The sequence below is a fragment of the Acinetobacter sp. YH12218 genome (assembly GCF_013417925.1).
Classification (GTDB): Bacteria; Pseudomonadota; Gammaproteobacteria; order Pseudomonadales; family Moraxellaceae; genus Acinetobacter; species Acinetobacter amyesii.
In genome coordinates, this window is record NZ_VPDB01000033.1 from 1 (window position 1) to 41,802 (window position 41,802).

Below are 41,802 nucleotides of genomic sequence, written 5' to 3' on the forward strand. Positions count from 1 at the left end.
GCCTTTTCCATAACGCTCACGACCGGGACTTTTGATCCAAGCCGCTTATGGTGGTTTGCTACCTGCTCCTGCAAGCCGATAGCGAGGGGCCATACCCTCATCTCTTACGCCGCTTGCTGCGGCACACGAAAGTCGGACACCCAATCCGATTGACTTAGCAACATATTGGGTATGCTGTGGGAGGCATGAGTAGCAATGAGTAATATTAAGCAACCAGCACCTTTCTATTCGCTAAAAGAAACAACTGAATACTTCAACAACAAATATAATCAATGTACTTTTTCTGATAGCTACCTTTTAAAGCAATTGTTGGCATTTAACATACCTGCACATATTTATAGTTTTGGTTTAAATCCTTATGGAAGTGAATTCTTTTTTAAAAAAGATTTATTGCGAAGAACAGATCCCGACTGGTCTGAATGGGTAGATAAAAGAGATAGCATCTTGCCCGATTTTGTTGAATTTTTACATAACGAAAGTTGTAAAACAGGACTATTTTTAGAATTAAGACATCAAGATTTAGTGCAGGTATGCATGCAGAATCAAGTGATAACTTATGCATTCAAAGATGTTATTCCATTTGACTATATAACCATTTCCTCAAGTTTAAGGGAGGTTATAGATGATATGTGGAAAGCTACATCTAACTATTATAAAAACAAAAAACCAGATGCCCTAATTCAAAAGGAAATCGATAATATGAAAGAACTATTTGATAATTTTGTATCGGTAGAGGAGTTTATTAGCACCACAGACATGCAAGAGATTTCATCCAAATCCAAGAGACAGTATTTAAATGTAAAGCCAGAGATAATTGTAGTTGATGAAATAATTGGTCATCTAAAAGATTTCTGTTTTTTAAAAATTATTCCTGAAGATGTATTTATATTAAGCAAAAACTTAGCACTTCTTGAAAAGTATTTAATTGGAGAAGAAGTATATGTACAAAGCCAAAAACCCTTAATTAAAATTACACAATCTCCGAAAGGTAAGAGTAAGGATAAAGAAATGGCTCAATTAGCAGCTAAAACCTTAGCCAATTATCTTTGGAATCAAGATACAGACAATAAAATTAAAATTAAAGAAATGGCTATCACAATTCACGCAGAGTTAAACCAGACCGAGCATCGTAACCAACTACCCGACCAGTCCGTATCATTAAAAAAATGGATAGAAGATATAGCACCAGAATATGCGAGGGAAGCTGGCAGGCCAAAAGAAATATAGAGCAAGTGAAACTTAATCTATATTAAGTACCACCAACCCACTATTAACATATAAAAAACAACAAGATAATCCCATCTAACACGTAGCAATACGGCACATAGTTAGAGGTTTTTTATGTCCACTGAAAAATTCAATCATCCCCCAAAAGGCTTTTACCGTATGTCACAGCTTGCGACTACGGCTGCACGTAAAGAACGCAAGTACATCACCAAAGATGGCACAACTCGAATCATCAAGGCACGTCCTGAACGTCAAGGCGTTCTGCCAATGGGTGAAACAACCATCTGGGACAAAGTACGTGCTGGCGAGTTCCCTGCCCCAATCAAGCTAACCGAGCGCATCACCGCATGGCGCATTGAAGATATTGAAGCATGGATGGCTTCAAAAGGTTTCGGGGCTTAAACATGCTGCATCAGCACAAAGAACCTGCGCTTTCTACCGATGGCTTTTTGATTAATGCCAACGTGAACCAGATCCAGTAATGGCAAGAACATGAATAACACCCAATTGCAGCAAGTTTTAGACCATTTAAAACAATCCAAAACCATTACACCAATCGAAGCATTAGAGAGATACGGATGCTTTCGTTTAAGCGCAGTCATCCTAAAGTTACGCGATGCAGGCTATGACATAGTGACCCATCGTGAGCGCAATAGTAAACGCACTGGCACATATGCTCGCTATGAATACAGAGGGAGGATAGAACAGTGAAGGATGTATTTTTAGACTTTATAAAAGGCATATTTCTAGGCACTTGCTTTGTTGTACTTTGCTTAATTCTTGCAAGTATAAGCAGTTCTGTTTATTCTAAGACCGTTCATCCACATGATGAATCAGTTTTGACAGACTGCAAATTCTCAAACGGCGTACATTCCGCTCCAAGCGGTTTTTTTGTGCGTAATATCTCTATGCGTTCGCATGTTATGGCGGAGCTGGAGAGGGACACATTTATGTGTGCAGGTATCCGTTTGAGCCTGTCTGTCAACCCTTTTCAGCCTCGCCACCATTATTTGACAGTAATCGGCAAGGCTCCTTTAAATTCAAACGGAGCGCATTCTAATGCCTAAAAACATCCATCAAATTACACGCCAACGCATCCAGTCCTCAGACTTTGCACAAAAACAGGGACTATTTAAGCGTATTTCCTCAGTACTAAAAAAAGTATGGGGAGAGTAATCATGCCTAATCAAATTAATACCGAATCATTTGTTAATCCTGAATATCAATCAAAAGAAAGAATCCAAGCATGGATTAATGGCCTGGCAAACAGCACAAGTTATTGCTCATATATCGCTATTGGAGTTGCGGATAGTGATGTTATCTATCCTCTTGGTAACTGGAATATTCCTTTTTATTCTATAGAGGAGGCCAATCAATTTAAGAAGGATGCTGAACTTGAGTATCCTAACCTTAGTTTTAATTTTATTTTAGGGACTTTGCTTATTGATAAAGCAATGGAACAGGTTCCTTGCGTATTTTGGAAAAAATGGCAAAAAAAACATAATGAGCGTATTTCTTCCTTAAATAATAATGAGGGTAGCCACAATGCTTGATTATGACTACCCCAAAGAACTAATAACACCCGAAGCCATTTTAGCCGAATGTGCCCAGCTTGTATCGTTTAATGATACTTATTCATCACATCCATTAATAAAGCGTTTTGGCAGTCCTGAGCAGCCGATCTATGTCGATGATGGCAATGTGGATATAAACGGCGTTACCTATGCACAGCCTTTGATTCTGCCTGTCTATGATGGGCAAATGGAGCTTGTTCAATGTGCTGTCATGCAAGATGGGCAGCGTGTAGCTGTCATTCCTGATGGATTGTCCAAAGGCTTTGCAAAGTATGGGGATTTTGACCATACCAAGCCAGTCATTATTACCTATGGCCTGGAGGCGTTCTTTAAAGTTGCTCAGACTGGCTACGCTGTGGCATTGGTGCTATTGCCTACCCTTTGCAATGCCAAGCAAGCAGAACTCAAGCCATTTGATTTTGAGCAAATACAATTTGTTATTCAACAGTTGGAAACGTCAGGTTTTGACAGGTTATATATGCCAGTACGCCCCGAAGATATCCAGCTTGAAGCATTTCAAAACCTTGAGAAAAGTACGGCGGTTCGATTGCTGAATCAATATCAACAGATCAAAGGAAACGAGTTTTTTATTGAATTGTCACAGCATGAGAGCAAAGAGGAAATTACAGCATTTATTGATGAGGCGATAGAGCAATTAAACAAGCCTACTGAATGGGGCGAATTATTGCCATTGGCACAGTCTGAAACGTCCGTAACTAGTACTTATCCAATCCATGCATTACCACCACTAGCCAGAGATGCAGTAATAGCGATTGCTGAGCATGTACAAGCCCCTATTGCTATGACAGCTCAATGCGTTATTGGCGCTATGTCACATATTGCTCAAGCTCATGTAAATGCACCGCACCCATTTAGTTCTCAAGGTGAGCCATGTAGTTTATATCTGCTTACTGAGGGCCAAAGCGGAAGCCGAAAAAGTACCAGTCGTAATATGGCAGATAAGGCCATTATTCAGCATGAGCGAAAACAATATGAACTATACCGCCGTGACCTTGAACACTGGAAAAGTGGTCAAGCTGGATTAAATAAAAAGGATAAGGAGGCATATGGTACTGAGAATCCCCCACCACATGACCCAAGCACCTTATACAGTGACATCACATTAGAATCCATTGCAGGGCTATACGTGGATGGCATACTAAATAATGCATCCATTGCCAGTGATGAGGCAGGTCAATTCTTTGGCGGCTATACCATGAAAGGTGATACACGTACCCAGGCCATTGGAGGCTATGCCAAATTATTCGATGATGGTTTTGTGGAGCGCACACGCTCTAAATCCAATTTAAACGGTAGTGGTCGTGCTTATGATGTTCGACTGACCTTTAACCTACAGGGACAACATGAAGTTTTATCAGATGCATTGAAAGACCCTGTGTTAAGAGGACAAGGCTTTTTACCACGCTTCATTTTAACCACTCCAGAAAACTTGGCAGGGACACGTCTACAGGACGCTATTTACCGATCTAAGAATGCCAATCATGACCATAGGCTTATCGCTTACTGGACACGTTGTGAATATTTACTAGATGACTGCCCTAGATCACAAGGAGGGCAAGAACTTCACAATGGGCGCTATGTCATTCCTATGAATGATGAGGCAAGGGAAATAGATGCATCGTTCTACAACATGTTTGAGGAACTACAAGGCAAAGGTAAACGCTATGAATATCTACAGGCTTTTGCCAGTCGTGCCAGTCAATTAGCAAGGCGTTTAGCTACTGTATTCGCTTATTTTGAAGGCTTACAGTGGATTGATGCCAAGACCTTAACTGGAGCTTGTGAGGTCGTTAAGCATTCACTGAATGAATGGGCTATGTATGCAGATATTGAGGTTAAAACTGAAAGTGATGCAGAACGTCTGATTAAGTGGTTCACTAAATACTGTGCTAACAAGAAAATAGACAAACTTGCCTATTCTAGTTTTATGAATAACTGCCCTCGCCCAATGAGAGGTAGTAAGCAAAGATTAGAACCAGTTTTACACGAGCTTATTGATAGTAACCACTTAAAAATAGAGGAATTATCAAAGGTTCGTTATATTTCAATCAACCCACTTTTAACAAAAAAAAGCGGCTTAATGGCTTAATCACTGTAAAAGCCTTTCTATTAAAGGGATTCAATTAAGCAAAGCTTTATTTACAGACTTGCATAGTGGCTTAATGAGTGAATAAATTATACTGATTAAGCCATTATGCCACTGGCTTTTCAGTATGTTGGTTAAGTAGTAACCCTTGCTGGGTAAGTGTTATAGAACTATTAAGCCATTAAGCCACCACGTATAGAAATTTATGCATAAATAGATATACCACACAGGAAAATAATCAAGGAATTAAAAAGCCCCGATGCTTATCAATAGGCATAGGGGCTTTTTAGCAAAGATAGAGAATTGAAAATACTCAACATTTTATCATTTATTTTTAATATGGCATCAAAAAAGTTCTAAACATTGGAGCTTTATTAGGAAGCCTTCACATTTATAATGAAAACTTGTGGCCTGGAAAATTATTCCAAGTTAAAAAAATCAAATAAAAAAGCCAGTAATTCCTTACTACCTAAGAGCTTCAATTGCCCCAGGCTTTACGCTCAGATACTGACCTTTATGTTTAATTTTAGACCATAGCCATTCGATAGACAATAATTGTAAATTGGCAAAAACAATCAGATAAAAATGTATTTTATATGAAACTACGATACTGTTACATCCAAAATCATTATTTTATTAAAATAAACAATAACTTGTAACTTAAAAATCTCATTCTTAGGGTTGTTTTTGCGTGTTCCGCAAAACAACCCCATGGAGCAAGTCGGTAAAAGATATTTTTTTTAATAAGGGATTGGCAGAATATCACTATTATAGGGTGTGAAATTAGCTATCAAACAATTAGAAATATTCTGCATCACGGAATTGAAAAAGCCCCCAAGTTCATTATTAAACTTAGGGGCTTTTCTGCAAAGATAGTGTTTTAAAACTTGAGTAACCTTACCATAGTTTTTATATGGTTAAATCAATAAAGAAAAGTGCTGAGTGCGTATTTTAAATCGCGCTATTTTCGTTTGTGCCGACTGGCACCTGAATTACTAATAGCAGTAGTCGATCTATCAAGCTGGAATGTCTGGACACCCCCTCTACTATTCGACTTACTCGACCAGTAAAAAACAGGTAGGAAGAAAACAGTAAAACCACTTATATTTTTTTAAGCTAAAAAAGCAGTTTTATATTCAAAAACACACGAATCGAGAAATAAGGAATCAAATTGACGATACGTGTACTGATATTCCAACTTTGAACACTTGTCGGTATATTTGTCGGTATATTTGAATTTATCATAATTTATATTTATATTTTTCAGCAAGTTATATCGTTATTGCGACTTCCTCTTTCACCGCCAGAATAAACTGCAATGCCAAGCAGAATGAAGGTCTAAATTGATAAAATTTAGGCCTTTTTTAATTTTATTGTTCTCAATATTAAATATCCCCCTAATTGATCTTCTATTTGTTTAGCTCAATAACTTCACAGTATTTAAGTCCTGATTGACGGATTTCAATCACACGTTTTTTTCCTAATGCACGACTTATGGATTTTTTATTGGCAGCAATAAGTACACGTATATTTACAAATACAAATTTTATATTCTAAAGACAATTACTTAAGCCTATGCTAAAAATAAATCATCCTCTCAATATAGGTACTATTCAAAAAATTATTCATTAATTTAAACATCATAGAACTGAAACGCGATTGCGGTACTTTTAACTTGATCAACGAAAAACTTAAAAAACACATTTCATATATCACTGCTATTCGGGAGAGAACATGAATAACAGCCAGAATTATGTTAAGCAGATCAAGAACGCCAAACGTGGTGGCTATACCCCAACCCTTGCCAAAGACATCAATAAACATAAAATTCAAAAAGCACAGCGTCTGATTGACGAATGGCGAAAGCTCGCCAATGAACTCCGCCCCCAAATGCAACTGGAGATGGCATATACACTTGAAGAATGCGCACAGGATCTAGACCAAATTTTAAGAATGAAATAGCACTCAACGCTCACCCATCCTATTTTTTCGCCCACATCTTGTGGGCGAAACATTACCTATTTTTATTTCTCTGGTTTTTAGAGCCAAACATCGGTCGAATGCTGAATAAATCAAACGTATAAATTACATTCGATTTGCTGTTTTTTTAACTTGCACCACTTCAAAAAATCTGTAGAATGCATTCCACAACGCCGGCATAGCTCAGTTGGTAGAGCAACTGACTTGTAATCAGTAGGTCCACAGTTCGAATCCGTGTGCCGGCACCATTTCTTAGCCTCGCTTTTTAGTGAGGCTTTGATGTTTTTAAAGCCTCTTTTTTATGGCTTCCTCGCGCTAATCTGCACATAACGAATCAGCCCGTCTCGATACAACTTCTCACACAATTTTGCCGTCATCTTGATTTTGAATTGATCCACATGACTCAGGCTCATCTGACTTTTTTGTTCTTGAATATAATCGGCAAAACCCTGAAATACGAATTCGCTGATATCTTCAATCTGGATATTTTCGAAACCTGCCTGTTGCACTTGGTGTTGTAAATTTTGCTTTGAATTTAAATTTTTCAAATTCACATCTGCTGCTTTCAACAGACTTTGATATTTCAATCGTTGCACTGAATTTAAATTCAAAAACGCATCGGACAACATCAAATAGTGAAAAGCAAAGCGTCCCTTTGAATTCAAAACATTAACAACTGATAAAAGCAATAAATTCAAATCACTATGATACGCAGCATCAATACACAGTACGGCATCCATACAGTTTTGTGAATAAATATTTTTTAAATTCAAAAATGAATCTTGTTGTATTTTGATTTTTGAATTTAAATTTTTTTGGATTTTTTCCACACATTCGGTTTGCAATTCGACTGCGGATAAGTTTTGAATTTGAAAATGTTCCATCCAAAAAACCAAGCTCGCGCCCTGCCCACAACCAAGGTCTAAAACACGATCTGTAGATTTTAATTGAATGGATTCGGCAAGATGGAAAGCGAGTTTTTGACAGGCTGCAGGATAGGATGATTTTGCATCATTCCAATAGCCCAAATTGCTCCAAGCAAGCTCCGCATCATCTCCGAGTAGTCGACTGTTAATCGCATATTTATGGCTAGGGATGTGCTGACGAATTGCTTGAAGCCATTTCATGTTAGTAACCGAGTTGAGGGGCAACCTCCACTTTAGGTTTTAAACCCACAAACGGCAATGGTGCACCAAAAATTTCTGCAATATGCATAGCAGACGTTACCGCAGACTCTAAAATCGGCAGACCGTCACAAGACCATGAACCACAGAAGAAGACTTTACGTTCAGGGGATAAATGTCGTTGCTGTAACTCTTTATTCAGCGCCACGGTATGTGAATCCACCACTGCACGTGTCAAACTGACCGAAGAGATCACTTTTTTAGGATCAATCGGTGTCACTGGCTGCCAGGTTTGGAACACAGGGGTTTTACCCACCAAGCTCGGCTCGATTGAGTTCAGCCACACGGTAAATTGCTGACGGGTAAATTTACGGTCCATCATATAACTTAGTACAGACCAATCTTTACGCTTCGGTGGCATCACGGTTTGATCAGTGTGAATCACCAACTGACCTTGCTCAAATTTAAATTTCTTTAAAAGCTCAATATCGTCAGCAAACTGGGTTGAATCTAAAAATTCTTCCGTTTTGGTGGTTGGTGTCGCGACTACCACACGATCGAATAGATGATGTGCTCCGGCCTCAGTTTCCACCAAGACTTTATCGTCTTGCTCGTGCACTTTGGTAATTGCCGTACCACTTTGAATATTTAAACCTTCAATCAGTTTATCAACCAACGCAGGTGTACCACCTTGGATACGCAGCAAGGCATCGCCATTGGTCAATTGACGCAAGAAAATCAACAACGGTTTCGCAGGCCATTCCCCAATCGTTTTCGGGTTACAGGTGCAAATGGTATACAACACAGGCATGACCGCACCATGCCAAAATACTTCTTCAATTTCATTTTTATTAATGAACTCGGCAAGCGTGATGTCCTGATTTTTTGATTTAAAAAATCGAGTGATCGCCGCTTTGAGTTGCAACATCCCTTTGACTAAACGCCAGCCATATTGTTGTAAGCCTTTACGGTTATTAATAATTGGGAAATTACCAATACGGCTACGACTGGTGGTCAACCACGTTTCTGTACGATCTTCAAATAGCCAACTGCATGCCATATAGGTACGGACTGGGAAAGTTTTAATCCCTAAATGGGTCGCCAAACTTAAGGTATTTTTCCAGAGGTGTGGATTCATCACACGCAAAGGGGCATCGATCAAGCCGCCTTCAAACTCAGTGCTGTGGCTATCCATACCACGACCAGGCAGAGCTTCGAAAATTGTAATGTTATGCCCTGCGTCTTTAAGAATTCTTGCGGTAGCCAGCCCAGCCATGCCACTACCGATGACTGCAATTTCCAATTTTCTTTTCCATCTATAAAACACAGTTTAAAAGTATGACTGATCAGAAGTTAAAAATAGCTATTAAAAAATACCAGATTCGCACTTTTTGTATGGATTTCAGTACAGCCGTTTTTAAGTTAAATTTACAAATATTTACAGTCAAAAAGCACACAATTTAAGCTTTGTTTTTTAAACATATTTTTCTTTAAAATTTTAATTACTCTATAAAACCAAACAATTAAATTAACCATTTTTATAACTTTCGGTTTACTTTAAAGCCAAGTCTCGCTAAGATGCGCCACATAAGAAAGTGATAAATTCATCACAATTTATAAAAAGTAAAATGATATTTAAATCATGACAACTATAAATACTACAGCGCTCAATAAAAAAGCCTCTGACTATTCAGAGGCTTTTTTTTCGGCTATTTCAACGACATGATTTTCGCTTAAGCTTCATGCGCCAGCGCAATTTCACCAAATTTTCCGTTATTGAAATCATCAAAGGCTTGAATGATTTCAGCTTTGCTATTCATCACAAATGGGCCATAACCTTGAATCGGCTCATTTAGTGGCTCACCGCTAAGTAACAGAAATTGTGTGTCCTGCAACGCTTGTAGCTGAATGGCGATATCATCTTTGGCAAACATGACCATCGAACTGTCTTGAACTTTATGGCTTTCATTCACCACAACCTCACCCTTCAAGACCACCAAAATGGTGTTATGCCCTTCAGGTACATGTAAGGTGGTTTCATATTGAGCTTTCAATTCACCATCCCAGACATTCACTGGACTAAAGGTTTGTGCAGGCCCAAGGTGACCACCCATTTCACCAGCAATCACCCGAATATGCCCTGCACCTTCATCCATGTCTATGCGAGGAATATCTTGGCGTGTGATCGCTTGATAACGAGGCTGGGTCATTTTGTCTTTTGCCGGTAAATTCACCCACAATTGAACCATTTCAAAAAGACCACCTGCTTGAGCAAATTCAGGCGAATGAAATTCTTCATGCACCAGACCCGACCCTGCGGTCATCCATTGCACATCGCCTGTTTGAATTGTGCCGCCACCACCACTTGAGTCCTTATGAGTCACTTCACCGCTGTAGGCGATAGTCACCGTTTCAAAACCACGATGTGGATGTGAACCTACACCATGCCGTGCAGTGGTGGGATCGAACTGATAAGGTGCCGCATAATCCAAAAGCAAAAATGGGCTAATCGCCTGACCTAGACGATCATAGGAAAATAAGCTTTTGACTGGAAAACCATCGCCCACCCAGTGCATTTGCTGATTACGATAAACACCAATTACTTTTTTCATTTCTTAGCTCCTATATTCATACGATAGGATGAACATAGCGCTTATTTTAAGCTTTGAAATACTTACTGACCATCTTCCAGATAGCATTCTATATCTCAAAATTAGAACAATACTCAGACATAAAATCTGCACCTCACTCAAAACCAAGCATTAATTTCGAAATTCTAAGGTTTAAGACATATACAACGATGAATTATCCCAATTTTATGATTGAGCTTCTCATTTAAACCCATTTCATTGTCTCATTTTTACAACTATTCTAAATCTAGTTAACACGCAGATTTCATCTGATCCTGCGTAGTTGCAAACAGGAAAGAGGACAATAAAATGGGGCAAACCTTACGTTCGTTTAGACAAAGATAATGCCGCGGTACTTTTAGTTGACCATCAAACAGGTCTACTTTCATTGGTTCGCGACATTGATCCAGATAAATTTAAAAATAATGTGCTCGCACTGGCTGCAGCCGCAAAATATTTTAATCTTCCAACGATTCTCACCACCAGTTTTGAACAAGGTCCAAACGGTCCATTGGTTCCAGAACTCAAAGAGATGTTCCCTGACGCACCTTATATTGCACGCCCAGGTCAAATTAATGCTTGGGACAATGAAGACTTTGTGAAAGCCGTCAAAGCAACAGGCAAAAAGCAATTAATTATTGCCGGTGTAGTGACTGAGGTTTGTGTTGCATTTCCAACCTTGTCTGCTTTAGAAGAAGACTTTGACGTCTTTGTGGTGACCGATGCTTCAGGTACATTCAACCATTTAACCCGTGACTCAGCTTGGCAACGTATGACGCAAGCGGGTGCGCAGCTTATGACGTGGTTTGGTACCGCGTGTGAATTACACCGCGACTGGCGTAATGATATTGAAGGTTTAGGTGCGCTTTTCGGCAACCATATACCGGACTACCGCAACCTAATCAACAGCTATACGCAAAATACTGAAAAGAAATAATCCTTCAGTAGTAAAAAGCGGCTTCGAGCCGCTTTTTTTATACCTGATGTATAAATTGACGTATGATGATTTGAATTGAAATAATTTTCACTGCATAAGGTGATCCATGCATTCATTTGATGATTATTACTACTTTTACTTGGTGGTGAAACATGGCGGTTTTAGCGCTGCAAGTGAAGCATCGAATATTACAAAATCAAAATTAAGCCGACGCATTTTAGATCTTGAAGCCAAATATAATGTCACCCTTATTCAGCGTTCTACCCGACACTTTAAGGTCACGACATTAGGCCAAGAATTGTATGAAGAATGCATAAAAGTAATCGAACAAGTTGAATGTGCGCATCAGGTGCTCCTGAAGCAAAAAAGTGAACTTGAAGGCTTGGTTAAAATTAGTTGTCCACCGGTCATGATGGAACATCAAATTCGCCCCTTGTTAAATCAATTTTTAAAAGATCATCCCAAAGTTCAGGTCGAACTTGAGCTGTCTAGCCGCCGTGTAGATGTCTTGCATGACGACATTGATTTAGCGATTCGTACCAATTTTAGTAAAAATGAAGACTCGAGCATTATTGTACGTGACGTGATTAAAACCGTGCATTGCTTAGTGATTAGTCCTGAACTTTTACAAGGACGCGAGTTAAAGCATATTTTCGAATTGACAGAATTTCCGAGTATCGTTTTGGGTACACAGAAAAACCGCTATCAATGGCATTTGCATCATACGGGACAGCAAGAGCAGATTGAAATTGCCTTACAACCTCGGATTAAAAGCAATGACTTAGCCGGTGCTTATTATGCGGTACTCGATGGTTTAGGCATCGCAGACTTACCGTATTTAACGGTACAAGCAGATATTGAGGCAGGTCGTTTAATTCACCTCTTCCCCGAATGGTGCTCAAATGTCGGTACGGTACAATTGGTATATGCTTCGCGAAAAGGTCAGCGCCTAGTCATGGAAAGATTAATTGACTATTTAGTCGCTGGAATTCGTGACTATGCTCCGGAGCATGATGGCTATTTAGTTTAATGTTCTAGACCACAAAAAAAAGCCAGAACTGAGTTCTGGCTTTTTTAAATCTACGGTTGGATCACTAAATTAGATTTTACCCACTAGGTCGATCGATGGTGCAAGCGTCGCTTCACCTTCTTTCCATTTTGCAGGACATACTTCACCTGGGTGTGCATGTACATATTGAGCAGCTTTTACTTTACGCATCAATTCAGAAGCATCACGACCAATACCACCTGCATTGATTTCAACGATTTGGATTTTACCTTCAGGGTCAATTACGAAAGTACCACGGTCAGCAAGACCATCCGCTTCAATTAAAACATCAAAGTTTTTCGCAAGTGTCCAAGTTGGATCGCCAACCATTGGGTATTCGATTTTCTTAATTTCTTCAGAAGAATCGTGCCAAGCTTTATGCGTGAAGTGTGTATCAGTAGATACTGAATAAATTTCTACGCCCATTTTTTTGAATTCAGCATAGTGATCTGCAAGATCGCCTAATTCTGTTGGACATACAAAAGTAAAGTCAGCAGGATAGAAAAACACCACAGACCATTTACCGTAGAAGTCTTTTTCTGAAACTTCAATAAATTGACCGTCTTGGTAAGCGGTAGCGTTAAATGGTTTTACTTCAGTATTAATTAAACTCATTTGATATTCCTCTAACTCATTTCAGGGATTGCTTATCTGTTGAAGCTAGAATACGAAATATCAAACCATAGGTAAAACCGAACTTTTTTATAAAAACTATCGGATTTTTAGATTTGTTATTTAAATCAATCTTTGCCTTTCCATCGTGCAAACCAATCAAGTTCAATGGGTGCAAGCCTTTATATCCATACAGAGGGCCTGCCAAGCAGCCTGTGTAAACTGTTGTTTATAGTGTGATGGTGGCGTTTTGACTTTATGCGATAACCATGCCCGACAATAATTTTCCGTTGCAGGGAACCATACTTTCTTAGATTCCATTGGTTCAACATTTGAGCCCATGATGCCCGGTATAAAAATAATAGGCACAACCAATTTAGGCCCAATAACGGCATTGCAAATAGTTTTATTAGTGCTTGGAGTCACAACAGACTTGAAGCAATCCCCCAGTACTATCAATAGGAGTTTTTTCAATCGTCATAATTATTCCTAGAATTTTTTTATTGTTTCAAGAATTGATTCATATATTTTTAGGGCTTCTTTTTCTGAAAGGTCTGAAGTCCGAACATTACTTCCATCGTATCCAGAATCAAACTCATACTTTACCGCTGGATCATTAATCTTCTGAGCTGTTCCTGCATGTTCCCAAGTTGCAATAATCCCATTTCTGCCTTTCATTGGAGCTTTGCTTACCCATTCCGATCCAGTGAGTTGATCACCACTAGTTTGGTTTTTTGTACCTTTTCTGATTGTTTTGAATGATGTGTACGTTAAATGAAGAATTCCATCACGTTTTAGATTGCTTTCTGTGCGAGTAATTAAATCTGGCAATTGATGAGCAACAGCATCGACTTGCATACTTGTTCTCACAGATGGCATATCGCTCATTTTGAATGCAATCGTATGTGTACTTCTTCGGAACTGTGAATCAGAATCTTTAATAAATCCATTTAAGATACAAACACCTTTCTCAGAAGGAACTGTATCGTTGTTGCGAGCACTGATATTCGCAATGATCTTGTTCATTTCATCAAAAACTAGACCTTTCTTCTCTGGCATGTATGGGATCTCAAACTTGAACAATGTATTCCGATCTAAGACCCAAAAATGAAGCTGTAAAGGAACACCTTCAATAGTTCCAGCTTTCCCTGAGAAAATACGTGCTGACTTAGACCCAAATATTTTTAATTCTGTGTCCAAAGTAATTTTAGATACTTTACTAGTAAAGTAATCTTTTAATGATGCATATTCAGCATTTAATTCAGCAACGGATGATCCAGTTTTACTCTTGATTTGGAATGAGTTGAATATATCACCACCAGCGATCTGCTCGACATTTTTAGGCAATTGGATCGTATATCTGCCAGCACAAAAACTTTTAGCGTTTTTTAAGTCAACCATTGGACTAAATACCTTAGAATTATTGTTTGCGTGGGAGTAACTAGCACTTATAAACATTGAAGTCATTAAAGCTAGTTTAACAATTGTTTTCATTGGTATTTCTCTCGAATATTAAATAATGTTAGTGTTATTAATTTCTAAACTATACGTTTAAATTATATTTATCAAAATTTGTAAAATTTAATTGATATATTGATAAAAAATTAAGTACTAAGAGAATGTAATGAATAAATATAATTTATATTAGACATCTTGCATAAATCAAAAAACGAGCACCTTTTTGATTGATATTTGTACTCTAACTTTCTTAGCATTCATGCATAATCTGCGGATGAAATACATTGATTCAAAGAAGAAGCTTTCTGAAACACAGTTTAAGCGATATACCGGCATCTCATGGTCAACCTTTTATTTAATGGTTGAGCAATTGCAGAAGCATGTTCCAGCTAAAGGCAGACCACCCAAGTTAAGTGTGGAGGATCAGGTTCTACTCTGTCTGAGCTATTGGCGGGAATACCGAACTTTATTTCACGTTGCTACGAGTTACGGGGTTTCAGAGTCAACAGCCTCAAGAATTGTACGTCATGTTGAAGATTGCCTGATTCAATCCAATCTGTTTAATTTACCGAAGAATTTGCCTGAAGGCGAAGGGATCGACTGGAATGTGGTGATCGTGGATGCCACAGAAATTCCAATTCAAAGGCCTAAAAAAACAGAAGAAAAGCTATAGTGGCAAGAAAAAGACGCATACCTTTAAAGTACAGGCCATCATTCATTATAAAACTCAGCAAATTCTGAGTTTATGCACTGATCGCGGTATGGTGCACGATTTCGAGCTATTCAAACGCAATTTAAAGCAGATTCCTTCAGGTGCTTTTATCCTTGCAGATAAAGGCTATCAGGGAATTTATGCTGTGTACCCTAATAGCCTATTGCCGTTAAAAGCCAAAAGACGCTGTAAACTGGAACCTGAACTCAAAATCTATAATCAGGCAATCAACAAAAGAAGAATCGGGATCGAGCATGTATTTGGTCGCCTGAAGACCTTTAAAATTCTTGCTGAACGTTACCGAAATAGAGGTAAAAGGCTGGGTTTGAGATTCCGTTTAATCGCAGGAATCTATAACTCGGAATTGAGTAAAAATGATTTATGAAAGAGGTCTATTTTTTAACAGTAATTTGTATTTTATTATCAGGCTGCACTACTTGGAACTAATGGGGCACTGGTAAAAGTCACAAATATTGTCATGTAGTTACTGATAATCAAATAAAACTTTTGAACTGTAAAATAATAAAAAAGTTTACAGAATTATTTCTAATATCTGTAAACTTTCTTTTAACTTACTATATATAAAGAATAATTTTATAAACTTTACAAAAATATATCTCTAGTGTGTCTCAAAACGGTTAACTATATAAAAAACAATAAAAAATAAAAATAAGAACTTAAAAATCATAATCTTATTAAAAAATAAATCAAATACTTTTTTAAAAAATTTGATTTTATAGGATTTCTTCTGAAATATAACGATAAATACAACTTTTACAATTAGTTTAAAAAATTAGAGAGAAGACTAAAATCGGTTATAATTATTTCACTATTTACATAGCTAAAAATCATGCTCGTTATGAATGATGCTGAAATCAGGTTAGCCCTGACCAATTGGCTGAACCAAAAAAAAATTTCTCCTCAAAAAATCTTAAATGAAATCACTATTTCAGATGGTTTAGCACGTCCAGATCTTATAGCGATTTATAGTTATTCTCATTGTTATGAAATCAAAGGTGATAATGATCAAATACAACGTATAGTCAGACAATTTACCCACTATCAGTCTTCATTTAAGAAAAATACACTGGTTACGACTCAAAAACATCTAAAAAAAGCGTTAGAGCTTCTGCCTGACTTTTGGGGAATTATTTTGGCAATAAATGAAAATGAAACAATAAAATTCAAGTATGTGAGAAAATCTTCTCACAACCCATTCTATCGCAAGGACATAGCTTCAAAGATTCTTTGGAAAGCTGAAATGCAGCAACTTTTAGAAAATAAATATATAAGCTATAAATCAAGTTCAACAAGAAATGATCTAATTGATCTCCTAAATATCTCCTACACTTCGTATGAATTAGACCAATCAATTTGCCTTAGCTTATTAAATAGAAAAGTCTCTTAGCATATATGTCACATGTAAATTAATGTTAGGCTTTAAAATAGTAGAAGAAGTTACTGATAGGCCTGTTGGCTGTTTTTCATGAATATATTTATCACCAAATGAATAATCCTTTTTTCTGTAAAAGTGTTTATGAACAATTTCATCAAGTAATGGCTTAAAAGGAACTCTTAAGCCTCTAGTTTTTCCACTTCTTGTAACATAAAAGTAATGATCATAAGGGTAAAAAATTTTACCTGTCATATATGACTGAATAGTCTCAATGTATATGTCTAAAAAGCTAGTTTCAGGACTAACACACGTGTAATCACCAAAATCAAATTGTATGTTTTGTTCTTTTAATTTTTTGAATACTGAAACTTCTTTTCTTTCGACAACTTTATTCTTTTTTGTTTCTATGAGTTGAGTTATGACTTTAGGAATAGTTGATCCCGATACTATTATTCTTTCGAATTTACCCAAATCTAGATTATCTAGAAAATCTATAACCTGCTTACTAGATCTCTCGATATCTTCTACAACCCTTAAGTCAAAAATAAGAATAATTTTTTCAAAGGTAGATTCTAATTTTGCTACACAATCCTCAAAATCATATTCAATGAATTCATAATCCTCAAAGGCAGATTCAGTTAATCGAATAGCAACTTTATCCTTTAGAAACATTCCTGCTTTTGCGCTAGCTAACACGCAATCTAAATGCTCCTGTACTCGATCATCAACACCACATACAGGTATCATACCAAGAGGTGCAAATTCATCTATTATCGATTGATAATTATATGTTTTTCCGTCAATTTTCACTAAAGGATCAATATCATAATTATCAATAAATATTTCATCTAAAAAATTAAGTTTAGTATTCAAATATTTTTTTTGAGCTTCAATTTTCTTTTTCAAAGTGTCAGTTTTAAATTCAAGTAATTCTTCTGGAGAAAAAGAGTCAATACCATCATTGTGAGACTTTGAAGGAAGTTCATTAGGTAAGTCAAAGAATACACTTAAATTTACCTTAAGCTCATCATCTAAGTAGTTTAAAGCATAAACTTCATTCATTTTAAATTTTAAAAATGGAATATATTTAGAGTTCATAGTTAATTTTATATTCCGCTCTTAATTTTGAATAACTAGCCCAATCATTATTTTCAAACGATAGTCTCCCCGCAATAATACTTGGATGAACTTTAAATAGCTTAGAATAGCTAGCCAAGTCTTCTAAGTTTCTTGTAGTTTTAATAGTTCTCCAAATTGAATTAGGGATCATTATTTCCCTCGCAAGTTTATTTGCTTGCTTCTCTAATTTATTTATATCTAAATCGAAACTTTCTTCAAAATAGTCCACAATAGGCTCATTCAATTCGTCAAAGTGTAATACGATATGGGATAATTCATGGAGTAAAGTAAACCAAAAACTATCTAAATTTTTTAGCCTTAGAGACATAGCAACAACTGGCTTTTCATTAACTTTTAAAGAGACACCATCTACTTTTGTCCCTTCCTTAGCAGTTTCAAAAATTAGGTATATACCTTGCTCTAGAAGATAATTTTGTATAACTATCAAATTAGTTTCTTTGATGAATTTATCAAATAGTGCCCGTAGAAAATCCCTATTTATGCCAACGTAGGGCTTATCCAAAAAACCATCTAAAAATCTAGCTTTACCACTTACAGTTGACACCCAAAAATCAATTAGATATTGATCTGCTGAATCCGTTTTCTTAAATAAACTTTTGGTAGGGCTATTACGGTAGATATTAAAAAACTTGTGATAGTTTTCATTATTTATACCAATTTTTTTCTTAATATTATCAGGCATTTGAGAATAATATGCATGAAAATTTTCAAACTCATTAAAGATTTCAATACTATTAGCGGAATGACATCCAATTGATTCTATTTCCAAACTCATGCTACTGCTCCAATAATATTTGAAACTTCATGATCTGGTAATTCAAAATACTTTAATGAAGGCTTATCATTACTTTGAACATGTTGCATCTTCAGTTTATTAATATAATATCCTTCGGCTTGTATAAGTGAATGCAATGAAAAACGTCCCGAATTTTTATATTTTTTTGCAAGATAATTAATTGCTTTTAATAATAGTGAGCTTCCCAATCCCTTATATCGGTGCGATTCAATAGGGGTATAACGATTCCATGGAGCAACTGCTAAATATTCAACATAGAAAATTTGCTCCAAGGGATTCAGACAACTATCTTTAGGAAAATAAATTAAGCATGCTGCCTGTACTTTCGAATCAATAGTAAGATAAAACCATTCATTACAATCGTCAGTTTTCAAATGATAGGTCTTATCTAACCATTTCCAATGCCAATCCTGTGAATCGATTCTTTTTGCTAAATCAAGCGCTTCTTCTTTCGGTAAACTTTTCAAATAAGCTAGAACTTGTGTATGGTATAGCTTCCATTCTTGATCACAATAAAGGGATTTTTCAAAACTGTATCCATTAGAAATTTCTAATAATTGTCCAGTCGGCAAATATTCTGAATGAATAGTTTGCTCATTAGGTGATTGAATTGGAATTCCATAACTCTTCAACTGATCTAAAATAGACTGCCCCATACCACCCCCTTTATTTTTTTGCATTATAACAAATAAAATCAAAAATTAAGGTAAGAGAAGGCTTAAATCAACTTCTAAAATTTTTGCGATCTCATATGCTTTCTCTAAAGTAAGATTTACTTCTCCACGTTCAATACGCCCCATATAACTACGATCGATATTACAAAGTAGAGCTAATTTTTCCTGAGATATGTTTTTCTCTTTTCTATGTTTCCGAACTAATTGTCCAAAAAAGATACTAAGTTCTGACATTTCAATTCAAGTGATCAAAAAACAGAACTATCACTATTTGAGGACTATATATCCACGGACTATAATCCTCTTTTATTTTTTATGCTGTGATTGTCATGTCTATAAGCAATATGCCGATGTTTGAACTTTTTCCACCACTGTTTAAAACCAAAAAGATTGAACAGTGGACAGCAAATGAGTTTTGGAAAAACTTAAAACTTAGTAAAAAAGAACGTAATCGCTTCAATAGACAACGTATGTATCGATTACTAAGAAAGTTAGTTGAAGATGGTTTTTTAATTAAAGAAACTAATTTAGTCAACTCTCGGCTTTCGACGTTTTCAGAAACCAACAAACTTGATCAATTACGTGAAATTACAGGTGTATCTTTAGATTTTATAGAAATGAGATGCACTAAAGATGAAACTCAAAAGAAAATCTCAATGTTAGAAAAACAACTAAATAGCTTCTCTTTATTAGAAAAGAAATTTCCAAATTCAGCTATTAGGATCAATAGTGAAAAAAATAAATGCATAGAAGAATTAACTGATCTCAATGCATATAGTACTGCTTTAGACAGTATCCTAACCTCATTTTGAGGTTAGGAACTCTGTGGTATTCCCAAAGCTTCGAGATACTCTTTCTTTAAAGTCATAGAAGGGCTTAATTCAGTAGGTTGAATATTTGTTTAATTATGATTTAAAAATTAGTTACATAGAGTTTTCAATAATACTTACTTTAAGTAAAATCTTTGCTTTTTTCACCTAAAAATAGAGTGGCTTTTGATAGTGAATCTTTTCTATTATTTACAAAAAAAATCTCGAAATGAGGTAATTCTATTTCGGCTTTATCAAAACAACAATCTTTAAATAATATCATTTCACCACAAGGACATACAGCATCTTTATTTATATGATCTAATTTAGATCTTTGCCATTTGTGCTTTGTTTTATGGACTCCCCATCCATCATATGCATGAATAAGTTGATTTGACACATACTCAACTACTCTATAATCATAGTCTATATCTTGAATAAAACAGTTTTTATCCATTGGATTAGTAACTAAAGAAACTTCACGTAATTCTGACATTTCTCCAATATGCATGCATAGCTCACCATTATAAAGCTTCCCTTTTTTATGCTCGCATTTATTTCTAGGGGTAATTTGCTTACCACAGATTGAACATGAATTTTTACTAACGAGAAATCCAATACTAAAAAATAGTTTGTATGGAAATAAAATTTGCCAATTTTTAACTGCATTTTTATAAAAGATTAAAGATCTTTTCTGAGTTTCTTCGATTAATTCTTCCTTATTTTGTTCAAGAAACTGTATATCTAACTCCAAAGCAGCAAGTAAACTCCACGCTTTAATGTATTCTTTATTCTTGATTAATAAAAAGCTCTCAATATATTTTTTTTTGATTAATATTATAGATTTAAGTGCCCATAAGTAGTTAGAAACATTACCATTTCCTAATTTTTTACTACTTTCAAGCCACTCATTAATTAGATCTGCTTGCTCCTGTAAGCAAGCAATATCAAGAAAATTCCTATCTAATAATGAATTATTTACCAAGTTTAGGAGGTTCAATATTTTCTTTTCCATCAGCTAACTCTTTGATTTTATCAAGTACCTTATGAACCTCGTTAACATCACCTTTATAATCAAGTTTGATATTTACCTGTTGAGGTCTCTCTATAATGACCGTCATTTCCAGTTCATCGCCAGGACTGCCATTTAGTTCATTAGAAATATAATCACTTAAGACACTTGTAAAAATAGGGGCAATAACTGCAGTTATGATAACTACACCAATACGTAAAGCTTTGGAATGTAGACCTACTTCTTGATAATCTTCATCGGATACTAAGATTTGGACAACATCTTCTCCGATATTGTCTTTCAAATATGAAAATAAATCTGCTGCCCCAACATGAAAAGCTTTTGAGTGATATACACTAGGTAGCATTACGACATCAAAAGCCTGATCTAAAAGTAGTGGTTGCTCATCTTTTAAAGTTGAAAAACTAATAGATTTTTCTTCAGTTATTTCATAAATTGTCTTCATACTCATGGAATTATATTCAAGTAGCTTTATTTAGTATCGAGAATACATTAAGTCCCGTTTTAGCCATAGCTAAATTTGATTCGTGCCTGTAAAGGCAAAAAATAATTCAGTACAACATAGAAATCAGAATAATCATTTTAAGCACCTGTACATACTGGCTGTTATACGAAATCTAAATTCAACTCCAAAATAAAAATCGCTATTCAATAGATTTTTACCCATCATTTATTTTTTTACTAATGGTCTATCTAAGGTAGCCAAATTCACATTAGGCATTTGAGATAAATTATATTGCCATCTTCTATATTGCTCAACCCACACGTTTTCTCGTTCTTTCAGCAATTCCTCTAAGTGTTTTATTTGGTTTCTTAGATCTTCGTTTTCTTTAATCAGCATATCAATAGTTACATCATTCGCCGATGTAATAGTCTTCGATTTTGCTTCTCTTAATGTTTTCTTTCGAAAATTAAAAGCCTGCTTTACAGGTTCATAGCTCATTAAAGTAAATTTTGAAATTGAAGGTCTATTCAATGCACTAGCGACCGATATTGCAAAATTATCCCAAGTTAACTTTCCAGACCATTTATTTAAAATGGACTCAATAATTTTCATTTCATTTACATCAATCAGCTTGGGTTTCATAATTCACCTGTTAATAAAGCCAAAAACGAAGTACTTGAGTCCTTAATTATTTGTGCAGAAATTGGATTTTTTTCATTAACTGCATTCACTAGTTTTTGCTCACCTAAAGCTATTTTGGTCAAACTGATATCTAACTCTTCAGGAATACGTAATATTAAACCATCAGGTAATTGATCATTTTCTAAATATTTTATTAAGGTCTTAATGATTGCTAATTTTTTTCCATGATAGATTAACCATGAATTTGCCCCAGCAAATCCGTCATTAGTTGCAGCGGCTGCTCTATTCAGTTCATCTTGATAAACAACTTCTAGTTCCTTGAGTTTTTCAAGATTTTTTGGAAGGCCTTTCACACATGCATGTTCTTTACAACTAATACATTCGCCTGCCTTTGTACAAGGAGTCATTGTCCAATCATGTTCACAATATCCATAACCAGACACCTGAACAGTACCTACACGATCTTTATGACCTAACATCTTAAACGTTACAGGTACGTTTAATTTCACCGCTGTTAAAGATTTCGAACCATCTAAACTTTCTAATCCTAACTTAGTTAGTAATTTTCTTGATTCTTCTGTTTTTTCCTCAAGTGTTCTCAAATCATATGCTAGGTTATCTTCAACACGGCTTCGACCAGCATACATTGCGAGATCTAATGAGTTCATTTCTCCACGTTCAGCTTCTGTAGAGAGCCATACACGTATTTGATGGGAAGTGATTACTAAATTTGTCCCATCTTCATTAACTAAACCTAATTGGCTAAAAAGCGAATCTTTACCTGATATTCTTTCATGGATAGCACCTAGGGCATCATTTAATAAATTTAGATTGGGGCACTCAAAACTGTATAATTTAGGTGCAAATACCGCATGAAATTCATTTTCACGTACTAGGCATAATAATTCAGATACAGGTTTACCAGTTTCAGGTATAAATGGCCAATTTGTAAATTTCTCTTTATATTTATCAATTGTATACTTAGCTAAATCTCTATACGTTATATATTTTTTTCCTTTTATTAGCTTATGAATCCATTTTTGTGAAAATACCTGAGCGAATACTTCAGTATCAGTCAATCGCCATGCTTTAGTATCCGAAGGAAGGCTTTGCAGACACATTGCTCCTGCAAACTGTTCAATAGTCAAAGGTTCATCTTCTCCATGATTAGGAGAAGTAATGCATTCTTCATGACGATAGAATTCATCAGGATGCTCTATGGCCCATTGAGTAGCTTTTCGAGCAGGCTCTCCTATTTCTTTGAGCCTTTCAATTGCTAATTGAATTGTTGGAACAATATAAGGGTGAATGGGCTTCTTAATTAAACCTCCTCCCTTTTCAGCCTTCCATGCTATATTCCATAATTGATCAAGACCTGTATTTTTCTTTTCTATTTCACTTAGTTCTTCACTTGATAAACAATCTACTGTAAGAAAACCAAGTTCGCCCCCTCGGCTAGGGGCTGCCAAAAGCAACGCAGATTGTGCTGAATAAAATTTTTGATAAGGATTTTTTGCTAATCTAAATGCATCTGCTAAAGCACCTATCTCAAAAGAGCTGAGCAAACGTTCTTCTTGCCATTCTCTATCTTCCTTAGAAGTCCCTTGTGCTTTGTTACCCGGTCTTTTCCACGAATTTTTCCACGTAGGGATAGTGATATTAATTTTAAATTTTTTTAAATCCTCTAGAAAAGCTTCTAGCATTTGACCATAACGGTATCTTGAAGCTTCAGAACTACGCTCATAAATTAATTCCGATATCTTTCTTACAACAATCCCATCAATTAACAGAACATCAGCTTTCAAGTAAATTTGAAGCAAAGCATCATGACTAGCTTTTAATACCATCATCATGTTGCTAGGATTAGTCGCTTTCCATGTCTGATTATCGCGTACATAAGCTTTTGCGAAATCAAGGAAAGGCTGTTGCATAGGTGTACCAGTTTTTTTTCCTTTAGAGGCCAAACCAGTGAACTCCATTGACTGTGACCTGCCATTAGCTAATCTATGTTTCCAATTTGAACTTGCAAATCCTCCTTGATCTTCATAGATACTTAACTCATTCTTAGCACGTAAAATGAAATCATTTAAATTTTTCTGACAATCTAATGCATGTTTTGGTACAAATTGAACAAAATTACTCATGCTATTTCTTCCATTGTAATTCGCTTATCACATGCATCTAAAATGGCTTTCACATGAGCCAACTGTAGGTCAAATGACTTTAAAATCAATTCACTGGCTCCAACTTTTTCTCGCTGTTCCATCTCTTCTAATAATTCTAAAAACAGCTCATCCCAAGGCGCATGTAAAAGTGGCTGGAATTTATTGCACAATAAACATGCTTTAATTCCAGCTTGACAAGAAGGAGAGCCACCACAGTTACCAATGTGCTCATTATTAGATTTATAAACCCTACTACTAGGGTCATTTCCTCTTATAGCCTCATTTTCATTTTCTATTAATCTTCCTTCAAATTGAGCTGCTAAAAAGGCCATAGCATCTTTCATTTTGTCAAAGATACGGGCAGCTAATTCAGCAGTATATGCAGTGTAAACTTTTAATTGTTGTGTATCTGAATGGTCCATTAGATAAGCCAATTGGACACCAGTGATGCCATGGCGTACTAAATTAGTCGCTCGCGTTCTTCTGCATCTTATTGGAGTAAAATGAATATATTCTCCAGTCCGTTCAGAAATAGCTTCACATTTTTTCGACACACTATTACTTAGAGAGTTATGTTTACTGGCACCCCCATGCAAATAATCAGGAATAGTTTTTAACTTATCTCTAAGATCCTCAACTGAATTAACACTGTTTAAATTCTTATTATTCAAGAAAATAGGGAGTTGATCTAAATCTTCTGGCTCAATATCGGGTAAATATCTTTTAACTTTTATTTTTACCTCATTAATTAAATTAATTAAAATTAAATACATATCTTCAGTAATACTTAGACTACGCATTTCTCCTCTGAATATACCTCCTCGTTGTTTTGCGCGTGGAATGTTTAACTCGTACTTCATTCCATCTAAATTATTTTGAATAGTTAAATCACATATTCTCAATGCTAAGATTTGTACAGGTCTACGAGCTGTAGCGTATATGGTATAAAACCACGCAAACTCTTCTAAAGTGAGTTTTCCTGTATTAAAAGCATTTCCAGCCCACACTAATAAGAATTGTTGTTCAGTTAAAGTATATGGACCTGTATAAGGACAATTTTGTAAAACTGCTTTTCCCTTGATATTGCCGCTTAGAATTAGACGATCTAAAGTATTTTCCAATCCCTTTTCTAATCCTTTGAAGTCCCACTCCATCCAACATCGTAATAATGCGCGAATTGTTCCAAGTTTGTACTCATTCTCTTGATTCAAAGTTGCTTTGAGACTCAAAATTAATTTTGATGTAATCAATCCTTCTTGATACATATCAGAAGATAACAAATATGTTTTTGTATAATTCCAACAATTGAATGTATGATGAGAAGATACTTCTTCTGCAAGCCTTGCGATTGTTAATTTAAAACCTGCATAAACTACTTTATCAATCTCTTGATTGGCTAGTCTCCAATTAATAGTTCTATTTTTATCTAAAACCCATACATCATCATTCAAACTAAATGCATATCCTGCCTTTGAGTATCTCGTCGAATATGTCTGTTCTGTTTGAGAAAAGCTATGTTCTGGCATCATTTTTCTTGGCCCTTCTTAATATGGGAATCCATTTTTTCAAGTTCACGCTTCAATAACTTTTCTGCTTGCTCTTTAGTATGACGAAGATTATAAATTTGGGCAGAATGTTCACTCTTATGACCATTGATATACATTCTTTGCTGAATTTCTTTTTTCTCAGAAATCACTTCATCAATACGGCCATCCTGAGATGCTTTGTGATTATGTTCATCAATATTATTTGAAAATCGATTATTAAAATCATGTCTAAAGCCATGCCTAGTTACTCTCTTTTTAACCACGAATCCATTCTTCTTAATGAAATCAGCTAATTCTTCATTTCCAGAAATTTTTTCAACAATTCTTGAAAACTGAGTTAAAGAGAGAGGATGTCCTTTACTAACCCCCTTATGAGATATAAATAAGAATTTGTGAGTATGAGCATTTGGGATAAAACGACGTTCTTCTAAAACATACTTACGAAGCTGATCGCTTAAATCCTGATTTATAGGCAAATCTCTTTCTAAAGTTTTAGCATTCGGTTCATCAGTTCTAAATTTATCTTCTGGATCATCATGCCGTGATTGGATCTGAACTATATTTCTTGCAAAATCAATATCTGAAATTTTTAATTGCAGAACCTCTCCTGCTCTCATACCAGTTTCATAAAGAATCCATAGAAGTAAATAATTTCTTTGCCTTACAGATTTTGTATAAGGATTATAAACATTCGAGGGTTCTGCTATTTCCATAACATGTTTGAAAATATCAGGGTGAGGGGCCTTCTTATTAGGGTCGGAACTTCTAGTCTTCGAACCACCATGTCTTTCTTTTTGTTTTAATATTTGAGCCTTTGTATTTTCAATGATATCTAGATAATTATAAAAAGAAGGTTTATTTCTCAAAATATTAATGGCCACAAATTCAAAGAAATTAGCAAATATTGTTATTCTATTTATCGCGTGTTCTTTCTCCACTGTAGCTGCTGGTATTTTTCTAATAGGAAATATAATTTTTAAATTTTGATCATTCCTTCGATGCTCTGTTTGATTTCTCAAATTTCTTCGTGCTGCTTTTGTAGTTAATTTACAGTGATCTCTTAATTTCTGAATTTCCAAGTCACTAAAGAAAAGCACTTGTGAAGACATATTTTTTTGACTAGCAGCTCTAATAATACGTTCAGAGATTCTCTCACCAATGCTCATTTCCCAGATATAGATATGAGCCAAATGATTGAGATACGCTTTTTGTGTTGTATGCTTTTCGGAACGAACATTCGTAGTTAAAAATAAAGTGGTCCAAAAATCAGGAAGACCAAGACTATTTATTAATAATCCAAATCTTTCTCCGCCTTCTGCAATATAGTTTTTACGATGTAAGCTCACGTACTTAACACCCCAGTAAATACAATATTTTTATTATATAAAGTTATTAAGCACAAATACAATTTTTTTTAAAAGAAATAAAAAAAGAACTTGATATAAATCAAGCTCTTTCTCTTTAATAAATACAATAATTAAGTATTGTACAATTTAAAACGGTAAGTCATCATCTAAATCTGCTGCTGCAGGAGCCGGTGTCGGTGCAGGCTGTTGTTTTGGCGCAAAACCACCTGGGTTGTTGTTGCCATAGCTATTGCCTTGAGCCGGTTGGTTATTGCCATAACCGCCTTGGTTTGAGTTATTACCGTAGCCACCTTGGTTTTGGTTATTGTTATAACCACCTTGTTGGTTATTAAAACGAGGCTGACCAAAATCACCGCCTTGACCTTGTTCGCCTTGTTGGCGATTATTGTCAAGCATTTGCATTTGTTCACCACGAATTTCAGTCGTGTAACGCTCTTGACCGCCTTGATCTGTCCACTGACGAGTACGTAATGAACCTTCAATATAAACTTTAGAACCTTTGCGCAAATATTGCTGTGCAATTTCACCTAAGCGGTTATGTAACACAATACGGTGCCATTCTGTTTGCTCTTTACGTTCACCTGTATTTTTATCTGTCCATGAATCACTCGTTGCAATTGAGAACTGAGTGAGAGAACCACCATTTGGGAAAGTTTTTGTTTCAGGGTCACGACCCAAAGTACCAACTAAAATGACCTTATTTACACCACGCATCAGACGTATTCTTCCTATTTGTTTCTATTATTTACTTTATAAGAGTTATGGTTAAATGGCTACCTCTTTCCCTAACAAGTGCGTTAAATGTTGTCGCGCAGATTCATCCATCTGCTGCTTATCCACTTTTACATAAGCCACTTGCTGGTCAGACATCACCACAACTTCTTCAATACCACGAATTGCTAAAAGCTGAGAAGTCCATTCATCCGTTTCTTTATCTTCAGGCAAACTGAAAACCATAGACGATAAATAACGCGGCTGAGCCAACCCAAAACTAATGATCAACCATAAAATGGCTAGCCCTGTCAGGATGCCCCATCCCATTGCCGTATCATTTAGCAACAAAAGTTGCCCGCCAATCATACCACCAAAAAATGCCCCCAGAAACTGACTGCTGGCGTTCACGCCCATGGCTGTCGCTTTAGACTGAATTGGAGCCGCTTTCGATAACCATGACGGTAATAATGCTTCCATCACATTAAATGCAATAAAGAATAATCCTAAGCCAGTAAGCAGAATATATTTAGATTCGAAACCAAAAATTAAGATGCCCAATCCTAGAATAATGCCACCAATGGCGGTCAAGAAAATGCCACGCATTTTGCGATATTTTTCCGCCAGAATAATGCTCGGAAAGGCAAAAAACAGGCTCACGACCAAAAGCGGCAAATATACCAGACCATGCGAATGCAAGGGAATATTGGCGAAGTCAATCAACTGAGATGGCACATAAATAAACATCGCTGTGAGTAGTAAATGCAATGCAAAGACTGAAACGTGCAACCGATTTAGATCAGGCATTTTCAGCACTTGCTTCAATTGCGTCAGATAACCTTGTTGGAAATTTCGGTGATGACGCGTCACTTTCGGCACCAACAGCAACATCGCAATCGCAGCAAGTCCCATGATGGTGGTCACCCAAAATAAACCCGAGATACCGACTAAACCTGTGAGCCAAGGTCCAAGGCTAAATGCCACCACAAAGGACAGACCGATACTCATCCCCATCATCGCCATGGCTTTAGTGCGCTGTTCTTCACGTGTGACATCGGCTAACAAAGCCATCACTACCGCAGACACAGCGCCACCACCGGCTATCGCACGCCCGATAATTACGCCATAGATACTATCGGACATTGCTGCAATTGCACCGCCTAAAGCAAACAACAGCAGCCCAATGACCACCAACGGTTTACGGCTATAACGGTCTGCAATCAGACTAAACGGGATCTGTAATATCGCTTGGGTCAACCCATAGACACCAACCGCCAAACCAATGAGTGCCGGTGTTGCCCCTGCATATTGCTGACCTGCCACAGAGAAAACAGGAATAATCATGAACAGCCCCAGCATACGTAAGGCGAAAATACTACTCAAAGCAAAAGTTGAGCGTCGTTCAAGAGCATTCATCATAGCTGGTTAAAAATTCATTAATCTTGGAATGGGATTATAGGACATTCAGCTTAAAGCGAAGCAGGATTTTTATTGATTTTAAATATCCTGATGATTGGACAAATAAAAAGCGCAGCTGATGCTGCGCTTTTTGGGAGATTTGAGGCAAGTTTAAATTAGCCTAGACTTTCTTGGCGCTTTTTATATTGAATTGAGGCAATCACCGCCCAAACAATAAATGCCACACCAATCAGACCCGTTACCACTTCAGGGACATGCAGACCTGTGCCACTCGCCAACATAATGAAGGCCAAAGCACCAATCGCATAATGCGCACCATGTTCAAGGAAGATATAAGCATCTAAGGTGCCTTTATCCACCAAGTATATGGTCATCGAACGCACGAACATAGCACCAATAGCAAGACCGAGCATAATGATTACCACATCAGAGGTAATCGCAAATGCACCAATCACACCATCAAAACTGAATGAGGCATCGAGTACTTCAAGGTAAAGGAAACCACCAAAACCTGCTTTGATCACGCCTGTCGGTACGCCATTTGCGTCATGTCCAACCGCATTACCGTTTTCATCAACTTCAGGTTCACCACCCAATAAATGACTCAGTACTTGGACACCGATATACACCACGATCCCCCAGATACCCGCCATCACTACCGCTAGACGAGAGACTTCGGCCACGTTTGCTGCCATTACCAATAACGCAATTAGGGCAATAAACACGGACATCGCAGGAACGTTTGCAAGATTGGCCAAACGGCGCTCTAACCAACGGAACCAATGGGTATCTTTCCCTTCATCTAAGAAGAAGTTCAGGAACACCAATAATAAGAAAGCACCACCAAAGGCCGCAATTTCTGCATGATGTGCCATCAATTTAGCTGAATACTGAATTGGATCATTCAACGCCATTTGAACCACTTCCATTGCACCCATGTCTGCAGTTACAGCCACGATCACAATTGGGAAAATCAAACGCATACCAAAGACAGCAATCACGATCCCGACGGTTAAGAAAATCATTTTCCAAAAATGATCCCAACCACGGAGTACAGATGCATTGACGACGGCATTGTCAAAAGACAAAGACACTTCCATCACAGCTAAAATGGCAGTAATGGTCAGTGCTGTCAGCATGGCTTGCACGCCCGCATTTGGGCCATGATTCAGACCCCAATATGCAGAAATAGCAAGACACACGATCGTAAAGACGATTGAGAAACCAAAATGTTTCATCATGATAGATCGACCTATTCATTCAATAAGATTTCAAAATGAGGGAATACCCAGTTTGAAGCTAAGTTTATGGCGCAATTATGCCGCTTTTCAGAATTGAAACCAAAAATTATTCGTTACATTTTGAATAAACACTCTAAGATGAAGGCTCTCAATTACATCGCATCATGGTGTAGACCCGTCTTTCATTTTTAACGACAGGAATGTTCAATGCGTTTTTCTGAAGAAGTTTGGCAACGTAATACCGCGTTATATCAGCAGATTCTCCATCTACCGTTTAATCAGGAATTGGCTCAGGGCAGTTTAAGCCGCGATGCCTTTTGCCACTATGTCATTCAGGATGCCCATTATTTATTGGCTTATGGTCGTGCGCTTGCGGTGTGTGCAGCCAAGGCATTTGATGCCGACGATGTGATTCAGTTTTCTGAAGCGGCAAAAATTGCCATCGTGGTGGAACGCAGTCTGCACAATGACTTTATGCAAGGTTTCAACATTAGCAAAGAACAGTTTGAAAATACTCCACTGACCCTTGCCTGTCATCATTACACTTCGTTTCTAACAGCGACAGCATGGTCAGAAAGTTACCCTGTGGTCCTTGCCTCACTCCTGCCTTGCTTTTGGATCTATGCTGAAGTCGGCAAAGCCATTGTCAGCCAATCTGTACCGAATAACCCTTACCAAGCATGGATCGACACCTACTCAGGTGACGACTTCAATACCGCTGTACAAAACGTGATTCAAACTATTGATCGAGTGGCGGCTCGCTGTGATGCAGATACACGTGAAAAAATGCATGCGGCTTACACGAACGGCGCAAAATTAGAATGGATGTTCTGGGACAGCGCGTATCAACAGCGGACATGGCCTGTAGAATAAACCTTTGATTTAAACTGTATAAAAAATTAAGGATCTAAAATTGCTTTTAGATCCTTTTTTAATATGGTTAGATTCGGTTTTTAGAATGACCATGCACGATCATTTCAGGCATTAGCGTTTAAAACGATACCATCCGAGAAAAATCCCCATCGCGATAATCACCAAAAAAATCGCAAAACGTGCTTCACGCAACTCACTGCGTGCTGCTTTGCGTTCCTGCATCTCTTCTGAATGAAATTGTGATTTGACCATCGGATCTAGTTGAGCAATAGCCAATAAATCTTTGGGCTTTTCACCTTTGCCTAAAATGAAATAAAGCCCTTTGACTTGCATTTCATTCAGTTTTCCCAGTTCAATATTCAGTTGAGTAGCTTGTGCATTATAGTCAGGCACCCAATCTTCTACGCGGGCATATACATGGGCACGACTGGTATCAAAGAGTGATGCATCCAGCACTTTCTTGCCAGTTTGATCTTCCAGTTGTTCACTCAAATCTGAGAATTGGGACAGTACATAGTCTTTTTTCTGTGCCAACTGTACACCATCAAAAGCATACTCTTGTATTTTTTGTGCAGGATTATTTTTCAACAATAAACCTTGCGGAACGACTTTAAAGTCCAGAACAGTATTGTCAGGGACTTGGTTGGTTTGCAGTACCATATAGACCACAGACCATAGCTGTTCATTTTGCCCGACCGCAGGCACGCTCACGCTATAACGCTGCTCGGCTACCGGGTCAATAAACTGTTCAAACGCGAGGATTTGACTGTCTTCAGCCCACAGGATTTGACTTGAAAACATGAGGCAGATGATCACCCAAAATTGTTTTAACATTATTTGCTCTTATCATGATTATTTTCTGTTCTGGCAGAATTATAATTAATTATTCAAATACTTACATTTTAAATCACACATTTAGTGATTGGAAATTCATCATAATTTAATACAAATCTATTGTTTTATAAATGATCTAGAACCGATAAAAAGTTAATCTGAAACAGCATCGATATAGGCTTTTGATGCTTACTGAAAACTCTGCCATGCATAAATCAAAACAGCCGCAGCAAGCACCCAACTCAAAGTTGCTACACTCAAACATGCCGTTAAGCTCAAACGTGTTGCGAGCAGGTACACCATCAATAAATAAATGAAATATGGGATGAGAGACCAGAGTCCAAACAGCGCAGTTTTTTGTAATGCGGCTGCACCCTGATCATTTGCCACAATGACATGAGCAATCAACGCAAAAGTCGGAAACAATGGAACCAAACCTGCAATATAAAACACCTTACTTTTAGACAGCAAAGCAATTAATACCACAACAAAGGCACCCATTAAGCTTTTGAGAAATAAGGACAACATGGCATTCTATGGTTTCGATAAAACTGCATTTTACGCCTTTTCTGCGATAGTCCTGAGATTTTCTAATGCATTTTTATGCGCATAGCACAGGAGATTTAAACGATGAACTTAAAACAGTCATAGTGCCGTGATCTTTATGCACCTTTACACCATAGGCTAGATGTAAAGCGCGCTTTTTGTTGCTCAGCCATTTGCTTAAACTGCGCTTGAACTTTTAAATCTTCAGCACTCATCAAATGTTGATTGTTTTCAACAATTGCCAAAACCAAATCAAACTGTTGAGGAATTTTTTCGCAAGCCAGATGCTTTTTTTCAGCTTCTGTTTTGGCTTGACCTAATTTTGCAATATACAGATCAATTTTTTCACTTTCGGTATTCAGCGCCAAAGTTGCTTGTTCTAAGCTGTCATAATTTTGCGCTTTCGGGGTTTGGTTCGGGGTACATGCACTCAAAAACACACTACACATCAATAAACCCATCACACCTAATGTTGGATTGAGATGAAGTTGCCATTTCATGTTAAAAGTCCTAGATTGCTGATTTGCGGATGTTTTAGGGCATCGGCACAGACAGCTATATTTTGATTCGGCCATTTTTCTCACAAAGTCACGCATAAATCTAGGTTTAAATTACACTTGAACATTTTTCATGCGCTATCATATATAGGTTTTTCGATGAATATTTTAGGACCCCTTGCATGAGCCAAAGCCATATCCGTATTCGAGGCGCACGTACCCATAACTTAAAAAATGTGTCACTCGATATTCCACGCGACAAGTTTGTGGTCATTACGGGTCTTTCTGGTTCAGGGAAGTCCTCTTTGGCTTTTGATACCTTGTATGCTGAAGGTCAACGTCGCTATGTTGAGTCCTTATCTGCCTATGCACGCCAATTCCTTTCGCAAATGGAAAAGCCCGAAGTTGACTCGATTGAAGGCTTGAGTCCTGCGATTGCCATCGAACAAAAATCAACGAGCCACAACCCACGCTCAACAGTGGGAACAATCACCGAAATTTACGACTATTTACGTCTACTCTATGCCCGTGTCGGCACGCCGTATTGTCCTGAACATGACCTCCCGATGGTGGCTCAGACTGTGTCTGAAATGGTCGATACCGTCAAAGGTCTAGAAGAAGGCACGGCGCTTATGTTGCTTGCCCCTGTGGTCCGTGACCGTAAGGGTGAATACACCAACTTATTTGAACAATTACAAGGTCAAGGTTTTGTCCGTGCGCGTGTCGACGGTGAAGTCATTGATATTGATACTCCGCCTGAACTCGACAAAAAGAAAAAGCACACCATCGAAGTCGTTGTTGACCGTTTTAAAGTTCGTGATGACCTCGGTAACCGTATTGCAGAAAGCTTTGAAACTGCACTACGTATGGGTGGCGATATTGCCATTTTGTCGTGGATGAAAGGCGAACAAGAAGATCGCGTATTTTCTGCGAAACACTCTTGCCCTGAATGTGAACGTGCCGTTGGTGAACTTGAACCACGGCTATTTTCCTTCAACAATCCATTCGGTGCATGCCCTGTTTGTGATGGTTTAGGCACACGCAGCCATTTTAGTGCTGACAAATTGATTCCCAATAATGAAGTTTCGATTAGCCAAGGGGCAATCCGTGGTTGGGACCGTCAACGTCCGTATTACTACAGCATGATCCAAAAAGTTGCCGATCATTTTGGTTATTCTCTAGACACACCGTGGAATGAACTCGATGCCGACACCAAAAAGAAATTTCTATATGGGACAGGTAAAGAAAAAGTTGACCTCAGTTATATCGATGAACGTGGTCGTTCGCACAAGCGCGTGCAAGCCTTTGAAGGGATTTTACCGCACCTAGAGCGTCGTTACCGTGAAACCGAATCAAACTACGTGCGTGAAGATTTGGCACAGTATTTATCCAATGCTGCATGTGATGCTTGCGGTGGCTCACGTCTCAATGAAATTTCACGTCATGTTCGAGTTAAAGATAAAACCATCGCGCAAATCACCAAGATGTCGATTGGCGATGCTGAAAGCTATTATCAAGACCTCAACTTAAGCGGTGCCAAAGGCGAAATTGCTGACAAGATTTTCAAAGAGATTCGTGAACGTTTGCACTTCCTAGTCTCTGTCGGTTTGAACTATTTAAGTTTATCGCGTTCGGCAGAAACACTGTCGGGTGGTGAAGCTCAGCGTATTCGTTTGGCTTCGCAAATTGGCGCGGGCCTGATGGGCGTAATGTACGTGCTGGATGAACCCTCTATTGGTTTGCATCAGCGTGATAATGACCGCCTATTGGAAACCCTAGTACGTTTGCGTGACTTAGGTAATACCGTATTAGTTGTAGAACATGATGAAGATGCGATCCGTGCCGCCGACCATATTATTGATATTGGCCCCGGTGCAGGTGTGCATGGCGGTCATGTGATCGCCGAAGGGACGTATGATGAAATTTTGGCAAATCCAGATTCATTAACTGGTCAATATCTATCAGGAAAGCTCAGTATTGATGTGCCGAAAACACGCACACAACCGCCAAAACCTGAAGAGCAAATTAAGTTAATGGGCGCTGCGGGTCATAACCTGAAAAATGTCGATTTGACTATTCCTTTAGGTGTGATGACCTGTGTGACAGGTGTATCAGGTTCAGGTAAATCGACGCTGATTAACCGGACATTATTGCCGCTTGCAGCGACTCAATTGAATGGTGCAACCACATTAACGGCTGAGAAATTTGATTCGATTGATGGCTTACAGTTCCTCGATAAAGTCGTTGATATTGACCAAAGCCCAATCGGTCGTACACCACGTTCAAACCCTGCAACATATACCGGTTTGTTTACCCCTATTCGTGAACTGTTTGCGCAAACCCCTGAAGCCAAAGCACGTGGCTATGCTGCAGGTCGATTCTCGTTTAACGTGAAAGGCGGTCGCTGTGAGGCCTGTGAAGGCGACGGTATGATTAAGGTTGCAATGCACTTCTTACCTGATATGTATGTGCCTTGTGATGCCTGCCACGGCAAGCGCTATAACCGCGAAACGTTAGAAGTTGGCTATAAAGGTCGTAACATTTCTGATGTCTTAGAAATGACGGTTGAAGATGCGATGCATTTCTTCGATGCCATTCCTGTGATCCACCGTCGTTTGGAAACCTTGAACCAAGTGGGCTTGGGCTATATCCGTTTGGGTCAGTCTGCAACCACACTTTCAGGTGGTGAAGCGCAGCGTGTGAAATTGGCTCGTGAGTTGGCAAAACGTGATACAGGTAAAACCTTGTACGTGCTTGATGAACCGACAACAGGTCTACACTTCCATGATATTGCTAAATTGCTCGACATCCTGCATGAGCTACGTAATAAGGGTAATACCATCGTGGTGATTGAGCATAACTTGGATGTGATTAAAACTGCCGATTGGATTGTGGATTTAGGTCCTGAAGGTGGTGCTGGCGGCGGTATGATTATTGCCGAAGGTACGCCAGAGCAAGTGGCTAAGAATAAAGTGTCGCATACAGCGAAGTTCTTAAAGCCGATGTTGAAATAAGATTCACTTTCCTTTAAGTGCATGATAAAACGGTGATTCATTCACCGTTTTATATTTATATGACTTTATTAGAGATAATTGATACAGCCGTAAAAATTGGTTTGGGAGCACTGATAACTGGCGTAATTACCTACTTAAATCAAAAGGCAAATATTTCAGCATCAGTAGCAAAAGATAACCTTCTATATAATCGTAATTTATTGACCAATATTTCCAAAGATCTCGAGGAAATAAATCATCTCGTTTTAAAAATTTGGGCAATTTTTGAATTTGAAACAAAACAATCTCAACTAGCTCTTAATGAGATTTCAGACAGACTTAAACCTCTAAGACACGCACTTTTTAATGACTTTAATTTGCTTAGCAAAAATGAAGGTTTAATTCTTTTACATGGATATATTGAACAATAAGAAAAGCTAAGAATTTATGGCGAATTACTCGGAAAATTTAACGCTTATACACTTTGTAAAAATGGAGCTATCAATGTTGAAACAACTGCTCAATATAGAGTTGAAATTTTAGAAGCTAGAAAATCACTTTATACGAGCTTAAACAAAGCCATTTCTAAATAAATTCTTGTACTTCACTACATTCAATCACATGACGGCGACATGGATGTCGCCTGTTTGACTGGGGCAGCACGGATGTACCCTCAGTCAAACAAAAGCATTTTGCTTACTTCTGTGCTTTCAAAAATAGGAATCTCCCACGTAATGGAAACTCAAACCCAATCTACAGTGAAGACATGCAAATTCAAAATTCAAAATTCAAAATTCAAAATTCAAAATTCAAAATTCAAAATTCAAAATTCAAAAAATTAACGTAAATAATGAAATACACCTAACTTATCTAACACATCCAACGTCAACTGCTTACGCTCCGCCACATCATCCCCTGCTGCCATCTGCATATTCAAACTAAACGCTGTAATCTTGCCATGACCATCATCTACCCAACCGGTATACCACCCAACTTGCGGCTCTACATCCATACCCCAACCACTCTTGGCATATAACTTCGCATCCCCACGGCTTTCAATATAAAGCATGTCTTTGACTTGCTTTTGTACCGCGACATCAAACGGTAATTTCTCTGTCGCAAGCTGATACGCAAATTTGACTTCTTGTTCAGGCGTAATCTTTAAGGGCCCTACCAACCAAAAATTATCCACCTGTTTGCCAATATTGGCATTGCCAAAACCGACCCGTTTGACTTCTTGTTGCATTAACGCCAAACCTATTCGCCTTGCCAGTTCCTGATATACAGGAACTGCAGATGCTTGCATGGCTTCCCCCAAAGTCAGGTCTTTTTCCCATGACGGAAAAGCACGTTTTTCACCTTTCCATTTAAAAACTTCAGTGGTTGTCGCCTTCTGATGCTGCAAACCAATTAAAGCATTTAACATTTTAAAGGTAGATGCAGGAATGTATGCTGTCTGGGCGCGCTGTAAGTCATTGCCATAATGGCTCAAACGCTGACCATCAAATGTGACAAATACCGCCTGTGTCTGTGCTTGATTAAATAGACACGGAATTTCACTCACCCGTGAATTTTCTAAATTGGCTTGAGTGGTTTGTTTTAAGTGTTGAGATGAATCCAACATGCCTTCGTTTGTTGTACATGCTGTCAAACTGAGGACAGTCATCAAAGATAGATATATTTTTTTCATTGCACTATTTTTATGGTGTTTAAAGTCCATAGTATAAGATGAAGTTCAAACCTGAATTGTGTACTTTTCAACAGTCTTGTATCTGTTGCAAACTCAACGTATCGACTATTTATTTTTAAATAAAACATCCTTATGATGACGCCTATCGTGGACTCAACAACGAATAATTTTTAACTTTTTAAAATATAAAAGCATACTAACAATGAATAAATTTATCTTAAGTTTCAGCCTCTTATTATGTCCAATATATAGCTTTGCCGATGGCTATCTAAACGAATACATGGTGCTGTTTGTCTCACAAGAAGACCCCGGTCTTAGCCCATGGAAAGATAAGCCGCAGTGTAAAGCCCTCAGTACCCCGACTTCACACAAAGGGATCTATGAAAATCAATATGTCTATGCCAATGGCAATGCCCTAACCACCATCTTTCTGAGCAACAGCAAAATTAAAAACGGTGAATGTGAACATTTAATTCACTTTCCAGATGGTATTCAAGGCTCAGGCGTATTTGAAAGTTTCTTCCCCAACGGCAAACCCCGTAGCCGCATTGCTTATAAAAATGGGGAGTACGAGGGCAAACTTGAGTTTTGGTTTGCCAATGGGATAAAAGAGCAAGAAAGTAGCATCATCAATGGCGAGTCGCAGGGGGATTACAAAATTTGGCATCCGAATGGCCAACTGGCTTTTTCTCAAAATTATAAAAATGGTCTCGAAAATGGCCTGCGCCAACGCTGGTATAGCGATGGTAAACCATGGACCTATGCCAATTTTCAAAACAATAAACTGATTGGTGAGCTGAAAATGTGGTTTGAAAACGGCAAACTAGAACGCCAAGGTTATTATCGTAATGGCGTTCGTCATAACAGTTATAAAATTTGGTATGACAATGGGCAACCTGAAGCGGTGCTTCAGTACAATTTAGGCAAAATTACCCAAGCCCAGTGTTGGAATGTAGATGGTAGTCAAATGAACCAACAAGCCTGCAATAAATTATATAAAGATGAAGATTAATTGATTTTTCTAGCTAACTTTATGAATCTGCCAAGATATTTATGAATATCAAGCTGCGTTTAGGCTGAAACACGGTCACGCCCCGCAGCTTTGGCTTTAAATAATGCTTGGTCTGCGCGCTGTAATAAATCGATCCAGCTTTTGGCACCCACTGCAACACCAATACTCACCGTCACAATGAGATCGGCTTCGTCCTCTGCCAAATTAAAATTCACATGCTGAATATCATGCCGTATGGTTTCGGCAATGTGCTGGGCTTTGAGCATATCAATCCCCTCGATCAGGACTAAAAACTCATCTCCTCCATATCGCACCACCAAGTCGGATGAACGAATATGTTGTCGTAATTGATTGGCAACATGTTGAATCACCAAATCGCCGACAATATGCCCATAGCGGTCATTCACCTGTTTAAAGTGATCAATATCAATCACGATCAGTGCTGTATGTAAAAAGCCTGAATTTTGGCTGTCGCGAAATTTAATATATTCATCTAAGGCAAAACGATTGGCGACATTGGTGAGTGAGTCAGTATTGGCAATATGTTTAAGCTGAAATTCAAAGGCATCACGTTGTTCCAACATGTTTTCAATATGCTGAATGGCATCAAATAAACTGAGATAACCTACTTTGGCAGGTTCAATCACGCCTTGATCCATTTGTCGGTGCCGAGCCAGTTTAAATAACTGATTACGAGCACGAATTAAAGGTTCAAACACCCATTTCTTGGCATAGAACATCGTTAATAATGCAGTCAGTAATGACACGAGCGAGACAAAAAGCGTGAAAATCAATTTATTTCGCGCTTCACGTTGTTCATCCGCAGCTACTTTGAGACTGTAATCTAAAATATAACTTTGCAATTCCACCACTGTGACAAATTTATTGACCATTGCATCAGTGAGCTGGGTGCCATCCATGTGATAACGCTGATGTTGAAGACTTTTTTGAGCCAAACCATCAATAATTGGCAAACCTTTATCTAAAAATTCCGTTCGTACCGCATGATGTAACTGTTTAAACTCGGGTGTTTTGTCATGTTCGGACTGCACGACATTGATCAATTCCCATAGATAGCGTGTTTGACGCTGGGTTTGTAAACTCCGCGCTAAATTTTGCTCTGGAATTTCCTGTTGAAATGATACCGCAGCCATAATATTTGATGCGACTCGTCCCGCCTGATCACGTAATTCTGCCAGTAATAAAATCAGCGTGTAATAATTCGATACACGGGTATCTTTACCATGTGAATGATTGACCAATTTCTGCATGGCAATATAGCTTTGATCCCAAGCTTGGAACATCGCCAAAATGGCATGATCCAATTTTTTAGCGTCACGCTGTTGTGTCGGCAGCGCAATATATTGATCGACCGTTTTGCGACCCTGCAACAAATATGGATATAAATTGGACTCTAACTGCTGGGCGATCGGTGCAAAGCCCGTTTCTTTTAAAACTTTCAGTGTATCTTGATATTGCCGATCAACGCCTTGACGATATTCAGCCAACTCAATAATTTTTTGCTCACGCTGAAGACCTTGACTCGACATTGCACTGTTAGCTGGTACACGTTCACGAGAAATTTGGTTGGTTAAATCTGCCACCATTTTTAGCATCTGAATTTCTTTAAGCGCTTGAGCATTTTTGAGGTAGTTTTGATAACTGCTCACAATCAGTGGAACACTAATAAATACGATAGACAAGACGATTACTAGCATCGCAAGTTGCAAGCGCTTACTAATATGCTCTGTTCGTAATGTTTCCATCTATTTTATGCCCCACACTTGTTGCATACCCCAACTCACTTATCAACTAAACGCGGGAATATTTAAATTAATGATCAATAATTTATTAATTTATTAATTTATAAAATGAACATTTATACAGCTAAATTCTATACAAATGTGTTGAATCTGTCACATTTTTATCATTTTAAAACGAGATAATTTGCTAAAAAACAGCAACATATTTGAAAGGAATAAATTTTTTTATGAACTTGCTTAAATAAATATTTACAATTGCAATAAATTGGTGCAGAATGCACCGTATTAGGGCACACTAAATTTCTTCCTCAGCAGAATATTTTAGTTTCCCGAAAATTTTGGCTAAAAAATCCTGATTTTCCATGAAAATCAGGATTTTTTTTGTCTGGACCTACTGAACTCGATGATAAATTCAATAATATATGCACCATAAAAGGGCATTTATTTTTATTCCATCTCCGTTTTATCTATAATCTTTGCGGTAAAGTTCCATTTTTAGACAAAAAAAAAGCCCAACCTTGGGGAAAGCTGGGCGAATAAAAAACAAATGATGGAGAATCAGGGTCAAAGTCACACTTTTAAACTGTGTGACGACTCGATTGGCAAATTATGAATCAAATAAAACCTGATGTAAAGCCAAGTATTTCACAAGGATATTAAATTTATCACTAAGATATTAGATCTCTTGCGAAAGTAAAAACCACATCAATCTAAGTTTCATGAGATATCAGAACTTAAACCGTTTTTCAGATTCTGAATTTAAACGCTTGGTTGGCGTACCTCGACCAGTTTTTACCGAA

At 37.5% G+C, this 41,802-nt stretch carries 40 protein-coding genes and 1 tRNA gene; 18 read left to right on the forward strand and 23 right to left on the reverse strand.

Translation table 11 applies throughout. The features are described 5' to 3' along the window. The first annotated feature begins 195 nt into the window (after positions 1-195). The 8 genes from FTV03_RS10430 (at position 196) to FTV03_RS10465 (ending at position 7,136) form a co-directional block, all read left to right on the forward strand. Positions 196-1,227 carry a hypothetical protein gene (locus FTV03_RS10430; RefSeq protein WP_180041360.1) on the forward strand — a complete coding sequence of 344 codons (1,032 nt, stop codon included), beginning with the start codon at positions 196-198 and terminating at the stop codon, positions 1,225-1,227. 114 nt (positions 1,228-1,341) lie between these two features. Next, complete coding sequence (locus tag FTV03_RS10435; RefSeq protein WP_180041361.1) at positions 1,342-1,629, forward strand: AlpA family transcriptional regulator; 288 nt, start codon at positions 1,342-1,344, stop codon at positions 1,627-1,629. Between the two features lie 90 nt (positions 1,630-1,719). Beyond that, on the forward strand, positions 1,720-1,938 hold the full coding sequence (locus FTV03_RS10440) for a helix-turn-helix domain-containing protein (protein WP_180002769.1): 219 nt from the start codon (positions 1,720-1,722) through the stop codon (positions 1,936-1,938). Beyond that, complete coding sequence (locus FTV03_RS18180) at positions 1,935-2,294, forward strand: hypothetical protein (RefSeq protein WP_180002767.1); 360 nt, start codon at positions 1,935-1,937, stop codon at positions 2,292-2,294. The genes FTV03_RS10440 and FTV03_RS18180 overlap by 4 nt, the downstream gene beginning before the upstream one ends. Positions 2,295-2,405: 111 nt before the next feature. Continuing rightward, a complete protein-coding gene (locus FTV03_RS10450) occupies positions 2,406-2,780 on the forward strand; it encodes a hypothetical protein (RefSeq protein WP_180041362.1) in 375 nt (124 codons plus the stop codon). Further along, positions 2,773-4,911 carry a DUF3987 domain-containing protein gene (locus FTV03_RS10455; RefSeq protein ID WP_180041363.1) on the forward strand — a complete coding sequence of 713 codons (2,139 nt, stop codon included), beginning with the start codon at positions 2,773-2,775 and terminating at the stop codon, positions 4,909-4,911. Before FTV03_RS10450 ends, FTV03_RS10455 begins: the two co-directional genes overlap by 8 nt. 1,731 nt (positions 4,912-6,642) lie before the next feature. Further along, positions 6,643-6,870 (forward strand): hypothetical protein, encoded by a 228-nt coding sequence (locus tag FTV03_RS10460; RefSeq protein WP_078190515.1) that lies wholly within the window; start codon positions 6,643-6,645, stop codon positions 6,868-6,870. 190 nt (positions 6,871-7,060) lie between these two features. After that, positions 7,061-7,136 (forward strand) — tRNA-Thr (locus tag FTV03_RS10465). 51 nt (positions 7,137-7,187) lie between these two features. Here FTV03_RS10465 and FTV03_RS10470 read toward each other — a convergent pair. The 3 genes from FTV03_RS10470 to FTV03_RS10480 all read right to left on the reverse strand — a co-directional run bounded on the left by FTV03_RS10470 (position 7,188) and on the right by FTV03_RS10480 (position 10,624). Then, entirely contained in the window at positions 7,188-8,015 is an 828-nt protein-coding gene (locus FTV03_RS10470) for a cyclopropane-fatty-acyl-phospholipid synthase family protein (protein ID WP_180041364.1), read from the reverse strand. A 1-nt stretch (position 8,016) separates the two neighbouring features. After that, positions 8,017-9,315 (reverse strand): FAD-dependent oxidoreductase, encoded by a 1,299-nt coding sequence (locus tag FTV03_RS10475; RefSeq protein WP_143221600.1) that lies wholly within the window; start codon positions 9,313-9,315, stop codon positions 8,017-8,019. A gap of 430 nt (positions 9,316-9,745) precedes the next feature. Continuing rightward, the gene (locus FTV03_RS10480; RefSeq protein WP_180025915.1) at positions 9,746-10,624 is read right to left on the reverse strand and encodes a pirin family protein; all 879 of its coding nucleotides are present in this window, start codon (positions 10,622-10,624) and stop codon (positions 9,746-9,748) included. 322 nt (positions 10,625-10,946) lie between these two features. On the opposite strand from FTV03_RS10480, the gene ycaC reads away from it, so the two are divergent. After that, positions 10,947-11,579: an isochorismate family cysteine hydrolase YcaC gene (ycaC, locus tag FTV03_RS10485; protein WP_180025950.1), complete on the forward strand. Its 633-nt coding sequence runs from the start codon at positions 10,947-10,949 to the stop codon at positions 11,577-11,579. 106 nt (positions 11,580-11,685) lie between these two features. After that, a complete protein-coding gene (locus FTV03_RS10490) occupies positions 11,686-12,609 on the forward strand; it encodes a LysR substrate-binding domain-containing protein (RefSeq protein ID WP_168378962.1) in 924 nt (307 codons plus the stop codon). Positions 12,610-12,678: 69 nt separating this feature from the next. Here FTV03_RS10490 and ahpC read toward each other — a convergent pair whose 3' ends face one another. Together ahpC and FTV03_RS10500 are read right to left on the reverse strand one after the other, a co-directional pair. Beyond that, the gene (gene ahpC, locus FTV03_RS10495) at positions 12,679-13,242 is read right to left on the reverse strand and encodes an alkyl hydroperoxide reductase subunit C (protein WP_078190520.1); all 564 of its coding nucleotides are present in this window, start codon (positions 13,240-13,242) and stop codon (positions 12,679-12,681) included. A 486-nt stretch (positions 13,243-13,728) separates the two neighbouring features. Continuing rightward, on the reverse strand, positions 13,729-14,733 hold the full coding sequence (locus tag FTV03_RS10500) for a T6SS immunity protein Tli4 family protein (protein ID WP_180041365.1): 1,005 nt from the start codon (positions 14,731-14,733) through the stop codon (positions 13,729-13,731). A 238-nt stretch (positions 14,734-14,971) separates the two neighbouring features. Between FTV03_RS10500 and FTV03_RS10505 the strand changes: the two genes are divergently transcribed. From FTV03_RS10505 to FTV03_RS10515, 3 genes are all read left to right on the forward strand, one after another. After that, positions 14,972-15,370, forward strand: coding sequence for a transposase family protein (locus FTV03_RS10505; RefSeq protein WP_180010615.1), 399 nt, complete (start codon positions 14,972-14,974; stop codon positions 15,368-15,370). Further along, the gene (locus FTV03_RS17795) at positions 15,318-15,794 is read left to right on the forward strand and encodes a transposase family protein (protein WP_218949540.1); all 477 of its coding nucleotides are present in this window, start codon (positions 15,318-15,320) and stop codon (positions 15,792-15,794) included. The genes FTV03_RS10505 and FTV03_RS17795 overlap by 53 nt, the downstream gene beginning before the upstream one ends. A gap of 474 nt (positions 15,795-16,268) precedes the next feature. Then, positions 16,269-16,817 carry a sce7726 family protein gene (locus FTV03_RS10515; RefSeq protein WP_180041366.1) on the forward strand — a complete coding sequence of 183 codons (549 nt, stop codon included), beginning with the start codon at positions 16,269-16,271 and terminating at the stop codon, positions 16,815-16,817. Here the strand turns inward: FTV03_RS10515 and FTV03_RS10520 are convergent. From FTV03_RS10520 to FTV03_RS10535, 4 genes are read right to left on the reverse strand one after another with little or no spacing between them, the layout of a single operon-like run. Then, the gene (locus FTV03_RS10520; protein ID WP_180041367.1) at positions 16,797-17,903 is read right to left on the reverse strand and encodes a hypothetical protein; all 1,107 of its coding nucleotides are present in this window, start codon (positions 17,901-17,903) and stop codon (positions 16,797-16,799) included. The genes FTV03_RS10515 and FTV03_RS10520 overlap by 21 nt on opposite strands. Next, complete coding sequence (locus FTV03_RS10525) at positions 17,893-18,720, reverse strand: ImmA/IrrE family metallo-endopeptidase (RefSeq protein ID WP_180041368.1); 828 nt, start codon at positions 18,718-18,720, stop codon at positions 17,893-17,895. Before FTV03_RS10525 ends, FTV03_RS10520 begins: the two co-directional genes overlap by 11 nt. Continuing rightward, positions 18,717-19,397 carry a hypothetical protein gene (locus FTV03_RS10530; protein WP_180041369.1) on the reverse strand — a complete coding sequence of 227 codons (681 nt, stop codon included), beginning with the start codon at positions 19,395-19,397 and terminating at the stop codon, positions 18,717-18,719. The genes FTV03_RS10525 and FTV03_RS10530 overlap by 4 nt, the downstream gene beginning before the upstream one ends. Before the next feature lie 45 nt (positions 19,398-19,442). Beyond that, positions 19,443-19,649: a helix-turn-helix domain-containing protein gene (locus FTV03_RS10535; RefSeq protein WP_180041370.1), complete on the reverse strand. Its 207-nt coding sequence runs from the start codon at positions 19,647-19,649 to the stop codon at positions 19,443-19,445. A gap of 95 nt (positions 19,650-19,744) precedes the next feature. Here FTV03_RS10535 and FTV03_RS10540 point away from each other — a divergent pair, with 95 nt between their 5' ends. Continuing rightward, positions 19,745-20,227: a hypothetical protein gene (locus tag FTV03_RS10540; protein ID WP_257220740.1), complete on the forward strand. Its 483-nt coding sequence runs from the start codon at positions 19,745-19,747 to the stop codon at positions 20,225-20,227. Positions 20,228-20,366: 139 nt separating this feature from the next. Here FTV03_RS10540 and FTV03_RS10545 read toward each other — a convergent pair whose 3' ends face one another. The 9 genes from FTV03_RS10545 to FTV03_RS10590 form a co-directional block, all read right to left on the reverse strand. Further along, positions 20,367-21,239: a zinc chelation protein SecC gene (locus tag FTV03_RS10545; RefSeq protein WP_180041371.1), complete on the reverse strand. Its 873-nt coding sequence runs from the start codon at positions 21,237-21,239 to the stop codon at positions 20,367-20,369. After that, complete coding sequence (locus FTV03_RS10550; protein WP_180041372.1) at positions 21,199-21,708, reverse strand: hypothetical protein; 510 nt, start codon at positions 21,706-21,708, stop codon at positions 21,199-21,201. Before FTV03_RS10550 ends, FTV03_RS10545 begins: the two co-directional genes overlap by 41 nt. A 219-nt stretch (positions 21,709-21,927) precedes the next feature. Beyond that, positions 21,928-22,344: a hypothetical protein gene (locus tag FTV03_RS10555; protein ID WP_180041373.1), complete on the reverse strand. Its 417-nt coding sequence runs from the start codon at positions 22,342-22,344 to the stop codon at positions 21,928-21,930. After that, positions 22,341-24,488: a hypothetical protein gene (locus FTV03_RS10560; RefSeq protein WP_257220741.1), complete on the reverse strand. Its 2,148-nt coding sequence runs from the start codon at positions 24,486-24,488 to the stop codon at positions 22,341-22,343. The genes FTV03_RS10555 and FTV03_RS10560 overlap by 4 nt, the downstream gene beginning before the upstream one ends. Next, positions 24,485-26,038: a site-specific integrase gene (locus FTV03_RS10570; RefSeq protein ID WP_257220742.1), complete on the reverse strand. Its 1,554-nt coding sequence runs from the start codon at positions 26,036-26,038 to the stop codon at positions 24,485-24,487. Before FTV03_RS10570 ends, FTV03_RS10560 begins: the two co-directional genes overlap by 4 nt. Next, positions 26,035-27,402, reverse strand: coding sequence for a site-specific integrase (locus FTV03_RS18095; protein ID WP_180041374.1), 1,368 nt, complete (start codon positions 27,400-27,402; stop codon positions 26,035-26,037). Before FTV03_RS18095 ends, FTV03_RS10570 begins: the two co-directional genes overlap by 4 nt. A 147-nt stretch (positions 27,403-27,549) precedes the next feature. Continuing rightward, positions 27,550-28,137 carry a single-stranded DNA-binding protein gene (ssb, locus tag FTV03_RS10580; RefSeq protein ID WP_078190523.1) on the reverse strand — a complete coding sequence of 196 codons (588 nt, stop codon included), beginning with the start codon at positions 28,135-28,137 and terminating at the stop codon, positions 27,550-27,552. A 51-nt stretch (positions 28,138-28,188) separates the two neighbouring features. After that, positions 28,189-29,553 (reverse strand): MFS transporter, encoded by a 1,365-nt coding sequence (locus FTV03_RS10585; protein WP_180002751.1) that lies wholly within the window; start codon positions 29,551-29,553, stop codon positions 28,189-28,191. A 155-nt stretch (positions 29,554-29,708) separates the two neighbouring features. Next, entirely contained in the window at positions 29,709-30,794 is a 1,086-nt protein-coding gene (locus tag FTV03_RS10590) for a DUF475 domain-containing protein (RefSeq protein WP_180002749.1), read from the reverse strand. A 207-nt stretch (positions 30,795-31,001) separates the two neighbouring features. Here FTV03_RS10590 and tenA point away from each other — a divergent pair, with 207 nt between their 5' ends. Continuing rightward, on the forward strand, positions 31,002-31,667 hold the full coding sequence (gene tenA, locus FTV03_RS10595) for a thiaminase II (protein ID WP_180041375.1): 666 nt from the start codon (positions 31,002-31,004) through the stop codon (positions 31,665-31,667). A gap of 111 nt (positions 31,668-31,778) precedes the next feature. Here tenA and FTV03_RS10600 read toward each other — a convergent pair whose 3' ends face one another. From FTV03_RS10600 to FTV03_RS10610, 3 genes are all read right to left on the reverse strand, one after another. After that, positions 31,779-32,501, reverse strand: coding sequence for a hypothetical protein (locus tag FTV03_RS10600; RefSeq protein WP_180010619.1), 723 nt, complete (start codon positions 32,499-32,501; stop codon positions 31,779-31,781). A 189-nt stretch (positions 32,502-32,690) separates the two neighbouring features. Then, a complete protein-coding gene (locus FTV03_RS10605; RefSeq protein WP_180002743.1) occupies positions 32,691-33,029 on the reverse strand; it encodes a GlpM family protein in 339 nt (112 codons plus the stop codon). 134 nt (positions 33,030-33,163) lie between these two features. Beyond that, positions 33,164-33,547, reverse strand: coding sequence for a hypothetical protein (locus tag FTV03_RS10610; protein ID WP_180002741.1), 384 nt, complete (start codon positions 33,545-33,547; stop codon positions 33,164-33,166). A gap of 179 nt (positions 33,548-33,726) precedes the next feature. Here FTV03_RS10610 and uvrA point away from each other — a divergent pair, with 179 nt between their 5' ends. Beyond that, a complete protein-coding gene (uvrA, locus tag FTV03_RS10615) occupies positions 33,727-36,558 on the forward strand; it encodes an excinuclease ABC subunit UvrA (protein WP_078193183.1) in 2,832 nt (943 codons plus the stop codon). A gap of 59 nt (positions 36,559-36,617) precedes the next feature. Further along, positions 36,618-36,968, forward strand: a complete 351-nt coding sequence (locus tag FTV03_RS10620) for a hypothetical protein (protein ID WP_180041376.1) — start codon at positions 36,618-36,620, stop codon at positions 36,966-36,968. Positions 36,969-37,375: 407 nt separating this feature from the next. On the opposite strand, the gene blaOXA is transcribed toward FTV03_RS10620, so the two are convergent. Beyond that, positions 37,376-38,227, reverse strand: a complete 852-nt coding sequence (gene blaOXA, locus FTV03_RS10625) for a class D beta-lactamase (RefSeq protein WP_373683022.1) — start codon at positions 38,225-38,227, stop codon at positions 37,376-37,378. A 202-nt stretch (positions 38,228-38,429) separates the two neighbouring features. Between blaOXA and FTV03_RS10630 the strand changes: the two genes are divergently transcribed. After that, complete coding sequence (locus tag FTV03_RS10630; RefSeq protein ID WP_180041377.1) at positions 38,430-39,239, forward strand: toxin-antitoxin system YwqK family antitoxin; 810 nt, start codon at positions 38,430-38,432, stop codon at positions 39,237-39,239. Between the two features lie 59 nt (positions 39,240-39,298). Here the strand turns inward: FTV03_RS10630 and FTV03_RS10635 are convergent, their stop codons facing one another. Then, a complete protein-coding gene (locus FTV03_RS10635; RefSeq protein WP_180041378.1) occupies positions 39,299-41,005 on the reverse strand; it encodes a diguanylate cyclase in 1,707 nt (568 codons plus the stop codon). Positions 41,006-41,802 lie beyond the last annotated feature (797 nt).

What these genes read in the sequence shown, in the direction of transcription:
- FTV03_RS10430 (WP_180041360.1), top strand. Translation starts at nt 196, where the DNA reads ATGAGTAATATTAAGCAACCAGCACCTTTCTATTCGCTAAAAGAAACA.
- FTV03_RS10435 (WP_180041361.1), top strand. Translation starts at nt 1,342, where the DNA reads ATGTCCACTGAAAAATTCAATCATCCCCCAAAAGGCTTTTACCGTATG.
- FTV03_RS10440 (WP_180002769.1), top strand. Translation starts at nt 1,720, where the DNA reads ATGAATAACACCCAATTGCAGCAAGTTTTAGACCATTTAAAACAATCC.
- FTV03_RS10450 (WP_180041362.1), top strand. Translation starts at nt 2,406, where the DNA reads ATGCCTAATCAAATTAATACCGAATCATTTGTTAATCCTGAATATCAA.
- FTV03_RS10455 (WP_180041363.1), top strand. Translation starts at nt 2,773, where the DNA reads ATGCTTGATTATGACTACCCCAAAGAACTAATAACACCCGAAGCCATT.
- FTV03_RS10460 (WP_078190515.1), top strand. Translation starts at nt 6,643, where the DNA reads ATGAATAACAGCCAGAATTATGTTAAGCAGATCAAGAACGCCAAACGT.
- FTV03_RS10470 (WP_180041364.1), bottom strand. Translation starts at nt 8,015, where the DNA reads ATGAAATGGCTTCAAGCAATTCGTCAGCACATCCCTAGCCATAAATAT.
- FTV03_RS10480 (WP_180025915.1), bottom strand. Translation starts at nt 10,624, where the DNA reads ATGAAAAAAGTAATTGGTGTTTATCGTAATCAGCAAATGCACTGGGTG.
- FTV03_RS10490 (WP_168378962.1), top strand. Translation starts at nt 11,686, where the DNA reads ATGCATTCATTTGATGATTATTACTACTTTTACTTGGTGGTGAAACAT.
- ahpC (WP_078190520.1), bottom strand. Translation starts at nt 13,242, where the DNA reads ATGAGTTTAATTAATACTGAAGTAAAACCATTTAACGCTACCGCTTAC.
- FTV03_RS10500 (WP_180041365.1), bottom strand. Translation starts at nt 14,733, where the DNA reads ATGAAAACAATTGTTAAACTAGCTTTAATGACTTCAATGTTTATAAGT.
- FTV03_RS10505 (WP_180010615.1), top strand. Translation starts at nt 14,972, where the DNA reads ATGAAATACATTGATTCAAAGAAGAAGCTTTCTGAAACACAGTTTAAG.
- FTV03_RS17795 (WP_218949540.1), top strand. Translation starts at nt 15,318, where the DNA reads ATGCCACAGAAATTCCAATTCAAAGGCCTAAAAAAACAGAAGAAAAGC.
- FTV03_RS10515 (WP_180041366.1), top strand. Translation starts at nt 16,269, where the DNA reads ATGAATGATGCTGAAATCAGGTTAGCCCTGACCAATTGGCTGAACCAA.
- FTV03_RS10520 (WP_180041367.1), bottom strand. Translation starts at nt 17,903, where the DNA reads ATGAACTCTAAATATATTCCATTTTTAAAATTTAAAATGAATGAAGTT.
- FTV03_RS10525 (WP_180041368.1), bottom strand. Translation starts at nt 18,720, where the DNA reads ATGAGTTTGGAAATAGAATCAATTGGATGTCATTCCGCTAATAGTATT.
- FTV03_RS10530 (WP_180041369.1), bottom strand. Translation starts at nt 19,397, where the DNA reads ATGGGGCAGTCTATTTTAGATCAGTTGAAGAGTTATGGAATTCCAATT.
- FTV03_RS10535 (WP_180041370.1), bottom strand. Translation starts at nt 19,649, where the DNA reads ATGTCAGAACTTAGTATCTTTTTTGGACAATTAGTTCGGAAACATAGA.
- FTV03_RS10540 (WP_257220740.1), top strand. Translation starts at nt 19,745, where the DNA reads ATGTCTATAAGCAATATGCCGATGTTTGAACTTTTTCCACCACTGTTT.
- FTV03_RS10545 (WP_180041371.1), bottom strand. Translation starts at nt 21,239, where the DNA reads ATGGAAAAGAAAATATTGAACCTCCTAAACTTGGTAAATAATTCATTA.
- FTV03_RS10550 (WP_180041372.1), bottom strand. Translation starts at nt 21,708, where the DNA reads ATGAGTATGAAGACAATTTATGAAATAACTGAAGAAAAATCTATTAGT.
- FTV03_RS10555 (WP_180041373.1), bottom strand. Translation starts at nt 22,344, where the DNA reads ATGAAACCCAAGCTGATTGATGTAAATGAAATGAAAATTATTGAGTCC.
- FTV03_RS10560 (WP_257220741.1), bottom strand. Translation starts at nt 24,488, where the DNA reads ATGAGTAATTTTGTTCAATTTGTACCAAAACATGCATTAGATTGTCAG.
- FTV03_RS10570 (WP_257220742.1), bottom strand. Translation starts at nt 26,038, where the DNA reads ATGATGCCAGAACATAGCTTTTCTCAAACAGAACAGACATATTCGACG.
- ssb (WP_078190523.1), bottom strand. Translation starts at nt 28,137, where the DNA reads ATGCGTGGTGTAAATAAGGTCATTTTAGTTGGTACTTTGGGTCGTGAC.
- FTV03_RS10585 (WP_180002751.1), bottom strand. Translation starts at nt 29,553, where the DNA reads ATGATGAATGCTCTTGAACGACGCTCAACTTTTGCTTTGAGTAGTATT.
- FTV03_RS10590 (WP_180002749.1), bottom strand. Translation starts at nt 30,794, where the DNA reads ATGATGAAACATTTTGGTTTCTCAATCGTCTTTACGATCGTGTGTCTT.
- tenA (WP_180041375.1), top strand. Translation starts at nt 31,002, where the DNA reads ATGCGTTTTTCTGAAGAAGTTTGGCAACGTAATACCGCGTTATATCAG.
- FTV03_RS10600 (WP_180010619.1), bottom strand. Translation starts at nt 32,501, where the DNA reads ATGTTAAAACAATTTTGGGTGATCATCTGCCTCATGTTTTCAAGTCAA.
- FTV03_RS10605 (WP_180002743.1), bottom strand. Translation starts at nt 33,029, where the DNA reads ATGTTGTCCTTATTTCTCAAAAGCTTAATGGGTGCCTTTGTTGTGGTA.
- FTV03_RS10610 (WP_180002741.1), bottom strand. Translation starts at nt 33,547, where the DNA reads ATGAAATGGCAACTTCATCTCAATCCAACATTAGGTGTGATGGGTTTA.
- uvrA (WP_078193183.1), top strand. Translation starts at nt 33,727, where the DNA reads ATGAGCCAAAGCCATATCCGTATTCGAGGCGCACGTACCCATAACTTA.
- FTV03_RS10620 (WP_180041376.1), top strand. Translation starts at nt 36,618, where the DNA reads ATGACTTTATTAGAGATAATTGATACAGCCGTAAAAATTGGTTTGGGA.
- blaOXA (WP_373683022.1), bottom strand. Translation starts at nt 38,227, where the DNA reads ATGAAAAAAATATATCTATCTTTGATGACTGTCCTCAGTTTGACAGCA.
- FTV03_RS10630 (WP_180041377.1), top strand. Translation starts at nt 38,430, where the DNA reads ATGAATAAATTTATCTTAAGTTTCAGCCTCTTATTATGTCCAATATAT.
- FTV03_RS10635 (WP_180041378.1), bottom strand. Translation starts at nt 41,005, where the DNA reads ATGGAAACATTACGAACAGAGCATATTAGTAAGCGCTTGCAACTTGCG.